The 57,671-nt window shown below is 58.4% G+C and carries 45 protein-coding genes (1 of these 45 running past the window's edge); 6 read left to right on the top strand and 39 right to left on the bottom strand.

Annotation, left to right across the window (positions count from 1 at the left end):
* Nucleotides 1–170, bottom strand: partial view of an HAD family hydrolase gene (locus tag ACFFT4_RS19325; RefSeq protein ID WP_378050455.1) — the 5' end (the start) only. 472 nt of this gene lie to the left of the window's left edge; 170 of the gene's 642 nt are visible here — the first part of the coding sequence; its start codon is at nucleotides 168–170; its stop codon lies off the left edge, out of view.
* A gap of 100 nt (nucleotides 171–270) precedes the next feature.
* On the opposite strand from ACFFT4_RS19325, the gene cdaS reads away from it, so the two are divergent.
* Nucleotides 271–888 (top strand): sporulation-specific diadenylate cyclase CdaS, encoded by a 618-nt coding sequence (gene cdaS / locus ACFFT4_RS19320; RefSeq protein WP_378050454.1) that lies wholly within the window; start codon nucleotides 271–273, stop codon nucleotides 886–888.
* Nucleotides 889–1,007: 119 nt separating this feature from the next.
* Complete coding sequence (locus tag ACFFT4_RS19315) at nucleotides 1,008–2,216, top strand: MFS transporter (protein ID WP_378050453.1); 1,209 nt, start codon at nucleotides 1,008–1,010, stop codon at nucleotides 2,214–2,216.
* A gap of 14 nt (nucleotides 2,217–2,230) precedes the next feature.
* On the opposite strand, the gene ACFFT4_RS19310 is transcribed toward ACFFT4_RS19315, so the two are convergent.
* Nucleotides 2,231–2,935 carry an alpha/beta fold hydrolase gene (locus tag ACFFT4_RS19310; RefSeq protein ID WP_378050452.1) on the bottom strand — a complete coding sequence of 235 codons (705 nt, stop codon included), beginning with the start codon at nucleotides 2,933–2,935 and terminating at the stop codon, nucleotides 2,231–2,233.
* Between the two features lie 25 nt (nucleotides 2,936–2,960).
* Nucleotides 2,961–3,722, bottom strand: coding sequence for an SDR family NAD(P)-dependent oxidoreductase (locus ACFFT4_RS19305; RefSeq protein ID WP_378050451.1), 762 nt, complete (start codon nucleotides 3,720–3,722; stop codon nucleotides 2,961–2,963).
* Between the two features lie 238 nt (nucleotides 3,723–3,960).
* Here ACFFT4_RS19305 and ACFFT4_RS19300 point away from each other — a divergent pair, with 238 nt between their 5' ends.
* The gene (locus ACFFT4_RS19300) at nucleotides 3,961–4,056 is read left to right on the top strand and encodes a putative holin-like toxin (RefSeq protein ID WP_378050450.1); all 96 of its coding nucleotides are present in this window, start codon (nucleotides 3,961–3,963) and stop codon (nucleotides 4,054–4,056) included.
* A 244-nt stretch (nucleotides 4,057–4,300) separates the two neighbouring features.
* Here ACFFT4_RS19300 and ACFFT4_RS19295 read toward each other — a convergent pair whose 3' ends face one another.
* Nucleotides 4,301–5,974 carry an SWIM zinc finger family protein gene (locus tag ACFFT4_RS19295; protein ID WP_378050449.1) on the bottom strand — a complete coding sequence of 558 codons (1,674 nt, stop codon included), beginning with the start codon at nucleotides 5,972–5,974 and terminating at the stop codon, nucleotides 4,301–4,303.
* Between the two features lie 157 nt (nucleotides 5,975–6,131).
* On the opposite strand from ACFFT4_RS19295, the gene ACFFT4_RS19290 reads away from it, so the two are divergent.
* The gene (locus tag ACFFT4_RS19290; RefSeq protein ID WP_378050448.1) at nucleotides 6,132–6,680 is read left to right on the top strand and encodes a hypothetical protein; all 549 of its coding nucleotides are present in this window, start codon (nucleotides 6,132–6,134) and stop codon (nucleotides 6,678–6,680) included.
* 297 nt (nucleotides 6,681–6,977) lie between these two features.
* Here the strand turns inward: ACFFT4_RS19290 and trxA are convergent, their stop codons facing one another.
* The 15 genes from trxA to ACFFT4_RS19215 all read right to left on the bottom strand — a co-directional run bounded on the left by trxA (nucleotide 6,978) and on the right by ACFFT4_RS19215 (nucleotide 30,586).
* Nucleotides 6,978–7,289, bottom strand: coding sequence for a thioredoxin (gene trxA, locus ACFFT4_RS19285; protein WP_378050447.1), 312 nt, complete (start codon nucleotides 7,287–7,289; stop codon nucleotides 6,978–6,980).
* On the bottom strand, nucleotides 7,286–7,666 hold the full coding sequence (locus tag ACFFT4_RS19280) for a MerR family transcriptional regulator (RefSeq protein WP_378050446.1): 381 nt from the start codon (nucleotides 7,664–7,666) through the stop codon (nucleotides 7,286–7,288). Before ACFFT4_RS19280 ends, trxA begins: the two co-directional genes overlap by 4 nt.
* 74 nt (nucleotides 7,667–7,740) lie before the next feature.
* Nucleotides 7,741–9,057, bottom strand: coding sequence for a deoxyguanosinetriphosphate triphosphohydrolase family protein (locus tag ACFFT4_RS19275; RefSeq protein ID WP_378050445.1), 1,317 nt, complete (start codon nucleotides 9,055–9,057; stop codon nucleotides 7,741–7,743).
* Nucleotides 9,058–9,085: 28 nt separating this feature from the next.
* Nucleotides 9,086–11,317 (bottom strand): preprotein translocase subunit SecA, encoded by a 2,232-nt coding sequence (locus ACFFT4_RS19270; protein WP_378050444.1) that lies wholly within the window; start codon nucleotides 11,315–11,317, stop codon nucleotides 9,086–9,088.
* A 105-nt stretch (nucleotides 11,318–11,422) separates the two neighbouring features.
* Entirely contained in the window at nucleotides 11,423–13,033 is a 1,611-nt protein-coding gene (locus tag ACFFT4_RS19265; RefSeq protein WP_378050443.1) for an S-layer homology domain-containing protein, read from the bottom strand.
* A 25-nt stretch (nucleotides 13,034–13,058) separates the two neighbouring features.
* Nucleotides 13,059–13,748: an AIM24 family protein gene (locus ACFFT4_RS19260; RefSeq protein ID WP_378050442.1), complete on the bottom strand. Its 690-nt coding sequence runs from the start codon at nucleotides 13,746–13,748 to the stop codon at nucleotides 13,059–13,061.
* Entirely contained in the window at nucleotides 13,738–14,274 is a 537-nt protein-coding gene (locus tag ACFFT4_RS19255) for a hypothetical protein (RefSeq protein ID WP_378050441.1), read from the bottom strand. Before ACFFT4_RS19255 ends, ACFFT4_RS19260 begins: the two co-directional genes overlap by 11 nt.
* A 221-nt stretch (nucleotides 14,275–14,495) precedes the next feature.
* Entirely contained in the window at nucleotides 14,496–19,049 is a 4,554-nt protein-coding gene (locus ACFFT4_RS19250; RefSeq protein WP_378050440.1) for a polysaccharide lyase family 8 super-sandwich domain-containing protein, read from the bottom strand.
* A gap of 45 nt (nucleotides 19,050–19,094) precedes the next feature.
* Nucleotides 19,095–21,347, bottom strand: a complete 2,253-nt coding sequence (locus ACFFT4_RS19245) for an FAD-dependent oxidoreductase (RefSeq protein WP_378050439.1) — start codon at nucleotides 21,345–21,347, stop codon at nucleotides 19,095–19,097.
* A 5-nt stretch (nucleotides 21,348–21,352) separates the two neighbouring features.
* Nucleotides 21,353–22,198, bottom strand: a complete 846-nt coding sequence (locus tag ACFFT4_RS19240; protein WP_378050438.1) for a carbohydrate ABC transporter permease — start codon at nucleotides 22,196–22,198, stop codon at nucleotides 21,353–21,355.
* Nucleotides 22,199–22,221: 23 nt separating this feature from the next.
* Nucleotides 22,222–23,103: a carbohydrate ABC transporter permease gene (locus tag ACFFT4_RS19235; RefSeq protein WP_378050437.1), complete on the bottom strand. Its 882-nt coding sequence runs from the start codon at nucleotides 23,101–23,103 to the stop codon at nucleotides 22,222–22,224.
* Nucleotides 23,104–23,245: 142 nt separating this feature from the next.
* Complete coding sequence (locus tag ACFFT4_RS19230; protein ID WP_378050436.1) at nucleotides 23,246–24,619, bottom strand: ABC transporter substrate-binding protein; 1,374 nt, start codon at nucleotides 24,617–24,619, stop codon at nucleotides 23,246–23,248.
* Nucleotides 24,620–24,769: 150 nt separating this feature from the next.
* Nucleotides 24,770–25,531, bottom strand: a complete 762-nt coding sequence (locus ACFFT4_RS19225) for a response regulator (protein ID WP_378050435.1) — start codon at nucleotides 25,529–25,531, stop codon at nucleotides 24,770–24,772.
* A gap of 19 nt (nucleotides 25,532–25,550) precedes the next feature.
* Nucleotides 25,551–27,344 carry a sensor histidine kinase gene (locus ACFFT4_RS19220; RefSeq protein ID WP_378050434.1) on the bottom strand — a complete coding sequence of 598 codons (1,794 nt, stop codon included), beginning with the start codon at nucleotides 27,342–27,344 and terminating at the stop codon, nucleotides 25,551–25,553.
* Nucleotides 27,345–27,463: 119 nt separating this feature from the next.
* Nucleotides 27,464–30,586 carry an S-layer homology domain-containing protein gene (locus tag ACFFT4_RS19215; protein ID WP_378050433.1) on the bottom strand — a complete coding sequence of 1,041 codons (3,123 nt, stop codon included), beginning with the start codon at nucleotides 30,584–30,586 and terminating at the stop codon, nucleotides 27,464–27,466.
* A 153-nt stretch (nucleotides 30,587–30,739) separates the two neighbouring features.
* On the opposite strand from ACFFT4_RS19215, the gene ACFFT4_RS19210 reads away from it, so the two are divergent.
* Entirely contained in the window at nucleotides 30,740–32,839 is a 2,100-nt protein-coding gene (locus tag ACFFT4_RS19210; protein ID WP_378050432.1) for a bacterio-opsin activator, read from the top strand.
* Nucleotides 32,840–32,894: 55 nt separating this feature from the next.
* Here the strand turns inward: ACFFT4_RS19210 and ACFFT4_RS19205 are convergent, their stop codons facing one another.
* Both ACFFT4_RS19205 and ACFFT4_RS19200 read right to left on the bottom strand, forming a co-directional pair.
* Complete coding sequence (locus ACFFT4_RS19205) at nucleotides 32,895–33,329, bottom strand: flavodoxin domain-containing protein (protein WP_378050431.1); 435 nt, start codon at nucleotides 33,327–33,329, stop codon at nucleotides 32,895–32,897.
* A 1-nt stretch (nucleotide 33,330) separates the two neighbouring features.
* Entirely contained in the window at nucleotides 33,331–33,822 is a 492-nt protein-coding gene (locus ACFFT4_RS19200) for a MarR family winged helix-turn-helix transcriptional regulator (protein ID WP_378050430.1), read from the bottom strand.
* A 209-nt stretch (nucleotides 33,823–34,031) separates the two neighbouring features.
* On the opposite strand from ACFFT4_RS19200, the gene ACFFT4_RS19195 reads away from it, so the two are divergent.
* Complete coding sequence (locus ACFFT4_RS19195) at nucleotides 34,032–34,937, top strand: VOC family protein (protein WP_378050429.1); 906 nt, start codon at nucleotides 34,032–34,034, stop codon at nucleotides 34,935–34,937.
* A gap of 86 nt (nucleotides 34,938–35,023) precedes the next feature.
* Here ACFFT4_RS19195 and ACFFT4_RS19190 read toward each other — a convergent pair whose 3' ends face one another.
* The 18 genes from ACFFT4_RS19190 to ACFFT4_RS19105 form a co-directional block, all read right to left on the bottom strand.
* Nucleotides 35,024–36,787: a helix-turn-helix domain-containing protein gene (locus tag ACFFT4_RS19190; protein WP_378050428.1), complete on the bottom strand. Its 1,764-nt coding sequence runs from the start codon at nucleotides 36,785–36,787 to the stop codon at nucleotides 35,024–35,026.
* A 153-nt stretch (nucleotides 36,788–36,940) separates the two neighbouring features.
* Nucleotides 36,941–37,696 (bottom strand): IucA/IucC family C-terminal-domain containing protein, encoded by a 756-nt coding sequence (locus ACFFT4_RS19185; RefSeq protein WP_378050427.1) that lies wholly within the window; start codon nucleotides 37,694–37,696, stop codon nucleotides 36,941–36,943.
* Between the two features lie 3 nt (nucleotides 37,697–37,699).
* Nucleotides 37,700–38,731: an ABC transporter substrate-binding protein gene (locus ACFFT4_RS19180; RefSeq protein WP_378050426.1), complete on the bottom strand. Its 1,032-nt coding sequence runs from the start codon at nucleotides 38,729–38,731 to the stop codon at nucleotides 37,700–37,702.
* 294 nt (nucleotides 38,732–39,025) lie between these two features.
* Nucleotides 39,026–40,168 (bottom strand): enolase C-terminal domain-like protein, encoded by a 1,143-nt coding sequence (locus ACFFT4_RS19175; RefSeq protein ID WP_378050425.1) that lies wholly within the window; start codon nucleotides 40,166–40,168, stop codon nucleotides 39,026–39,028.
* A gap of 186 nt (nucleotides 40,169–40,354) precedes the next feature.
* The gene (locus ACFFT4_RS19170) at nucleotides 40,355–41,278 is read right to left on the bottom strand and encodes a family 43 glycosylhydrolase (RefSeq protein WP_378050424.1); all 924 of its coding nucleotides are present in this window, start codon (nucleotides 41,276–41,278) and stop codon (nucleotides 40,355–40,357) included.
* Nucleotides 41,279–41,302: 24 nt separating this feature from the next.
* The gene (locus ACFFT4_RS19165) at nucleotides 41,303–42,946 is read right to left on the bottom strand and encodes an extracellular solute-binding protein (RefSeq protein ID WP_378050422.1); all 1,644 of its coding nucleotides are present in this window, start codon (nucleotides 42,944–42,946) and stop codon (nucleotides 41,303–41,305) included.
* 28 nt (nucleotides 42,947–42,974) lie between these two features.
* Nucleotides 42,975–43,850, bottom strand: a complete 876-nt coding sequence (locus tag ACFFT4_RS19160) for a carbohydrate ABC transporter permease (RefSeq protein ID WP_378050420.1) — start codon at nucleotides 43,848–43,850, stop codon at nucleotides 42,975–42,977.
* An 18-nt stretch (nucleotides 43,851–43,868) separates the two neighbouring features.
* Complete coding sequence (locus tag ACFFT4_RS19155) at nucleotides 43,869–44,723, bottom strand: ABC transporter permease (protein WP_378050458.1); 855 nt, start codon at nucleotides 44,721–44,723, stop codon at nucleotides 43,869–43,871.
* 301 nt (nucleotides 44,724–45,024) lie between these two features.
* Entirely contained in the window at nucleotides 45,025–47,250 is a 2,226-nt protein-coding gene (locus ACFFT4_RS19150) for a helix-turn-helix domain-containing protein (protein WP_378050418.1), read from the bottom strand.
* A 147-nt stretch (nucleotides 47,251–47,397) separates the two neighbouring features.
* The gene (locus ACFFT4_RS19145) at nucleotides 47,398–48,105 is read right to left on the bottom strand and encodes a FadR/GntR family transcriptional regulator (protein WP_378050416.1); all 708 of its coding nucleotides are present in this window, start codon (nucleotides 48,103–48,105) and stop codon (nucleotides 47,398–47,400) included.
* Between the two features lie 19 nt (nucleotides 48,106–48,124).
* Nucleotides 48,125–48,856 (bottom strand): LutC/YkgG family protein, encoded by a 732-nt coding sequence (locus ACFFT4_RS19140; RefSeq protein ID WP_378050414.1) that lies wholly within the window; start codon nucleotides 48,854–48,856, stop codon nucleotides 48,125–48,127.
* Nucleotides 48,843–50,366, bottom strand: coding sequence for a LutB/LldF family L-lactate oxidation iron-sulfur protein (locus ACFFT4_RS19135; protein WP_378050412.1), 1,524 nt, complete (start codon nucleotides 50,364–50,366; stop codon nucleotides 48,843–48,845). Before ACFFT4_RS19135 ends, ACFFT4_RS19140 begins: the two co-directional genes overlap by 14 nt.
* Nucleotide 50,367: 1 nt before the next feature.
* Nucleotides 50,368–51,090 carry a (Fe-S)-binding protein gene (locus ACFFT4_RS19130; protein WP_378050410.1) on the bottom strand — a complete coding sequence of 241 codons (723 nt, stop codon included), beginning with the start codon at nucleotides 51,088–51,090 and terminating at the stop codon, nucleotides 50,368–50,370.
* Nucleotides 51,091–51,267: 177 nt separating this feature from the next.
* Nucleotides 51,268–52,035, bottom strand: a complete 768-nt coding sequence (locus tag ACFFT4_RS19125) for a DeoR/GlpR family DNA-binding transcription regulator (RefSeq protein WP_378050408.1) — start codon at nucleotides 52,033–52,035, stop codon at nucleotides 51,268–51,270.
* A gap of 26 nt (nucleotides 52,036–52,061) precedes the next feature.
* A complete protein-coding gene (locus tag ACFFT4_RS19120) occupies nucleotides 52,062–53,537 on the bottom strand; it encodes a rhamnulokinase (RefSeq protein WP_378050406.1) in 1,476 nt (491 codons plus the stop codon).
* 22 nt (nucleotides 53,538–53,559) lie between these two features.
* Nucleotides 53,560–54,822, bottom strand: coding sequence for an L-rhamnose isomerase (gene rhaA, locus ACFFT4_RS19115; protein ID WP_378050404.1), 1,263 nt, complete (start codon nucleotides 54,820–54,822; stop codon nucleotides 53,560–53,562).
* Nucleotides 54,823–54,858: 36 nt separating this feature from the next.
* Nucleotides 54,859–55,230, bottom strand: a complete 372-nt coding sequence (locus ACFFT4_RS19110) for a sensory rhodopsin transducer (RefSeq protein WP_378050402.1) — start codon at nucleotides 55,228–55,230, stop codon at nucleotides 54,859–54,861.
* 25 nt (nucleotides 55,231–55,255) lie between these two features.
* Entirely contained in the window at nucleotides 55,256–57,325 is a 2,070-nt protein-coding gene (locus ACFFT4_RS19105; protein WP_378050400.1) for a bifunctional aldolase/short-chain dehydrogenase, read from the bottom strand.
* Nucleotides 57,326–57,671: the final 346 nt, after the last annotated feature.

Below are 57,671 nucleotides of genomic sequence, written 5' to 3'. Positions count from 1 at the left end.
GCGCGAATAATCGCCCACATCTCCGGATTGGTCGTGCCGACGAACCGTTCCAGCTCCTCCTGCGTAATTTCTTCGCCCAAATGCTTCATCGTATCAATATCGCCGGCAAAATGCAGCGGCTCGCTGTCGATAAGGACTCCGTCCATGTCGAAAATAAAGGCCTGTATCATTCGAATTGTTCCTCCGTTGAGTTTGTAATGGCAGCTTGCATACATAGGCGCGCGAATCTGCATGCTAATCGGGAGTATGTTCAAGGAGCCGTGAATCCGCATGACGACCGCTTCCCAAAACTGCGATTTTTCGCCCATGAAAAGGATGATCACGGCCGACATCCGGCTAATGATATCCAAGCTCGAAGTTCTGGCCGCGACGCTCGATCATGAAGGGAACTGCTTGCTCGGCGAGTTGGAGCAGATCAAGAAAAACTTCCTTCAGATCGAGTCCAACGCGGCGACGTTTTATTTGAATTGTTATCTCTCCCCGTTCATCGAACGGTATACGGACTTATCGCTTACGATTCGGAGCTTGTCCAACCGCCGCCACGGCGCGTTGATCGTCGTCGAGCGCAAGGACCCGCTCGATCCGTTCCTGCAGCCCGGCATTCCGGTCGGAGCGCCGATCAGCCATACGCTGCTCGAATCGATCTTTTATCCCGGCAGCCCGCTGCACGACGGAGCGGTGCTCATCCGCGCGGATCGGATCGTCTCCGCCAAGCACGTGCTTCCGCTCGCCGCTTCCCAGGACGACGAGCGGATTACCGGCACGCGCCACCGCGCGGCGGTCGGGTTGTCCGAGCGATGCGACGCCATCGTCCTCGTCGTGTCCGAAGAAACCGGCAAAGCTTCCTTCGCCAGCGAAGGACAGCTATACCCCGTCATTACGCCGTAGACGACGAGTAACGCGACAGACGGAAGATCATACTAGGTGCGTTACCCACTTAATCGACCAGATTAACCAGAATTTAACTTTCAAAATGTCTAATGGCCGATTTAATCAGGAGGTCTGGCATGGAAACGCGCAAAAAAAGGGATATTCTCTCAATCGCCACGGTCCCGCTCACGATGACTCTGGCCAATTCGATGCTGATTCCCGTCCTCCCCGCCATGCAGCAAGCGCTGAAGATCTCCTCCTTGCAAGCGAGCTGGATCATTACCGCCTACGCGACGGTGGCGATTTTGTTTATTCCTCTTGCCGGTTACTTGTCCGACCGTTACGGCCGCAAAGCGGTCATTCTTCCGTCTTTGCTTCTCGTATGCGTCGCCGGAGCGGCCGCCGGCATTGTCGCGGCGATCGGCTCCCGCAACGCCTACGGTCTTATCCTTGGAGCAAGGCTGCTTCAAGGACTCGGCTCGGCCGGCTGCTTCCCGGTCGTGCTGCCGCTCGTAGGCGATCTGTTCAAGCGAGACCAAGACGTCAGCCAAGGCCTCGGACTGATCGAAACGGCGAACACCTTCGGCAAGGTCGTCAGTCCAATTCTCGGCTCGGCGCTGGCAATCTGGTCGTGGTACGCCCCTTTCTTCGCGATTCCCGCGTTCGGGCTCATTTCCTTCCTGCTCGTACTCGTCTTCGTCAAGACGCCGCACGGCTCCGACGACAACTCGTCCAAGCGCGTCGGGCTGGGCGCTTTCGTTCGTTCGGTGCTGGCCCTGATCAAAGCCGAAGGCAAGTGGCTTTACTGCATTTTCGCCATCGGCGGCATCGCCATGTTCGTGATCTTCGGCAGCTTGTTCTATTTGTCCGAGACGCTGGAGGAACGGGGCATGAAGTCCATCTACAAAGGGCTGGTGCTGGCCATCCCGCTCGGGGGCCTCTGCCTGGTTGCCTATTTGAGCGGAAAATGGATCGGAAAAAACAAAGCGCGCATGAAGTGGACCAGCTTGATCGGATTCGCGATCGCGACGGCCGCGCTGCTCGCGTTGGGGCTTATGAAGCGCGACGGCACCTGGTGGATCGCCGCGCTGCTCGCCCTGTCCTCTTCCGGCATCGGCGCCGCGCTGCCCAGCATGGACGCGCTCCTTACCGGAGGCATCGACAAAGATCAGCGCGGCACCGTGACCTCGCTGTACAGCAGCATGCGTTTTATCGGGGTTGCCGCAGGGCCTCCCGCCAGCGCCTTGCTCATGGACGTATCGGGAGGCGCCTTGTTCCTGGTCGCGGCAGGCACTGCGCTGCTCGCGACGCTGCTTAACTTGTTCGCGATCCGGCCGGAACGATAACTCCGGACGTTCGTCTACAGGATGAAGTCGCCGATCGTGCGGTAGAGAAGCTCCTTTTCCGTTTGCCGCAAGTCGTGGCCGGAACGCCCGAACACGGCGAACGCCGCGTCGGGGCATAGCCGTTCGTACCGCCTGCAGTCCTCTTCGTCCAGCAGACTGTCGGCCAGCATGCCCCGCAGCACGAGCAATTTCTTGTTAATGCCCTTGGAGAGCCGGCGCTGCGTCGACTCCCGCTCGATCCCCCTGACCGCTTCGGGACGAATGTTCCGCTGCCGGGAGAACTGGACCAGGTACGTAAGCAGGTAATCCTCGGCCCAGCCTTCCGGCAGCGCTCTATGCTCCGCGGGATACTCCTGCAATAGGACCGACAGCACCGCCGCGGGATGCTTCTCGAGATAACCGAGCGCGTAAGCCACTCCGCGGGAATTGGCGTACAGATGGAACCGGTTAAGCTGCGCGTCCGCTACGACGGCCGCGATATCCGAGACATGGTGCTCCAGGTCATACCCGCTCTCCGGTGTATCGCTCTGGCCGCGGCCGCGGAACGACAGCGCCACGCATTTGCGCGGAGACAAGTATGTCATCAGCTCGACGTATTCCTCGGCCGTCTCCGACAAACCCGGGCAGATGAGCAGAGGAACGGACGAATCCTGTTCGTTCGAGACGAGATAGTGGATTTCGATCTTGCCGTTGCTTGCGCGATGCGACCCGATGTCCATATCGTTCCTCCGCCCGTTCGTCAGATTAGATGGCCGGCATGACGTTGCCGCCGTTGACCGGAATGTAGGCCCCCGTAATAAATGACGCCAGATCGGACGCAAGGAACGCGACCGCGTTGGCGATTTCCTGATCCGTGCCTCTCCGTTTTAACGGTACGGACTGCTCGTACGCTTCGTTGCGCTCGGTGTGGCTCTCGCGATCTCTGTCGCTGATCGTCCAGCCCGGGGCGACCTGGTTCACCGTGATACCATGCTCGCCGATCTCCTTGGCCAGTACGCGATAGATGCCGTCCATTCCCCGTTTGCCCGCTACGTACGCCGATTGCGAAGGGAAATTTTGCATCGCGCATTCCGTATTGATGCCGACAAATCTGCCCCACTTTCGCTCGATCATGCCGGGCACGAACGCCTTGGCCAAGTATACGCTCTGCATGACGCAGGAGTCGAACTGGCTGGCATAATCCTCCGGCGCCTGTTCCAAAATGCTTGTCCATTGATACTGGACAACCGCGTTGGCCACCACGATATCGACCGGCGCGAGCCTGGCTTCAATCTCCCGCTTCATGTCGGCAACCGACTGCTGGTCGGTAATATCCGCATGGACGATGACTGCCTTCACACCATACGCTGTCAATTCCTCCTGCAGGGCGAGCGCCTGCTCCTCGCTGCTGCGATAATGAATCGCGACGTTCGCGCCGCACTGCGCCAGCGTCCTCGCCATCACCCGGCCCAATTGTCCGGTTGCTCCGGTTACGAGCGCGGTTCGTTTGCCAAGATCTATCTTCATCGTTGTTCCCCTTTCGCCATTCCCCTCCATCATAGGCAACATCCCCTGCGTTGACAACTAAAAAATCGTTTTCTTTCCGTCCAAGTGTTCAACAATAGAGGGTTCCGAGCAGCGGAACCGGAATACCTGTAAGCGCACGAGAATAAGAACGCTTGATCGCATGGAAAGTTAACGTTAAGATAAGATTGTACAATTGAACCTGGGTGGGCTTGGTTTCCCTTCGAAAGGAGGTGAAGCCATGGAAATAAAAGATGCAATCCTCATCATGATCGCTTTTTCTACCTTTGTCATTGCTCTTTTAACTTACATCGCGATTAACTACAAGAGAAAGTAAAAACCCACCCAATGGTTGACCGCCGAAGGTGGGTTTTGTCGCTCATTAACTTGAAGGGACATCCCATCCAAGCCAATTGTATAGGCCGAGTGTTCACAGCACTCGGTCTTTCTACTGCGATTTTAACATATACGATAACGCATAAACAAGTGATTGTTTGCAGCCACAACATGTAGAATTGGCTTCGTAAGCAATTGGGCAGATATAGGACAATTCCCCCTGATCATTCGTCTTCCGGCATTGCTCATATTTGGTCCAACTCGTCCATAAAAGCCGGCCTTTTCCGATATAGCTCGCGAAGCTCGTTAATCAGGGCGGTCTGATTGTCGCGGCCCGCTATCTTAGCGTATCTTCTAAGCATATAGCCAACCTTCTTATAATTGCTTCTATTCGTCGCCCATTGCGCCGTTTTTTTGATCTGATCGCGATAAATGGCGTTAATCTCATTCTCGAACTTCCCCGCCAACCTGTCGGCGTACTCTTCGATCTCTGCCGGGTTTTCCTTCACATACTCCATCAGCTCGTCCAGGTCTTCCGCCTCGGCAATGAGCTTGAGATACATGCTATTGGCTTGCCAGCTCTCTTCCTGCTTCAACCTCATCTTCAACCGATCGTACAACGATTCTCTCTCTTCTTCTCCCGCCAGCTGCCGAAGCTCGTGATAATATTCGAACTCGCCGGCGAGCAGCAGCTGTTCGGCCAACATCTTCTGTTCTTCCTTGCGCTGCAGCTCGTGGTACGCGGCATATCTGATTTTTTGCCATTTTAACACCAGCCCGGCATAATCCTTATCCTGTTCCTCGCCTTCCAAAGCCAGCTTTACGACACGATCATAATGATTATCTTGCTTAAATTGGTTTATGAGAGTTTCCCTAAAGGAACTGTAGTGAAGATTAGCGTCGATAAACTGTTCCGTTTCCTCCGCGGTACCGTATTCCCGAAGAACATCAAGCCATATTCCGAGTAACGTTTCCGTCGTATACTTCTGATATTCCTGGCTTGCGTATTTGTGTACGAGGCTTTCTATTTTCGCTTTTAGCGTATTTCTTAAGGCTTCAACATCGGCAAACTGAGCGCACGCGCTTAGAAGGGCAACCCTGAAATCTTCCCATCCTTCAAAAATCGTTTTTTCGCTCTCCTGCAGCAATTTCAGAAACAACCGCTCTCTCTTTTCCGGCTCCCATTGCGCGTTGTCTTCTATCGCCTCATGGACCCGCTCCAGCGCCTCATTCGCCAGCTCGCCGATGTCACCGTTGGAATCGTCCGCATACTGAAAAGCTTTAACGGCCTCCTCCAGAACAAGACACGCAATATCCACCGTCAAAAGCACGTCTTCCGTTTCCTCGGCTTTCTCCAGCACCCTGCCCAGCTCTTGCGCAAATCTGCCGACTCCCCGGTAATCTATAAAATCGCCTCTGCCCGTATGTTTCTTGACGATAGCAGCGATCAATTTCTTGCATTTATCAGGCTCCTCGACGTCGCTGCCTTGAGAGTATTTGAAAATGAGGCTGTTTTTCAGGACGGCATCCTGCTGTGCAATCTCTACGATCATCTCAATCAGCTGCTGCTTGGAAAGGTCGTTTAAGACCTCAGCCAAATCCGAATGCTTGACCGCTTGTTCTTGTGCGACTTCTCCGTCGCTTTCGCCGTCGATCATCTCGCGCAGTTCATAATAAGCTGCAACCTCATGTTTGCAAATCGGGCCCAAGTCATACGGACAGTCACAAACCGAACGCTTAATCCTTCCGTTCTCGTCGAGCTTTACCTCTACCTCGTATACTTCGCTTCCTTCAACCTGCACCAGGTATTCATTCTTTCCCTGATCGAAAACCTCCAGAACGTTACCTTCCGTGTAGTAATCATAACCTCTTGCCAATATCGTACGATTTATCTCGCTCTCGAAATGACGAATATTCATCGGTTATCCCCGCTATTCTTTATCAACTTAAATCTCGACACCATGATACCACAAAGCCCAGGGATTCTGCATCGCTGCGGTTATCCATACAAATTTCCCGTGTTCAAATGTTGAAAATAAGGTAAAATATATATCATTATAATGAAGGGTGATTTTAATGAAGAAAAGCTTCCTGTCACTCCTATGCTTCCTTGTGATATGCTGCCTTGGATTGCCTTCAGCCTTTACGGATTCGTCCGGCGACAAACTGAAAGCGGATAGCGGCGGCGAGTCAATCGCCAAAGCCTATGAATATCCCGTACAACCGATTACTGCAGGATGGAGCATTTCCAATTCCACTGCAGCGAAAGTTAAAGCTTCTCAAATTCCGGCAGCTATTTTGAATAAACTGACGACTTCGGCATTGGTAGAAACCGTGCTTCATTCTCCTTTAATGGTGAACATGTATGCATTTAATACCAGACAACAAGGCTATAATACGGTGTATGGCGCCTTTAACGGCTTGCAGGAGTTAGCCAAGAGAGAAGACGCCATATTTGAGTTGGAACAATATAAAACCAAGCTGCAATTATTAAATAGTACAGATAGCAAAGCGATTGTCCAGAATCTCTATATCGATACCCTAATTGAAGCTTTTAGCTCTGAAGGCGTTGTTGTGACTCCGTTCTATACCCATGATTCAGCGACTATCGGAACTTTTCAATAATTATATTGCAATTCAAGACGGTTGCACGTATATACGTGCGCAAGTATATTAAAACTATAGAAGGAGCCGTGCGTCAACACGACTCCTTCCAAGCACAGTAGCCGCTCCAAAGGCGGTCGGCTTCGGAATACGAAATCTAAGTCACAGAAATAGACCGCATTCCTTGCTACGGGGACGGTCTATTTCCGTGTTGTAGACAGCAACGCCACGATCAGCAAACCAAAAGTAAGCATGTGTCGCAGCCCCGAAACCCTCGTTTGGGACGGCGACGTAATGCCGAAGCCGCAGCAGACTTTCTTAAACGTATTTCGCCAGCAAATTTTCGTAAGCCGCTTTCGGTCTGAAGCCGACCAGCTTCTCGACCGCTTCTCCGTCGCGGAACAGCATCACCGTCGGCATCGACATGACGCCGTACTTGGCGGCCGTCTCCGGCGATTCGTCGCAATCGACTTCCAGCACAGCCACTCGTCCCTTGTATTCATCCCCGATCTCGTTCATGATCGGCTTAAGCGTTTTGCAGGGCGGGCACCAGACCGCGCCGAAATCAACCAAAGCTAATCCGTGGCTCGAAAGGCTCTCCGCCAAGCTCGCATCGTTAACTCGAATCATCTCTCCGCTTCCCCTCCTTCCGCCTGCTCGTTCTGTTTCCGAATCGACCGAATGCGATCCTCGAGGTTCGCGCGAATTTGGCTCAGCTCGACCATTTGCGCGTCGATTTCCCGCAGCTTGCTTTCGTACGTCGGAAGCACCTCCCGGCAGAAAGCCTCCTCGTTGATCAGCACGCAATGAAGAAAGCCGGCAATCTGCTCCGTCGTCAGTCCCAAAGCCAAATAGAGCCGGATCGTGCGCACCTGCTCCACGGCAAGGGACGAGTATTCCCGGTAACCGTTGCTCCCGCGGACCGAGGTCAACAGCTTTCGCTGCTCGTAATACCGAAGCGAGCGCACGCTGACTCCGGTTTTGGCCGACAGTTCGCCGATTTGCACGGCTGCTCCCTCCTTGACGGTCGATTCCCTGCAAGTATAAACCCTGACATCAATGTCAGGGTCAAGGACAAATGTTAATCGCGTTCGTAGATCGAGCCGGAGCGGCTGGCGTAAAACTCGGTATATACCTTCTCCGCGTAAGCATCCGTCATGCCGGAAATGTAGTCGGCGGCGAGCCGCTCCCAGGGCCAACTGGCTTTCTGCAGCTCGTAGTTCTCCAGCCAGTCCGGCGGAACGATCAGCCTTCCGGTCTCGTAGGATTTGAAGCTGTCCCACAGCCGTTCGATCATAACCTCGCTTCGCTTATGCAGCCGCTGTACGCGAAAATCCTTGATCAAGGTCACCCAGGCCAGCTTCTTCAAAATTTCCATCGTCCGCTGCAGCTCCCAATCCCGCTGCCCGTCGCGAACGAACGTTACCTTTTTCCAACCGCTCGCCGCATCGTCGATAATCCCAACCTCGCTGGCGAACTTGCGCACCCAGCGCGCCTTCATTTCCCGGCGGGTCCGCGAAGGCTCGCGCTCGCATTCCACGTAGATTTGCGCCCACTGCTCGTAAAATTCAAGCAGCACGCGCTTCACCATCGCCACCTGATCAACGCCCTGCCAGTTGTCCGCGGAATAGTTCGGATCGTCCGTAATCTCCTGCAGCACATGGGCGACGACGCGATCATCCTCGAAGAAGGCGCGGTCCATCAAAATTTTCCCCGCTCGAATGCCGTCCTCCAGATCGTGGGTCGAATACGCGATATCGTCGCACAAATCCATCAGCTGGGCTTCCAGCGTTGCGCAGCCTTCCGGCATCCCCCACGTCCGGCGAAGGAATTCGATGCCTTCCCATTCCTTGCGGTAGACGCCTTTATGCCTGCCGGCATCGTCGATGCAGCGCGGATATTTGTTGATCGCCAGCAGCACCGCCGCCGTCAAATCCAGTCCGCTGTCGCTGCCGGCGCGTTTCTCCAGGAACATCAGGATGCGGAAGTTTTGCGCGTTGCCCTCGTACTTCAGCCCGTGTTCGGCGCGCAGCAGGCGGTCCAGCACCTCTTCGCCCTTGTGCCCGAACGGCGGATGGCCGAGGTCGTGGGCGAGCGAAGCGCATTCGACCACCTCCGGATCGATCGTCAGACCCGGATGCTCCTTAAGCGCAAGGAACGGATACAGCCCGCCGAGCCGCCTGGCCACCTCCCGTGCGATCTGGGATACCTCCAGCGAATGGGTCAGCCGCGTCCGGTAGTAATCTCCCGAGCCGGCTCCGAACACTTGGGATTTCCCTTGCAGCCTGCGAAAAGCCGGAGACTGGATCAGCCTCGCGTAATCCTTCTCGAACTCGTCGCGGTCCTCGCCGGAATGGATGTTCTCCGTATCGTACAATCTCATCTTTCTGACATTCATGCGAAAAACTCCTTACCCGCGGTTTTGCTCAGAAGTTGAAAATGCTCGTCTTTTTCTCCATAAACTGATCCTGGATCAAATAGGTCCACGTTCTCGAAGGCGGCTTAAAGCCCATCCGCTCCCATTCGGCCCGATCGGAGGAGTCGGACGCGCCGAGCCTTCCGAGCGCTCTGGTCGTCTCCTTCTCCAGTTTGTCCGGAAGCTGCTCGAAGGCGTGAATGATCCGGTGATGAAATTCGTCGGCCGGATTGCGGTTCGCCAAGCTTTCCAGATGGATGCCTTCGCGAATGTAGGAGACGTAGGCCAGATGATCCGCCCAAGCTTTGTCCATTAAAAACAACCGGATATGCTTCTCCCGCTCGCTCATGCCGCTCCGGTCGCGCAGCACCGCTTCGCGCCGGTCATGATGAATGCGCCGCTGCTCCTCCACCATGTCCGAATATTTGTTCAGCGTCTTGCGCAGCTCGAAATTTTGGCCCATCACGACGCGCTGGATGTGGTCCATCTTCTTGCTGAACACCGATGCGGACAGCTCCTCGTCCTGCTTGCCCGTCCGGTAAGCCGCCGGAATCGCCTTCTCGATGCCGAAGCGGTTGATCAGCTCGTCCTCCAGACAAACGTAAAACCGCGAAGATCCAGGGTCTCCCTGCCTGCCGGCACGGCCTCTCAGTTGGTTGTCGATGCGCGCGCTCTCGTTCATGTGCGTGCCGATGACGTACAAGCCGCCGAGCTTGGCCACCTCTTCCGCTTGCGCGGGGTCGCCCGCGCCCAGACGGATATCGACGCCGCGGCCGGCCATGTTGGTGGACACCGTCACCGCGCCCAGCTCTCCCGCCCGCGCGATGATTTCCGCTTCCTTCTCGTCGTTCTTGGCGTTCAGCACATGGCAGGAGACGTTCGCCTTGCGCAGCTCCTCCGCCAGCTGGTCGGATTCCTCGACGCTGCTCGTTCCGATCAGAATCGGACGCCCCGTCGCGTGCGCCTCCGCGATCTCCCGCACAAGCGCCTTGAGCTTCGCTTCCTTGTGCGTATAGATGCGGCTCTCGTGATCGACGCGGATGCGCGGCCGGTTAGGCGGAATCTGGACGACGCTCAGCGCGTACGTCTCCTCGAATTCGTCCGCGGAGTCCTGCGCGGTCGCCGTCATGCCGCTGATTTTCGGATACAGGCTGAGCAGGTGCTGCAGCGTGATCGTGCCGAGAATTTTGCCCGACGACTTCGTCTCGATGCCTTCCTTCGCCTCGACGGCGGCCTGCAGGCCGTCCGGCCAGTGCCGGTTCTGCGCCACGCGGCCGGTGTACGGATCGATAATTTCCAGCTTGCCGTCGCGAATGACGTAATCGACGTCCCGTTTGAGCAGCGTTTCCGCGTGAAGAGCACAATTTAATGACGTTAATAAATGGCTGTTGTGGGCTTCGTACAGGTTGCCCGTGCCGAACCGCCGCTCCGCCTTCTCCGAGCCGGACTCCGTCAGGAACACATTGCGCTTGTTCTCGTCGAAGTCGTAATCCTCGCCCAGCGTCAGCTCCTTCGCCAGCTGCGCCATCCGGCCGCCGTCGTTGCCGCCCGAGGCGACTTCGCCGGCGATCACCAGAGGCACGCGCGCTTCGTCGATCAGCAGCGAATCCGCCTCGTCTACGATCGCGTAGTGGAACGGACGGTGCACGATGTCGGCCTCCGTCATCGCGATCGTGTCCCGCAAATAATCGAATCCGGCCTGCTTGGCCGTCACATAGGTAATGTCGGCTCCGTATGCCCGCTGCCGCTCCTCCGTCGTCATATCCTCCTTGACCGAAGCGACCGTCAGCCCGAGAAATCGATACACAGGCCCCATCCACTGCGCGTCGCGCCCGGCCAAATAGTCGTTAAAGGTCAGCACGTGCACGCCTTTGCCCTGCAGCGCGTTCAGATAAGCGGTCATCACCGCCGCGAGCGTCTTGCCTTCCCCGGTCTGCATCTCGACCATGTTGCCGTCGTGCAAAGCGGCTCCCGCCATCATCTGCACGTCGTACGGACGCATGCCGAGCATCCGGCTCGCCGCTTCCCCGGCAAGGGCGAACGCTTCGACCATAACGTCGTCCAGTGAAGCGCCGGTCCGGACCCTTTCCTTCAGCTTCGCCGACTCGGCTTGCAGCCGTTCGTCTTCCCACCCCGTCAAATCCCGTTCGGAGATCGCCTTCAGCTTGTCCGCGTATACTTTAAGTTTATGTTGAACGAACCGATTTTTTACTTTCTGCACAAGCCTGCTGGCAAAATTCATTCCAACAATCCCTTCCGACAATAATCTTATCTGCTTCTATTATAAGGTCATCGCGGGTGAAAACCTAGCCGCCCCAAAAAAGCGAATACCGGTCTCCCTGTACTGTCACTTGCTTTCGCCGCTCCATTCCCGCCGCTGATCGTTCGTATAATGCGTATACGCAACGATCCGGTCCTGGTCGTCGACCAGCATCATGATCGCTACCCCCGCGCCTTTGTCCGGCAAAGCAGCCAAACTCGTGAACCCCAGAACCGGGTTGTAAGTCGACAAAAAGCCGTCTGTGTCCATTCCCTTCAGGCCATTAAACAGCATCTCCAGCCGATTCCATAGCAGCACCTTGCGCAAATCTCCGTACGCTTCAACCGAAGCCATCTTCTTCGTATAAATCCAGGTCAGTTTCACGAAATTTCGCGCCGTCTCCGGCAGCCGCCCCGTATCCAGCCTCATTGTCGGCACAGTCGTCCGTTCCGTCGGCGGAGTTGTTTGGGATACCTCCCCTTCCGGCCCCTCATAACGCTGACCGGTATACGTGTACTTAACGCCCTGCTCATCATAATAGTAATTGTTATCATAGGCATACTCGGAACGATACAGCCATTCGCTCGGGAAAGCTCGCGCCCCCGCACTCTGCTCCGCCGCTTGAGCATACAACTCCTTCAGCAGCTTCGGAAGCTCCGTATGCAGCACCCATTGCTTGCCATTCTGGCGTCTATCCTCCCATGACGCATAAGCAAGAAAACGACCTTTCGCATCGAAAATAACATTGACCGGGAACGTATTTGGTTCCGGAGGATAAAAAACAAACGGAACGTCCTCAAACTTGCTGCCCGAAAAAAAACCATCGATTGCACCGAGGCTGTACAACGCATATCCGAGACTCATCGTCTCCATGTACTCCTTGGACAGCGTTTGGGGGGACGAGTTCAGATAGCTGAGAAAATGATCGGCCTGCGGCAAAAACTTCCGAATCGTCTCGGGGGAAATGACGCGGCTGCCGGGTCGTTCCGCGTGCTCGTAAGCTGCTGTCGGAACGACGATTTCCGCACTCTTGGCCGAAGCGCCCGACTGGGCCCCGTCTTCCTGCCGCTTGGGAGAAATTGCGGTCTCGGCTTCCAGCTTCTTCAGCAGCGTCTGCTCGCTCCCCTTTAGCCGAGCTTGCAGCGTCTGATAGGAGATTTGCGCCAACTGCCCGCGCACCAGCCCGACATCGCCGAAGCCGGACTCGGAGGCGGCCGCAATGCCGATTTCCTCCGCTTTGCGCGGCGCCTGATCCCACTTGAAATCTCCCGCGGCGTCGCTGTAATTCAAGGCGCGCAAAATAAAAGTGAAATATTGCGAAACCGTAACGGGATTCGTCGAGCCGAAGCGATCCTCGGCCACGCCCTGCGCCAGCCCATACTCGTACGCGTAATCGACATACCGGTTCGCCCAGGCCGGCACGTCGCGGAAAGGGTGGTCTCCGGCGCTGCCCGCCAGAGCTTCCTCCTCCTTGCCCAGCAGGCGAATCAGCATAACGAGCGCCTCGATTCTCGACGCCCCCCGCTCCAATTCGAAGCCTTTCTCCGTGCCTTGAAAAAGGCCCAACTCATACAGCGCTTGCGCTTCCTGCTCGTATCGCGAAGTTGCGGCCGCTGCGGCTTGTCCCCGTCCGACAGCGCCGGAAACTGCGGATACAACCAGGCTGACGCAGAGCAGCAGATGTGTTGGCTTTTTCACACGTATCCCTCCATTTTGACCTCGTCTACCGAATATACACGCCGCCGAAGGGCAGAAGCTCCCGCAGCGTGCGCCGAACGATGCTGTCCTTGTGAAGCTGGTCCTCCAGAGAGCTGTCGCGAAAGCCCGTCTGCATCAGAATCGGACCGCTGCCCGTCATCTCCCACTGCACGTTCATATGCTGGGTGGCCAAAGGGTTGCCGTAGACGGACAGCTTAATGTTCGCATTTTCCGGATAAGCGACAAGGGAGCCGGCTTCCACGAACAACGGAACGTCGGGATCGAGCTGCAGCGTGGCGATCGAGCCGGAGGACAGCAGCCCGATACGGCCCGGCCCGGAAAATCTCATCCGCACCAGCTCCCGGGTAATCCAGGCGTTCTTGAACGTCTGCACCCGGCTTTTCATCGCCATGCCGTCCGTGTAGAAGAGCACATGGCGAAAGTCGAACAGCAAATTGCTGTCCTCCGGAATGTCGACGACCTCCATCAAGCAGCCCGGCATCATTCCGAGAACGAGACGGGCCGGACCGCGCAGCTCCGACTTGATCAGCTTGCGCTTGCGATACATGCCCGACAGCGCCATAAACCGGTCCTCGCGATGGCGGGGATCTCCATGAAAGGCGAGCAGCGCCTTCGGATGCAGCAGCTGCAGCGTCTCCTCTTCGTCCAGATCGATGCGAACGTGTCCCAGATTCGGCGGCGCGTCAACCCGCATTTCTCATCCCTCCGCGCAGCCGTTTTCTTCTCCGCCATTCGGAATAGCGCCACAGTCGAATCGACAGCACATAACCGACAATCAGCGCAACGGCCGTTCCGATCATCGTTATCCACTTGCGATACATCGCCTGCTTGTCCGCTTTGTCCTTCTCCAATTGCTCGAGCCGTTCCGTCAGCAGCCCGTTTTGCGTCCGCAGCTCCTCGTTCTGCTGCCGATACAATTCGTTCTCTTGCCGCATGCGCTCCTGCTCCGCCGAATACGCCTCCAGCGACGATTCCGCTTCCGTCAGCTTTTGGCCCTGCTCCGCCAGCGACGATTCCGTCTCCATCAGCTTTTGACGCTGTTCCTCCAGCGTTCGCGCCGTTTCCTCATACTGCTCGCGCAGCTCGTCCACTTTATCCGGGGCTTTATAAATGTCTCTGATCCGATCCAACATGTTCGCTTCCGCGTGCAAGGGCGGCAGCATCGCAAACAAGAGTACCGCCAGAACCGGCCAGATGCTCAACGATTTTCGTTTCCCCATCTTTCCTTCTCCTCCGACGCCATATCTATGATTCTGCAAAATTCGACCATTCTCGATATCTTCTACTATACCATATGACGGAATAAGTTGGAGATTGGTTTCAATCCGTTTCCGGCGAATGAGTCGACAACCCATGCGAATCAAGCATACACGGCCGACCGCAAAAAAACTCCCCGTCCGCAAACGAACGGGGAGAACACGCAATGTCCAAAATCGGCCGGTTATTCGTTCGGTCCGTCCTGCATCCGCAGCAGCATAACGACCGCCTCCGCTCTCGTGGCCGCAGCGTTCGGGGCGAAGCGGTTGCCGGAGCGCCCCTGCACAATGCCTCGGTCGCGAACAGCCGCCGCCGCGCCCCTCGCCCAGCCCGGAATGTCGGCCTCGTCCGCGAAACGGGGAGCCGTTCCCTCGGCGGCGAATTCCGCCTTCAGCGCCCTGGCGATCATGACCGCAAGCTCCGCCCGGGTCAGACGGGCGTCCGGCCTGAAGCTGCCGTCTCCGTAGCCGGTTACGATCCCGGCCCGCGCCGCCGCGGCGACGGCCTCCTTCGCCCACGCTCCGATCTCCTCGCCGTCCGTAAACGCCGGCCCGGACGAATCGCTCTCGAGGCCGAGCGCCTGCGCCAGCATCACCGAGAACGCGGCGCGGGTCACCGGCGCGTCCGGTTTGAACAAGCCGTCGGGATAGCCGCCGACAAAACCTCTTTGCGCGGCAAGCCGAACGGCTTGCTCCGCCCAATGTCCGGCAACGTCCGGCAGCTCGGAGGCCTCCTCGGCCTCTTCGGCCGGCTGCTTCGGCTCCTGCGGCTCTTGGTCGTCTTCGGGAGCCACCGGTTCGGGCACATGATCGACCTCTTGATCCGGCGCCGGCGAAACGCCGCCTCCGCTTCCTCCGCCTCCGCCGCCGGAGCTTCCGCCCGAGCTGCGAAGCGTGTAGACGACAATCGCCAACCCTTCGTTTTCGTTGCCTTCCGGATCGTATGCCGTTACCTTAAAAGCGTACCTCGTGTTCGGCGTCAGGCCGATTGCGGCATATTCCGCGATTTCTCCCGGCACCTCGGCCCGTTCGACGCCGTCGATGTAAATCCGATACCCGGCCACGCCGACGTCGTCCGATGCGTACGGCCAGCTCAGCGTTACGCTTGTCGGAGCGATCCCGGCCGCGTTAGCGCCGCTTCCGACGGGCCACGAAGGTGCAGCCGCATCGACGCCTTCCTCTACGATAACGGTTCTGACGACCCGTTCGGCGGCATTGCCCGCGCTGTCCGCAACGTCGTAGTAGATGGAATAAGCGCCGGGGACGGTCGAGACGACCGAATCTCCGGTTATTTTCACGCACGCGGACAGATCGCCGTCCACCCCGTCCCAAGCCGTCGCCCCGGCATCGGTGTAGACGCTGCCGTAAGCTGCGCGAACGACGGGGTCCCCGTTCAGCGCGATAACCGGCTTGTCGCGGTCGATATTGGCGACTTCAAGCTGCCCCACCCGCTCGTTGCCGTTCCCGTCCTTCACGTATACGGTCAGCCAGCCGTTGTCGTACACCGACATCGTCACGGAAGGGTCGGCCAGCTCGATCCCCCCGGCGGCAAAATACGCGGCATCGTAACGCCCGTAATCGTATTTTAAGCTTGCCAGCCCGCTCTGCACGCTGACCGCCGCCGTTACCGCGACATTGCCGGAGGTTGGCGAGGTCGGCGAGGGAACCAGCACGATCGACGGCTCGCCTCGGGTAATATTGCGGATCTCGATCGTCGCAACGGTCTCGTTGCCGTATAGATCCTGCGCATAGACGGTGTATATCCCGTTGGCGGCCGCGGTAAAGCGATCTCCGAGCGGCGTTCCCCCGGTTCGAAAATCGTCGGCGTTCCGCGCTCCATAGGCCCACTTCTTGACGCCGACCCCGGCATCGTCGTGAATATAGGCCGCAACCGTCACATCCTGATCCGTCGGAGCCGTCGTATCGGGAACGAGCGTTATCGACGGCGGTTCCTTGTCCAACTCGCCGCTGGCGGGAATGAACTCGAACCAGTTGATCGCCGCGACGCCCAACGTGTCCGGCTTCTTGAACACCAAATACAGATCGTGAATACCGCTCGCTCCGTCAAGCGGAACGGCAACATTCGTCCACGTCGACCAGCTGCCGGTGTTCTTGACGGCAAGGGAACCGATCAGCGGTCCGGTTACGCTGTCCAATCTGAGCTCCAGCGTTCCGCCCGTATTGGCTGTCGCGATTCTCAGCTCCATCTCGTCCGTCCCCGTGCCGAAATCCAGATCGCTGTAAGCGGTCCACGTTTCGTTCGAGCCGGAAATATGGTAGCCTCCGCCGACGTCCGTCGTCACTGTTCTCGTCACCTTGTTCATCGAGCTGTAGTTTTCCGCCTCGACGCGCGTGGCCGGATTCGCCGCTTGCGCGAACCTGGCTTCGATCGCCCGTCCCCCGGAGCCGCCGACAGCGACGATCGCTTCGATATACGGGCTGAGCCGAGTCACCGTTATGCGCGGATCGGCCGCCACGACCGAGTCGGCGCTGGCGTTCAGCCTGATCGTCACTGTGCCGGAGGCCGGCTGATTCGGATCGGATACCGACAACGTCAGCCCGTCCTCCTGCTCTCTGAACATGACGGACGCCTGGCCGGAGCTCGTAATGAGGCCCGCGGTCTGCTCGGATTTCGTCCAGAAATTGGCTCCCGTCGCCTTCAGCTTGTTTTCCCGGACGGCTTGAACGTAGGCATTGTTGGCCAGAATCGTAAAATCCGGATGGCTCGCATAGTCGCTCACTTCCGCCGCCGTCTTGTTCGGAAGCAGCGCATAAGCGTAGGAAGCGTCCGTTGGCGAGACGCCGTGATTGAGATACAAATTCAAATACCGGTTCGTATGCGTCGGGTCTCCGGGCTCCAGCACGCCCGAATATTTCGAGATGTCGAACCATTTCCCGCTGCGCTGCTCCCGCAAACCGTCCAAGGTAGCCACCCCGGGAAAATAGTAGCCGATGTCGGAGCCGGGCGTATCGCCGGACAGGTGCGCCCATTTGACCCCGGTCATCGTCTCCGACCAGCCGATCGCGGAGCTTTTCGCCGTTCCGTTGACCGTAAGCGCGTTGCTGCCGGCAGCGTTCAGTCGGCGGTTGTCCACGATCGTCTCTACGCTGTTGCCCGGATAAGTGGACGTAACGCCCGCGCCCAGCGCCACGACCTCGTCGTCGAACAGAAACCACGATTTTTTCGCCTGCATGCTGCCCGACGTATCCCCGTCCATATGCTCCATCGCCATGCCGACCGTGCCGTAACCGTCCGCGAGACTCGTTCCGCCGACCCAGGATTGGGTCGACTTGGCTTCAGCCGTCATCGGCTTGCCGGCTACCGCCGTCGTCCCGGGCAGCCGATAGGAATTGACGGTCGGCCAGAAGTTGCCGCCGAACTGCTCGGTGTCTCCGTTGTACAAATACATCATTCCCGCGCCCGTGTACCAGCCCTTCAAATTTTGGCCGTTGGTCGTCTCGTAATTGGCGATCCGCTTGGAAAACATGCTGATGCCCACGGCGAAGCCCGGACGCAGATGCAGCGCGCGATCCATCGCCGGATAGAGGGTCGTGGCGACCGGTTCCGCAGCGGGAACAATCGCCGGATCGTTCGCGATGGCCTTGGCCCTGCGAATAAAATCGAGCGGCAGCCCTTCATAGAAGCTGTGCCCGGCATCGTTGGCCAGCCAATACTTGATCGTGCTCTTGTAGCGTGCGGCGTCCGCTTCCGGAGCGGACTGCGCCATTCTTAGAATCGCCGCGGCCATCCGGTGGCCCGTCGCATGATCCTGCCTGCTGTATACGGAAATATCGCGTCCTCGCACCATATCCATAAGCGCGCCTTTGTAGACAAAAGGAATAAACGAGTCGTCGACCCATTTGTACGCGTTGGCCGATTGCGGATCGGTCACATCCCAGGAGGAGCCCGACACCCAATACAGAACGGTGCTCAAATTTTCGATCAGGCTGAGTCCGTAAGAGCCGTTATAGGCGAACTTCTCATGCTGGATGAAGGAACCGTCCTGGTAAAAGCCGTCTCCCGAAGTCACATATCCGAAAACCGGGCTTAATCCGTTAACGCCGCCGCGAATCGTCGTTCCGTCCTTCGTCAGAATGCCTCTGCCTATCGCCACCGCGCACGACCATACCCGGTTGGCTCCGGTATCTCTCGGTCCCGCCACGAAGTGCTTGATCGCGTTCGCATACGCCAGCACCGCCGAAGCCGGCAGCTCGTCGTACATGAGCACGACCGTGTCGTTCAACGCCAGCGGCGCTCCGATCTGCCACTCCCACCAGTTGCCGTAAGGGGTTGCCGCGGCATGATAATAATTGTCGTGCAGAAAAGCCAGCCCGTCGATGACGGCGCTCCCGAGCGCAGCGTCCCCTTCCAGCGCCGAACCCGCGGTCCGGTAGGCCAGCGCCATCTCGTACAGCTTCTGATAGGAGAGGCGAATATGGGTCGGATTCGTCTGCGGAGCGGCCAGCTCGCTCCACAGGTACGTTCTCCCCGCGCCGGTCTGCATATCCGCCAGGTTCGTCTGCGCCTTGTCCGAAATTTCCTGAATAACGACGGCAATGTCGGCGTCTATCGGATCATAAGCGCCTCCCGTCAGCATCTCGTACCACCGCTGCCGCAAAGCGTCGTACTCGTCGTCCGTCGGACCCGCCTTGACCGCGGGCGCGAAAACAAGCGGCAGAGCGAGGGTCAAGCTCAGCATAATCGTCATCCATTGACGCATCCTTCTCCATCCGTACATTGGCAATCCGCCTCCATGGAATTGATTTTCGAAAATAATGCGCTTTCACTCCCCGTATACCCGAATCTCCGCCAGCTCGGCGCAAGGCGAGCCGTTCGTCTCCCGCACGACGATCCGCAGCGCGTCCGCCGTTACCGGCTGCGCCAGCCGGATGCGGTTCGTCCGCCGCCGGTTGTCCCGCACTTCCGCCACCGTCTCCCATCGCCCGTCCACCCGGGCCTCCAGCCGATAATGCTTGACCAGCTCGGGAATAACCTCGAACGGCGTCCGATGATGGTGCAGATTGATCAAATCCTCGTTTACGTCGTCGTTCCAGGTGGCGTGCACTTCCCCAATGTCGACGCTCCGCGGCCAGCTCAGCTCCAGCCAGGCTTCTCCGCCTTCCTCCAGCGGCTCCGAAACCCACATCTGCGGCCCGCCGTACGGCCTCTTCCAGCCGTTGACGGCTTTGGCGGGCGCGTACGCCTCGGTCGCCGAAAGCGCGCGGAAGCAGAACGGCCGGCGAATCCGCCGCTTCATGCTCCATTCCACGATCGGCTGGCTCGCGTCGTGATCCTCCAGCTCCGCCGCCGCATGCGGCGCCGCGCCGCGCTCGAACGCCAGCACGCCGGTGAACGGCCGGTCGGAAGCGCGAAGTCCCGCCTTGTCGTTGCCGCGCACGATCACGAATGCGTTCTGCGGCTGTTCCGGCTGCCATTTCAGATCGAACCGGACCCGCCGCCCCCGACCGGCGGCGACCTCGGCCGTCGAGCTGGCGACAAGAGAACGGGGAACGTAGTTCTCCGCGCGCCCCGTCTCCCACAGCTCCGCCGTCAGCACCGTATTCTCGTCCGCGTCGGCCAGCAGCTCGAGGCCGTCCAGCGCGGGGTCGACCGGAAACAGAAAGCCGACGTCTTGCGTCAGCCGGTAAACCTCCTCTCCGCCGTCCACGGCAATCGTCGAACGGAACGAAGAGGCCGTCACCGCCGCCTGCCGAGCCAGATCGTCCGGGTCGCGGTTCGTCAGCCCGACGATCGAGGCATCCTGCTTCAGCAGCGTCTGCTGCAGCGTCTCCAGCCCCGTCTCGTACAGCTCGCGCGGCGAGATTCCTTGCCCGGCGCAAAGGGCGGCCGCCGTTCCGGCAGCCTCGCCCATAACCGCGCACGTAGCCATCACCCGCGTCGTCCCGAAGGCGACGTGAGAGGCGCTGACATTGCGTCCGGCGAACAGCAGGTTGTCCGTGTTGACCGAATACAGCGAGCGGTACGGAATCGAATAGACGCCGTCCGCGTGCATGTGCTTCGACCCGCTCTCGGCCGCGTACATCCCTTGCGGCGGATGCAGGTCGATCGACCAGCCGCCGAAGGCGATCCGGTCGTCGAACGGCCGCTGGCCGATGATATCGTTCTGGTTCAGCACGTAATCGCCGACGAAACGTCGATACTCCCGCTTGCCGGGAATCGAGCCGACCCACTCCAACGTCATGTTGTCCGCGTCAAACCGGCCGGAATTTTTAATATAATCCCAGATGCCGTAGATGACCGACCACAGTTCGTCGCGAATGCGCTCGTTGTCGTGGACCGTATCCAGCTCCCCTCCCCATTCGATCCACCAGTAATGGCAGCCGGAATCGCCGCTGCGGATCACGCGCTTGAGCGGGATTGGCGTCTGCGCGATGTCCTTGGCGAAGCTCGGCGGCACGAAGCGGACCGGCCGGCCGGCATCCTGCGTGTAGAACAGCAGCGTGCTGCCGAGCGCAATGCCATCCGCCGTCTCCGGCGCCCACTCTTCGCCGTATTCATCGCGCGCTTCTCTGCCGATCCGATAGCGCGCTCCCGCCAGAAAGCCGATCAAGCCGTCGCCCGTACAATCCAGAAAAATCGGGCTCTCGTAGCGAATCCGCCGCTCCGAGCCCATCATCCACCCCGTCGCCGAGCGAATCGTCCGGCTCTCCTCCCCTCCGTCCGCCTCCACCTCGTGCACGTCGGTGTTCAAGAACAGACGGATGTTCGTCTCCGTCCGCACCGCCTCCAGGACAACCAGGTCCCAGATATACGGGTTGCCCTCCGGATTGCGATACTGGTTTTCCACGAACAGCTCGCCCATAATGCCGGTCTCGCGCGCATAGCGGTTCGTGCCGTGCGCGGTCGCGCCGCACACCCACACTCGGACCTCGCTGCTGGAATTGCCCCCCAGCACGGGGCGATTGTGCACGAGAGCCACCGTCTTGCCCAGCCGGGCGGCGGCCACCGCGGCGCACACGCCCGCCAGTCCGCCGCCGACGACCGTAATATCCGTACGTACCGTTTCCGTCCGCATGCCGATCACCCTTTCACCGCAGAATTGGTCAAGCCTTGTATGATGTAGCGCTGGCCGATCGCGAAGACGACGATCATCGGGAGAATGCCCGCCGACGTGGCCGCCATCATGCCGTTGTAGTCGACCGTGTTTTCCAGAATAAAATTTTGCAGCCCCAGCGGAACCGTGTACAGTCTCTCGTCGATCAGGAAGACGAGCGCGTTCTCGTAGTCGTTCCACTGCCACGAGAAATCGATGATCGCCAGCGTCGCCAGAGCGGGCTTGGCCAGCGGCAGAACGAGCCGGAAGAAAATCCGGAAATGCCCGGCCCCGTCGATAAACGCCGACTCGGTAATCTCGTGCGGCAGGCTCAGAAAAAACTGCCGCAGCATAAACACGCCGAAGATGGAAAAAAGTCCCGGAAGAATAAGCGCCAGATGGGTGTTGTAAATGCCCGCCCATTCGAACATGACGAACTTCGGCACGAACAGCACCTGCGGAGGAACCATCATCATCGACAGGTAGAGAATAAAGGCGGCGTTGCGCCCCTTGAAGGGAATGCGGGCGAAGCCGTATGCGGCCAGGGCCGACAAGAAGGTCGCTCCGAGCATCCCGATCAGCGAAATCTTGAGCGAGTTCCAATAATAAACGCCGAAGCTTTTCGGACCTGTCCACACCTTCAGGTGATGCTCCCAGGTCGGATTCGCCGGAATCCAGCGGATCGGGTAGTCGAACACTTGGGCCGGCGTCTTGACCGACGTGCTGATCATCCATAGAAAAGGAACGATCATGACGACCGCGAGCGCAAGCATGACTGCCGTCAGCAGCAGTCTGGCCGGCACGTCGCGGGACAGGGTTCGGTTCGTTGTCATCGTCCAGTCTTCCTCTCGTCTCGTTAGTAATGAACCCATTTTTTTTGACCGACCCACTGCGCCAGCGTAATCAGCAAAATGACGACGAACAGCGCCCAGGAGATCGTCGAAGCGTAGCCCATGTCGTAGTAGCGGAAGGCGTTCTGATAGACGTAGAGCGACAAAATCGTCGTGCTGTTGCCGGGACCGCCCTGCGTGATCGCCTGAATGATGCCGAACGTCTTGATCGTCATGATGAGTCCGGTAATGAGCAGCAGGAAGGTGGTCGGACTGACGAGCGGCCAGATGATTTTGCGCAAAATCTGCCCCCGCTTCGCCCCGTCGATCCTCGCCGCCTCCAGCAGCTCCGGCGACACCTCCTGCAAAGCCGCCAAGTAAATGATCATGTTGTAGCCGAGCATAAACCAGATCCAAATGATGTCGATCGCGTACATCGACGATGTCGTCGTGGACAGCCATCCCGGAGGATGGTCGATACCGACGCTTCGCAGCAGGCCGTTGATCGGACCCTGCTTCGGATGAAACAGCAGCATCCAGACGAACGACACGGCCACGCCGCTCGTAATGTACGGCATGAAATAAAGGCCGCGCAGCAGCTTCTTCCAATACAGCCGCTGGTTCAGCGCCACCGCGACGACAAAACCGAGCGCGATCGAGACCGGCACCGCCAGCAGGAAGAGCACGGTGTTCTTCAGCGACAAATAGAACATCGGGTCCTTCAGCAGCCTTGCGATGTTGTCCAGGCCCACGAATGCGACGTGCGGATTCAAGAACTTATAGTTCGTGAACATCAGCCCGAACGAGTACGCGGCCGGGATCAGGAAAAACAGCAGCACTCCGAGCATGTTCGGACCGATAAAGACGTACCCGAGCAGCCGTTGCCTTCTCATCCAGTTGTTGTGCATGCTTTCTGTCCTCGCTTCTTCTTGGAATAAATCAAGTGTAGCAACGGCCGCGGCGAACGATAAGGAACAGAACCATCGAATTCGTTTAACGATTTCATGCAAAAAAACCGCCCCGAGGGGCGGTTCCGCGCACAAAATCGTTCTATTGATTTTGCTTCAAGTAATCGTTGTGTCTGGACGCCATCGCGGCGATCGTGTCGTCGAGCGATTGGGTGCCGAGGAAATATTTCTCGTACTCCTGGGAACGGGCGTCCATCACTTCCTGCGCCAAGCTTCTGACGTACGTCGGCGTCTTGTTGTCGAACATGACGTACGTGAGCGAAGCCTGGTCGTACGTGTCGCTCTTGTCGCCGAGCAGATTTTCCAGCGCGCTCGCCTGGTCGGCGTCCTTGGAAGCCGGGAGCCGCCCTCCGGCCGCCATCGGCGCCATCCCGCCGTCGGCGTACCATTTCAGAAACTCCCATGCGGCGGCCTGGTTTTTGGACTTGGCGTTAATCGAGATATAATCGCCAAGGCCGCCTCTTGTGACGTAGTCGCTCGCGCTGTCCGCCAGTCTCGGCACGGGCGCGAACGCCACGGTGAAATCGCGCGGGAAATCCGTGAAGTTGTTGGAGCTGCGGAGCAGCCATGCGCCGATATTGAGCATCGGTACCTTGCCGCTGAGAAACTCCTGCTCGACCGGCATTTTGGACGTAAGCTGCTCGCCGAGCGGAGGCGTCGAGCCGTCCTCGTGCATCATCGCGTTTAACGTCTCCAGCCATTTGCGCACGAGCGGATGGTCCAGATTGGACGTGCCGTCGCTCTTCGTGTAGCCTTCCTGGGACAGCACCGAATCGATCGGATCGACGTACGGCTCCGTATGCTGGATAAAGCCGTAGCCGTCTCCCGTTTTCAGCTTTTTCGCATACTCGCGCAGGTCGTCCCACGTCCAGTCGGTCGGGATCGGCAGATGGGCGGCCTCGAGCGCTTCCTTGTTCAGCGCGACGAAAAACGGGCTTTTCGTCGTCGGAACGCCGTAATATTTGCCGTCGATCGTCCAGCTCTCCGCGTCGGACCCCATTTTTTCCCCGATATTGTAGTCCGCGAACGCGCTCAGATCGAGAGCCAGCCCCGCTTCCACGCGCTTGGCCGTCTGCGAGATCGTATAGTTGACGAACAGGTCGACGTCCTGGCCGGTCATCATCGCCGTATCGAGCTTCAGGTTGCCTTCGTCGTCGTTGACGAACCGCACGTACTCCACCTGGATGTCGGGATGCTCCTTGTTCCAGTTGTCGACGACGGCCTGCGGTCCCGATTCCGGGGGAACGCCTCCCCACATCTTCAGCTTGACCGGGTTTCCGGACGCGGCCGGCGCGCCGGAGCCGACCGACGAGGACGGCGAGGACGGCTGCGCTCCCGCATCCCCCGCACCGCTGCTGCCGTTATTGCCGCCCGAGCATCCCGCAAGCGCTCCCATCACGAGAACGAGCGACGCCATGCCGGTCCATAATCCTTTTTTGCTGACAAGCTTCCTCACAAACGACGACCTCCTTGAATGTCTTGAATGGTTTGCCTATTCAGAATAGCAAGACATTCGCGAACGATAGAAGTAACAGAATCGCGCATCGAATGGAACAGAACTTCGCAATCTCGCGACCTTCCCCGTCCGTTTCGGAAACAAATCGTTCTATCGGCTCTGCCGGAATTGGCTGGGCGTCGTTCCGGTCATTCGCTTAAAAATTTTGATGAAATAGTTGTCGTTCATGAAGCCGACGTTCTGCCCGATCTGGCTTACCGGCAGGTCGGTCGAGCGCAAATATTCGATCGCCTTCTCGATGCGGATGCGGTGCAAATAATGAATGAGCGTCTCCCCGGTTTTCTTCTTGAACAGGGCGCTGACGTAATTCTCCCCCATCATCACGTGACGGGCCAGCGAAGCCAGCGAAATCTCCTGATCGTAGTTGTGCTCGATGTACCGAATAATCTTCTTCACCTCGGGATGAGCGATTCTGTCCGCCAGGACGTCCGGCCCCCGTTCGATCTCGCGCGCAGGCGGCGTCGCCGGCTTGGCGGCGCAGAGCTCCTCACTGATTTTGCCCAGCGTCTCCCGCAAATCCTTCACGCTCATCGACAGCTTCAAAATATAGTTGGAGGCTCCGTACTCCATCGCCTGCCTGACTGATTCGAAATCCCCGATACAGGTGAGCATCACGAACTTGGAAGCGATCCCGGCCTTCCTCGTCTCCTTCAGCAGCTCCAGCCCGTCCATCTTCGGCATGACGATATCGCACAGCACCAGATCGGGAGGCTCCCGGCGGATCAGCTCAAGCGCCTCCTCTCCGTTGCTCGCCTCGCCCGCAAGCGCGAAGCCCAGCTCCTCCCAGCGGATGATTTCCTTGACCGATTCGCGAACGAACGTTTCGTCTTCGACCAATACGACCTTCCACATCGGCTATCCCCCCGCTTCTCTATTCCGTCGTCGTTTTGGGCAAACCGTCGTAAGGCTCCGACAGCAGGAACGGCAGCGTCATCCTTGCCGATACGCCCTGCTCCAGCTGCCGAATTTCCAGACCCGCCTTGTTTTTGAACAGCAGCCGCAGCCGCTCTCTCACGTTGGCCAGTCCGATTCCCGGGCGCTTGCGGCCCGCCTCGCGGCGCATCGCCGCCTGCTCCATGCCGATTCCGTTGTCCTCCACCTCCAGCACGAGCTGCTCCGGTTCCGTATCGGAGAGCCGCACCCGGATGACGATCCGCCCCCCCTCGTCCAGAGGGGAGATGCCGTGGCGAATCGCGTTGTCCACGAGCGGCTGCAGGCTCAGCTTGGGCACCAGCGCGTACTGGACGTCCTCGTCGCAAGCAAAGCGCACCTCGAAACGGCTGCCGTAGCGAATCTGCTGAATGTAGACGAACGCTTCCGTAAGCGAGATCTCTTCCTTCAGATGAATAAGATCGACGTCGGAGTTCAGGCTGGTCTCCAGCAGCTTGCCGAGGGAAACGCAGATTTCCGCGATTTCCTCGTTGCGGCTCCTCAGCCCGATCCACTTCATCGTGTTCAGCGTATTGAGCAGAAAGTGCGGATCGACCTGGGCAAGCAGCATTTGAAAATGAACGGCGTCCCGCTGCCGCTCCTCCGCCTTCAGCCGATGAATGAGCTCGTTCATCTCGACCATCATCGCGTTAAACGTTCTTGTCAACTCCAGCACCTCTCCCTTGTAATTTTTCTCGGGGAGGCGGATTCTCAAATCCTTGCGCACGGCTTCCTTCATCTTGGCCTGCATATGGGAGAGCGGCCTCGTAAACGCATGGGCGATCATAAAGGCGAGGGCGACAAAAGCGGCGGTAATGCCGAAGAACGTTACGAAATATTGCCGCTTCAAGCTCTCGATCTCCTGGAAAAGGACGCGAAGCGGAATTTGATTGACCAGGTACCAGTCCAAAGTCGGCAAATAGCTGTAATTGACAAGCGCGTCGTTTCCGTTGTCGGTCCAATATCCGCTCTCGGGAGCCTGCGTCACCTTGCGGATCGCCTCCGGCGTCAGCCCGGTCTCCGGCGCCGAGCCCGCGATCCGCTCGCCTTTTCGCGACACGATAAAATACGTCTGATCGCTTGACGGCTTCTGCAGCACCGACTGAAACCAGAAGGAGACGTCGATGCTGATTCTCGCCCAACCGAACAGGACGTTGCGATTGTCCTTAAGCCCGGAATAGAGCGACAGCAGCGTCGGGCTTTTGGAAATGTCCGGGGACACGTAGTTGGCGTCGTCGGTGACCCAGAAGTAGGAGGCCACGCTCCCCCGCATCGCCGCGAACGACGGTGCCGACGCCGCCTCGTCGTAGTTCAGCGTATACTTGGGCTGGTAAGAGGCATAGATGTGTCCCTTGTCGTCGAGCAGCGTGAAATAAACCGACGGGTTATACAAAAAGAAGCTGTTGTTCAGCCCCTTGAACTTGCTCTCCATCATCTCCAGATTTTCCAGCGCGTTGCGCTTGTCCGGATTGCGCAAAATATCCCGCACGTCCGCGTCCTGCTCGAGGAAAATAAGCGTCTTGAAGGCGATGCTGGTCTGATCCTCCAGCGCGCGGTGCAAATTGTCCAGCTGCTCGTGGCTCTGGTCGCTGATCTTGTTCTGCACGAGCGTCTCGATTCTCTGATAATTATAAATGTTGAGCAGGCCGAACGGCAGCAGAATAACCAGAACGAATACCGCGAACAACCGATATTTCAGCCTGTGGGGAACGAGAACGGCGAGCCGGTTTCGCATGCGGGCAAATCCCCCTAGCGTATGGTGCTCCCATTATAGCACGATTTTTCGCGGCCCAACCGCCTGCGGCCGATCTGCACAAAATCGTGCGATCGGCCGCGGCAAAACATCAAATCGTTCTATTCGAGTTCGGATTGCCCATCGATAAAGTTCAAATAACGAAGCGCCCGCGCCAGCAAAACCGCGCTTTGCGCGCGCGTGGCCAGCTGCTTCGGAGCGAAGGCCGCGCCGCCGATTCCTTCGACGATCCCTGCCGCCAGCAGCCGAGCTGCCGCATCCTCGGCCCATCCGGCTATCGACGGACGGTCTGAGAAGCGATCCAGCCCGATTGCATCGGCGGGCGGCAGCTCTCCGGCGAATTCGACGGCTCGGGCCAGCAGCACGGCCGCCTGCTCGCGCGTAACGAGCGCGTTCGGCCGGAACGTTCCGTCCCCGTAGCCTTCGATCAGCCCCGCTGCGGATGCCGCGCCTATCGCCCCGCTATACCAGTCGGCTGCAGGACGAACATCCGAATATACGGCTCTGCCGGATTTCTCTTCGAGTCCCAGCGCTCGCACAAGCATCGCCGCGAATTCCGCGCGCGTCACCGTGCGGTCGGGCTCGAACGTATCCGACGACGTCCCGGAGACGATGAGTTTGCTCGCGAGCGACTCGATGTCGGTGCGCGCCCAATGTCCGGCCGTATCCCGAAACGTCCGGTCGGACCCGATTACGGTGTACAAGCTGTTGTGCGGCGTATGGAAAATCGCGCGCGCCTGCTCGAAGATAGACGGTACGAAATGCGGCCGCCCCGCCGCGTCTATCCACACGACGGTTGAGCGGTCGGGATCGACCTCGGCCGTAAGCGAGAGCGTCCGCTCCGTATACGCGCCGCCGGCTCCGGCCCACTCGGTCCCGTCCACTCGGAGCGAGAAATCCATCGGTTCCGCCAGCACCGCATAGCCTTGACGAGTCAGCGCCTCGTAGAGCTTCTCCTTCTCTGTCGCCGTCGTTTTCGAGATTGAGAGGGTGACGGTGGCCGCGTCTTTGGAGAGGCCGTTCCACAGCCGAAGCGGCAGGCCGTATTCGGCTCCGTTCGCCTCAAGACGAATGACGGCGTCGGGCCGGGTCCGCGCTAGCGCCAGCAGCGCCGCTGCGGGCAAATCCGCCTTCACGACCGGGTCCTCGGTGTCGAGGGAGATGACAACCTCGTCCTCCGCGGCAAACAGCGAGCGCAGCAGCTCATCGTCCAGGGCAAGACGAATAACGGAACGTCCGTCGCTCTCCCGTTCTTTCTTCATCGAGACCCGTACGTCGCGTCCGTTGATCTTAAGGGTGATTTCGCTCGCTTCCTGGGACTGCTCAGGTGCGGAGGAACCGCTTGAGCCTGATCCGCCGGACGACCCGGGAACGCTCGCGACAATCAGCTTGATCCGGCCCGCATCGGCCGCTTCTCCGGCGGCAACATTCACCGTCGCCGAATAAACGCGATAGCCGGAAGCGGATACGGAGAGCGTATGCGTCCCCGGCACAACGTTGTGCAGCGCAAACTTCCCTTCGACGTCCGTCGATCCGGCAATTCCCCCCGCGGATACCGCCGCTCCCGATAGCGGCGCGTTCCCTGCGCCATACACCGTGCCGGTGACGCTGCCGACGGTCTCGGGCGCCCGGTCCTGCAAATGAAACTCCTCGAGCCGGATGCTGCTCCAGGCCCACACGCGGCCCTCCCCGTCCGTCTCGTAAATTTGCAGAATCTGCCCCGCGCCAACCGGGAAAATATCCGTGCCGGACGCATACGGAACCGCCTCGTCAGGCAGCGCAGCACCCGACAACGGGCGCACGCCCGCCGAGTCGCCGACAATATATGCGAGGACGCGATCGGAACCGCTCGCGGCGACCGTCGCCCGCGTCGAACCAAGCGCGCTGCCCGGTGCGACGTCTAACCCGGCAATGTCCGGCGCCGTTTCGTCGACGTACAGCGTCAGCGCGGCGTCTGCAGCAGTCGATCCGGCATCGGCTGCCGTCACGGTCACCGGGAACGTCCCCGCCTCGGAAGGGATGCCTTCGAGCTCCCCGGCGGCCGTCATTCGCACGCCTTCCGGGAGCCCGGAAGCGCTCCAGCTCAATCCCCCGCCGGCTCCGTCGAATGCTTCGAGCGACTGCGAATAAGCGGCCCCCTTAAGCGCCCTCGGCAGCACGGTCGTCAGAACGTAAGGCCGCAAATACGGATACCCCGCGTTCACGCCCGGGCGAACGGCCCATGTATTCGCGAAGTCCCAATCGCTGCCGGGTTCCCCATAATTGGCCTGAAGCATCATATCGGACGTCGAACGGCCCGTTAATTGAAGCTCGGCCGCACCGTAAGAATCACCCGCGCCATTCGCCTGCAGGGTAGCAGCCGTATCGAAATACGAGGCGACGATAGAGCCTTCGAAATTGGCCGAGCCGACAAACCCGCCCATCGTTATGTAAGTCGAGCTTGCCGCAGCCTCGACCGCTCCCGCCGCGTAGCTGTTCGTTATCGTTCCGTATACCAGTTGGCCCGCCAATCCCCCGGCCGTGAAATAGAGTCCCGCGGAATTGGCGACCGTTCCGATCGCGTAAGCGTCGCTGATCGAGCCGGTTCCTTGCGAGCCGACCAGCCCGCCCGCATATTGATTGCCGGCTTCGCCGCTCCGGACGGCGGCGGACGAATAAGAACGGCTGATCGCCGAATTGCCGTTTGCCATTCCGGCGAGTCCTCCGGCCGCGCTTACGCCCGTCATGTCAGCGTTGCCGGCGGTCACGAAGCCCTGCGCGGAGGAACGAACAATCTCGCCTCCGTCCAGATGGCCGGCCAGACCTCCCGCGTAGTTTCCGCCCGAGACTTGCGCCGAGACGCTCAAGTCCCGAACCGTGCCCGTCAACCGGCCGAAGAAGCCGACGAGCTGCAGCGCGCCGCCGTCGATCGACAAGCCTGCGATCCGATGTCCCCTGCCGTCAAAGACGCCGCTGAACGGGTCGACCTCGTTACCGCCGAGCGGAACCCACTCGTATCCGGTCATGTCAATGTCGCTCGTCACGCGAATGTTCCGATCCAAATAGGAAGCTTGATTCTCATCGATATACGCCAGCTCCGCCGCATTCGATACGAGCACCCACCCAAGCTCCTCGGACGGAACCGGACCGTCGTCGGCCCGAACGGCCGGCGCGGCGCGACTCAGAAGGCCGAACAGGAATGTCAAAACAAGCAGAACCCTCAGCGAAACTTTTAAGCGATTCATGTCGGTTAATTTCTCCTTTGCAGGTTACGTTTGTCGGAATCGTTTTAACGCGTGTATCCCTTAGTGTAAAATGAATGGAGAACAACCGGTGTTTCATTTTTGTTTCAAAGTTTCGAAGCTTCAAAGCTTTACGATTCGGAAAGCAGGTGCGAAATGGAAGCCACATCGACGTTGGAAAATGTGCGGCCTCGGCGCCCTATCATCGGCATGGAGCGGGAATTGATCCGGCTGGAGGATTGGCTGGCGGACCCGTCGGCGGAAACGAGACTGTTTTCGATTTCGGGAATCGGAGGAATCGGCAAATCGACGCTGCTGGCGGAGATGGCCCGGCGCTGCCGGGCTTCGTCCGTCCTGACGCTGTGGCTGGACGGACAAAGCGAGCTGGCTTCGTCCGGCGCTTTGCTGACAGGCTTGGAGGCGGGATTAAGCAACGAGTACGGAAGATCCAGGAAGCCGGATTCGCCGCTGCTCCCCTATATCGCGGACGAGCTGTCCAAGCAGCGAACCGTTCTGCTGCTGGACAACGGCGAACGACTCGACCGGCTGGAGAGCTGGCTGCTGTCCAGCTTCCTGACCCGGCTTCGCTCGGTCGGCGTGCTGATCGCGATCGCCTCGCGCGGCGGATTGCCGCCCAAATGGCACGCCAATCCGGATTGGGGCAGCCGCATCGAGACCTTCCCGCTTCGGCTGTTTACCCGCGAGCAATCGCTGGCCTATTTGAGCGAAAGCGGCCTGGAGACGGAGCTTCAGCAGGAGGTCGCGCGCAAGACGGACGGACATCCGCTGATGCTTGCCCTGACCGTCGATCTGCTTCGCACTCGCGAACGGGACGCTTTCGCGCCGACGCGGGATATTCCGGCCATCCTGAGCGGAGATTGGCTTCGGGAAGCGGCATCTCCCGCTCTGCACCGGGCATTGACCGCGCTGTCGCTGCTGCCGTCGGCCGATCAGTCGACGTTAAGCCAGCTGCTGGACGAGCCGCTCGACGCTGCCGCCTATTACGAGCTCGGCAGACTGTCCTTCATCCGCGGCGCGTCTCAAGGCTTGTCCCTGCACCATGTGGTGTCCCGCCTGCTGCGGGAAGATTTCTCGCGCCGCGATTCCGAGCGTTTTCGCACGCTGCGCCACAAGGCGTTCGGACTCATGGCGGACCGATTTCACGATGCGGACAGACGGACGCAGACGCAGATTGCCGCTCACGTCCTTGACCTGTACCGCGAAAACCTGCCTTTCGCCCATGCCTATGCCGATTTCTCCGCGCCGCTTAGGCCGGACGAGCCCTCCCGGTACCGGGAGGAGGATTTGCCCTTCCTGCATCGGTTTCTGGCCGACTCCCTTACGCGGTCGGATTGGCATTCCGAGCTGGTCCGGGCGGAGGACTGCCATGCCGTGCTGGACGAAATCGCCCGTCGCAGTCCCGAAGGAATCTGCGTCGTACGCCGCGACGACGGGACGCCGATCGGGTTCTGCGCCGGCTTCCGGCTGCACGCTGCTAACGCGCCGTATCTGGAGCGCTACGCCCCCGCTTTCCTTCCAATGCTCGGGGACGAGGGCGTACGGCTGTCCCAAGCCGCTCCCGAAGCGGCGGACAGCCTGTGCATACTGCTCGCCGCCGTCGATACCGATCAATCCCTCTATCGCCCGGAAGAGCTCGGCGCGTTACTTATGCAGCAGTGGCTGATCCACATGACCGGCGGCTGGAGAGGAATCATGATGTCGGCCGATCCGCAGTTGAACAGTCTATTGCATCTATTGGGCTTTCAGAAAAAAGAGCGCATCCGCACGGACGCCGCGGCCGAAGCCGACCTCGTGCTCTGGGAGCTGGACTTCCGCCATACGACGTTCGAGCAGTGGGTGCAGCTTGTCCTCCGGCAGACAGATCCGAATCGGGCAGCACGGAGCAAGGCCAATCCTCGCGACGTCGCGAAGCTGGATGCCGACGACGTGAAGAGTCTCCTGCGCCACTGGCTCGATCCCGACGAGCTGCGGCAGCTGCCCGTACTGCGGCGCCTTGGACTGTCGGAGGTCGAAGTTCAAGCCGGCATCCGTTCCATCCTGAACGCGGAGACTCCTCCATTTCCGCTGACGCCGCTGGAACAGCGAATTTTGCGGGAGAGCTTGCGGGGCGCCCTGAACAAAAATCAGCTTGCCGAGGTTTTCCATATGAGCCGAACGACGTTTTACCGCCATTCGCGTCAGGCGATGAATCATCTGGCGCAGGCGTTGAACGGAAGAATATTGGATCAGCTCTGACCGTTGTCGACCGCTTGATTGCCCGGTCGGATTTCCGCCGATGACCGCGCGGCTGCTAATCGTTCATTTTCTCGGCAAACGCCTTTATTCGATCCACGAAAATTCCTTTCAGTTGGTCCGTCCCCTCCTTGGGCGCAGCATAGGCTTTATATCCGCCAAACGATGCTATGCAGACGGCTGCGCCCCTTAAATCCTCGGGAATGTTCCGCGTAACGATCTCTTCCGTCTCCTTCGGCTTCTCGTTACAGATAAAGTACCCCGCTCTCTTCTTCAGCAGCGCGTCATGATTTTTTTTGATAAAATCGCGTACCGGCCTATAGATTTTCCCGTCTCTGACCCCGGCGCCCAGAATAACGCAGTCAACCCCTTCCAGATCGGGCTTTTCCTCCTCGATATTGCAAACCGTGCAATTCGCCAGCTCGTCCGCCAACACTTTGACGCATTGCGCGGTTGCTCCCGTTTTCGTCGCATACAGCACGAGTACCGTCATCTTAATGCCCCCTTGATCTATCGGAATGGAGAAACTGAATCTGTTCCTCCAGAACCGTACATGCCTTGTCCAAAAACCGTGTAATAAGCGCAAGCTCTTCATCCGAATACCCGGAGGCCAGCTTGATCATCGCCGCGTGAAGAGGAAGATAGATGCTGCCGACCTCCTCCCTGTTCTCATATAACGGAACGATAATCACTTTCCGGCGATCGCCGGGATCCGGCTGTCTGCGAACATAGCCGCTTTTCTCGAGACGATCGATTAACGCGGTAACGCTGCCTGTCGTCAGCCCGGTCAGCCTGGACAGCTCGCCTGCGGTGATCGGCCCCTTCTCGTGCAGAATATCGACAGCCAAGAAATCATTGTTATTCAACCCCAGCCGAACCGCTGCATTTTGCTGGTAAATAACCGTACGGGCTCCCAGCCCGCGCATGCGCAGCGTGAAGTTTTCCTGCTGCTCCGCAGCAGGGGGATTCCGCTTCTCGTTGGACAATAGCTTCCGCCCCTTCCCTTTTATCTCGATAATCAAGATACTTTTAAAACAAGATAAACAATAAAACGTTTTAAAGCAAGTGTTTGGAGAAAGAACGCGTTGTTTGGAGAAAAGAACGTTGGACGTCTCCCCGAAGGTTTCCGCGGCAGACCGCAATATCCCCCCTTGTGATAGAATAAAATCGAACGCACCTTAAAGGAGGAAAAAATATGCCGCAGATCACCCCGCACCTGTGGTTCGACAGAGAAGCTAAGGAAGCCGCCCGGTTCTACTGCTCCGTTTTCCCGGATTCCCGAATCGACAGCTCGACGGTTCTGTACGATACGCCCTCCGGCGAATGCGATCTCGTCTCGTTCCGCGTCTGGGGACAGCCGTTTATGGCGATCTCCGCGGGGCCGTATTTCAAGATCAACCCTTCGATCTCGTTCACGGTGAACTTCGACCCTTCCCGAGAGCCGAACGCGCGAGAGATGCTCGACGAAGCGTGGAGCAAGCTTGCCGACGGCGGCACACCGCTTATGCCGCTGGACAAGTATCCGTTCAGCGAACGGTACGGCTGGATCCAGGACAAGTACGGCGTCTCCTGGCAGCTTATTTTGACGAACCCGGAAGGCGAGCCGCGACCTCCGATTATCCCTTCCTTCCTGTTCGTGGGCGACAACTGCGGCAAGGCGGAAGAGGCCCGCGCCTTCTACCTGTCATTCTTCCGCAATGCCCGTCCGGGCGCTCTGCATCGTTACGGTCCCGGCATGGAGCCGGATCGCGAGGGAACGGTGATGTTCAGCGATTGCCTGCTGGAGAACACCTGGGTTACCGCCATGGACAGCGCGCATTCGCACGACTTCCAGTTTAACGAGGCCGTCTCTCTGCTGATCAATTGCGAGACGCAGGAGGAGATCGACTACTATTGGGAGCGTCTGTCCGCGGTCCCCGAAGCCGAGCAGTGCGGCTGGCTAAAGGACAAGTACGGCGTCTCCTGGCAGATTTCCGCCGTTCTGATGGCCCGGATGATAACCGAAGGCACGCCGGAGCAGCGCGAGCGCGTGACGAAATCGTTCCTCAAAATGAAGAAGTTCGACTTGGCGGAGCTGGAGCGAGCGTATTCGGGAAGCTGATTCGGCGCGCAAAAAAAGACTGCCGATCCAAGCCGCTGCAGGCTTTAATCGGCAGTCTTTGCGATAGGAGCAAACCTCGCAACGCATCAGGCAAGCAAGGATTGGGCCACGTCGTCGACAATGCGGTTAATCCCGATCGGGCCGTAGGACCCGATCCAGTTCGAAGCGTCCACCGTATACACATGCCGCTTCTTCACCGCGCTTAACGAATTCCACAACGGGCTGCTCTGCATATCGGTTACCCGTTCCTGGAACAATTCGTTGTTGAGCACAAAATAATGGTTGGCGTTCACTTCCGGCAGCGACTCGAGCGAAATGTGGTACGCGGTATCGGAAACGTAATCCCCGGCAATAAAAAACGGCGCGGGCAGCCCCAGGTCCTCGTACAAGATTGCCCCCGTGCGATGGATGGACGTATGCAGGCGAATAAACGTGTCGCGCGGACGAATGAGCGCCACCCGCTGGCCCCGCAGCTTGTCGGCAAGCCGTTCCGACAATTGGGCCGTCTTGTCGCGGTACTCCCGCAGCCTGTCGTCCGCCTCGCGGCGCTTGCCCGTTATCTCTCCGAAAATGCCCAGCATCTTGCGCCAATCCTCGTTCCGGTGGAACATAAGGGTGGGAGCGAAGCGGCTTAGCTTCGCGTAAATCTCCTCATGCATCTGCGTGCATACGATCAGGTCGGGCCGCAGCGAATCCACGGCTTCGATATCGGGCTGCTCGCACGTCCCGAGCGGCTTGAATTGACCGAGCCTGGTCTGCAAATAATCGGGAAAGCAGCGAATCGTGGCCGCTCCGATCCCTACGCTGCCCACCGGCAGCTCCTTAAGCGTGATCAGCTGATCCGCAAACTGCACGTCAAGCACGGCAATGCGCTTGGGCGGCTGCCGCAGCCGGAGCTCTCCCTTGGCATGCGCAACGACTATGCCGTCGTTGGACCGGCGGCTGGAGACGGCTTCGTCGCGGACTGTCGACACCGGCAGAGCGTACGCTTGATGAGCGGCGGCGGTCCGGCGAAAATCCAGCGGAGCCGTCCCGTAATATTTCTTAAAGGCGCTGCTGAAATAATACATATCGCGATATCCGATGCTTTGGGCGATTTCCTGGACGGCTGCCGAAGTGTGCTTCAGCAGGTGGGCGGCATGCCCCATCCTGACCTGGATCACATACTCCATCGGACCCAGCTGCTTCTGCTGCTTGAACCACCGCTGCAGCTGCCTTGAGCTGCAGTGCACCAGCTCCGCCATCGCTTCCAGCTTTAACGGCTTATCGTAGTGCGCGTCGATATGCTTCGTCACAATGTCGACCGCCTCGGAAGGCGTTCGATAACCGTCCGTCTGCAGCTGCTTCAACAGCTCGTAGAGCAGGCCCTGAAGAAGCGCGTTGGCATGGAAGCTCTCCAGCCTTTGCCCTGCGCCCCATTTTTGCTCGATCTGTTCCACGATCTGATGGAGCGACAGCCGCTTGGCCGGACTGAATCCGAACGGCATCTGCAGAAAATCGCCTTCGTCCCTAGGAGAAGCGGCATCTCTTCCTTCGGAATGCATTCGCTCGGCTTTATAATAAATGGCGGTATATTCGATCGGCTCCGCAGCCGCCGCAAGCTCGATAACGGCATCCTTGCCCGCGTGGCATACGGAAAAAGGAGCGATCGGATAAGCCGCCCCGTCAACGACCAGTCTGCCGTGACCGCCTTTGGCGAAAAACAGCAAATTGGCCGGCAAGACCTCCTTATGCAGCCCGTTTCCGGGAAGCACGCTAAGCTGTCGAACGTCCAGCAGTCTGATCGCCGTATCGTTCCAGAGCGATAATGGTTTTTGCAGCGGCATCTTCCACATCTCCAAACCTGTCATCTGCTAGAGCTCCGAGCTCCTGCGATTTCGTTATCTCTTCTTTTATTTTAATTGATAACGATTCTCACAGTCAATTTCAACATTCATCCGGCATTCATCCGGAAAAAGCAGCCCGGCCGCTGCGAAGATCAGCGCCGGACTGCTTTGGACAGATTACGGTTTGGGACATTTCAGGCAATACTCGGGCGCCATTTGATAGTAGAGGCAGCACGTCAGCCGTCTGCTTCGCCCCGTGAGCCGGCGGTTTTCGTCCAGCTCCGCGAAGGAACCGAGCGGATTTCTTCTCGTGCCGAACGGCTCGCCCGGAGCCCCCCGGGTCAGATAGAAAAAATCGTCCCGCACTCTCCGGCTCAGCTCGCCGTCCCCGTCTCCGTCCCCGTCGTTTCCGTATACGGGAACGATGCGCGCCATGACGTTCTCCCACAAAATCGCCGTCGATACCGAGCCTGCGGCCGCTATCGTTTTAAGGAGAGGGGTCAGACGTTCGGCGAACAATTGCCTGACCCTCTCCGTCCGCCACGCTTCCCTCTTGCCCGGTTCGGGAGCCGTAACCTTTGCCCTCGACAATGCCATAAACGGAAAAGCGGTTCCGGCAGCCGAAGCGTCCGGATGGAAAAGCCGACAGTGCTCCAGCTCCGCCCCGATCCCTCTATCGTAGTAGGTCATGGCGCTGAGAATCGGAGCAACGAGCAGATGGGCCATCCTTTTCACCAGCATGGAGGAAGCGACGCTCAAGTTCGGGGAACCGATATGCCCCTTCAGCCACTCCAGGTACGCCCTGCAGGACTCCTCCTTAAGCAGCTCGCTTAGGGCCAGCGACTTGACGCTTGGCGGAGCTCCCTCTCCGACAGACAAGCTGTAGTCGCCGGCAAGCTCCTTCCAAGCGTCGGACGTCAGAAAATGATCCATTCCTTACGGCTGGTCCAACAATGCCGCCGCCGCTTGGTCGATAATCAGGCTGTTCGCGATCGGTCCGTAATAAGCGATCCATAAGGTGCTGTCGACCTGATACACCCGGTTGTTCTTCACGGGCTCCAGGGAGGTCCATATTTTCGTGCTCTCCAGCTCCTTGACCGCGTCCGCGAACAGCGCGTCCGACAACAAGAAGTAATAGTCGGCGCCGATCTCGGGGACGGCTTCCAGCGAAATCTCGTAGGCTGTGTCGTCTACCGCCGCGACCGACTCGGGAACCTTCAGGCCCAAATCCGTATACAGGATCGATCCCGTGCGATGCTGGGAAGTGTGAACGCGGATCCCTTCCGTTCTCGGGCGAATCAGCGCAACCGTGCCGTCTCCCAGCTTCGCGGCCAGCTGCTCTCTCAGCTTGGCGGTTTTCTCTTCATAGGCTTGCTGCACGGCTTGCGCCTCCGCCGGCTTGCCGGTTATTTTCCCCATCGTCTCGAGCGTCGCCCGCCAATCCTCGTAGAAATCCAGCACGATTGTCGGCGCGACCTTGCTGACGCTGTCGTAAACCTGCTCCTGGAAATCCGTCATGAGAATCAGGTCCGGGTTCAGCGCCACCAGCGCTTCCAGGTTGGGCTCGTCGCGCGTGCCCAATACTTTCACATCCCCTAACCGATCGCTTAAGTATTCCGGAAAATCGGTGTCGGAGCCGGCTGCCGTTACGCTTCCCGCCGGCTGTTCGTCCAGCGCAATCAGCTGGTCGACAAACTTCGTATCCAGCACCGCGATGACCTCGGGCTTTTTGTCCAGCGTATATTCGCCCTTCATATGCGTAAGGGTCACCGGAAACGGACCTTTATCTTCGGAAGCCGGCGGAGCGCTCTGCGTCTCGACGGCCGGAGACGACGAAGACGTCGCAGGCGCCGCGCCGGGAGAAGCTTCGTTCTTGCCCCCGTTGCCTCCCGAACCGCACGCTGCCAGCAAAAGCGCGAAACAAACGAACCACATTGCGAGTTGAGCCGATGGATGAAGTCTTTTCACTTTCCAATCCCCTTTTATTGGTTTGTGATAATGATTCTCATTATCGTGACTAATTGTACTTGTTTTTCGGCTCGATTCGAATGAAAGTTCGCGACAGACCTCTTGTAATTTTGCGACAATCGCTAGCGGGACAGGCTCGCCGCCCGGTCGTTGGTGCCGATCTTGGCATGGATGCCGCTGAAAAAGAGAAGGACGATTTCGACGAACGGGGAAAAGCCGCGCCTTTACGGCACGGCCCGGCTCAGTAAAATTCCCCGCCGAATGGCTCGCAGCCCTCGGTTCGGACCGCTTGCTCTAAAGGCTTGTCGTCCAGCCCGTTTCTTGAACCCATTTGCTCACGTAAGCGGAATCGAAGTTCAGACCGAAGCCCGGTTCGGCAGGGACGTGCACAAAGCCGTCTTTAACCCGGTAGCCGGAAGCATCCATCCCCTCCACCTCGATCTGGTCCCACTCGACAAATTGGAAGCCTTCAATCGCGGAAGCCAAATGACTTAAAACGTAATGGCCGTAAGGCGTTCCGTAGCTGTGCGGAGCCGATTTCACATGAGCCGCATCCAATTCGGGGCCGAGCTCCAGCCAATAGCTGAAGCCGGGGACGAGCACGTCGTACTGCACCACATCGATAATCCCTTCTTTGGCCCATTGCACCAGCGGGGGCGCAGCCAAGCCTTCCCCGTCGGCAATCAGCACGTTCATGCCGGCTTTCCGCATCCACATCTTTAAGTCTTTGTAGAGCTCTGCGTCCTCGTGAAACGCTTCCTCGATCCAATACAGCTGAACGTCCGCGGTTTCCTGCAGCACATGCTTGGTCAAGTTAAGATTATAGCCGTTATTCGCGTCTATCATGATTTTGCCATGCGGTCCGGCAACCTCGCGGATCCCGCGAATAATCGCGATATCTCGCTTGGTTCCCTCCATCAGCGGCATATGGCGCCCCCCGCGGCCGACTTTGAGCTTGAAGTTCGCCTGCCCGCGATTTTTCCCTTCAAGCGCTTCCATTTGCATGAATTCGACGGCGGCGCGTTCATCCGATAAATGAAGGTCATCGAAATATAACGAAGTATCGTAACACGCGACTTTCTCTTGTACTGTCCCTCCCGCCGAGAGCAGCGAGTTAAGAGGTTTTCCTTGCACGCGGCCAATCCAGTCGAATAGCGGCAACTCGATTCCGCGAAACTCCTCCCGAACGGTTCCCCGCTCGTTAAACAGGTCTCTTGTTTTTTGACCGACGAGCTCTTGCGCCAATGGCTTGGAAATACGCGACCAGCCGTAGCCTTCTTGTCCGGCAATGGTGATTCGCGCCAAATGCAGCGGTACGTCGACCCCATGCTCGCCTATTCGGGCGTTGGAGCCGGCATGTCTGGCGCGTTTGCCGGGCAGAGCCGCCCACTCGATTTTTTCGATTTGCCAATTCGGTTCGAAGTCGGACATATTCATGATAGAACTTCCTCCTGTCGGCAAGGTTGGGAACAATCTCCTTCAAACATCCTTATTATGTCCGTATCGGCCACAACGCGCAAGCGATAAAGCGCTTTTTCCATCGCGATAAACAAACGGGAGCGGGCCCGGGTAAGGTTCTACCGTCAAGGCCCGCTCCCGAACATGTTACAACTTCCTCGCCTGCTAGGCGTCAATCAGATAAGGCAAATCTTCCTTCCAGCCGACCTCCCGCATGGACAAATACCAGGAGCGCCCCCTATCGTTATTGCCTTGATAAAACAAGTAGGTTCTCCCGTCCTCATCCTCGAACAAGAAAGGATGGCCGGACTCGCTCTCGTTCCAGCTGCCGGGCTCGCCGTTCGGCAGCAGCGGCTCGTCGAACAGCCTTGTCCAGCTTACGCCATCTTCGCTGACCGCGCAGCCGATCTGCTGCGGACAGTTGTTATACGCACCTCCGTAGAACATGAACAGCTTCCCTTCCCGTTCGCATACTGCCGCCGCTTCGATGCATTCCTGCTCCCAGGGAAGCTCGGGCTGCAGGATGGACTTGTCGCACGCCTGTCTCCAAGCTCCTCGGCCGAAGCCGGAGTCCAATTCGGCAGTGGCCACGCCCTGCATCTGGATTTTCCCCGCAGGGTCCCGGGTAGCGAAATACATAAACAGCCGGCCGTCCCATACGATGACATCGGCGTCGATCGCCCTTCCGTTATTCCACTCGCCTGTCGGGGAGAACACCGGGTTGGAGCCGTCCTTCACAAAGCGAACCCCGTCGTCGGACACGGCATGGCATATCGCGTCTTTGGCCCCGTTGCCGTAGGTTTGATAGAACAAATGCACCCGCCCGTCCAGCACGATGGCTCCCGGCGCGCATATGCCGTTCTTCTCGCACTCCTGTTCGGGCGTAATTTCGCCGATTTTCTCCCAATCCCGAAGATTGCCGCTGCGGGCGATTCCGATCCCTCGTCCCATCCCCCATCCCGCATTCGACGATTCCGGTCCATGGGGCGCCATGGAGTAATACATGTAGTAGGCGCCGTCCAGTTTAACAACGGCCGGATCTTTGGCAAACGGCCTTCCCCGATCTGTATCCGCAAATAACATGGTCATCGCTCTTCCTCCTTCGCTTGCAGCTTATTTCACAACGAATTCCCACATATCCCGAGCCAAAAACGCTTTCTCCGAATTGTTGCCGTACCAATCGGCATAGAAGGTCTCCAGCTTGTCGCCTCCGGACTTGTTCCACAGATCCAGAGCTTCGGCGTAAGCCTGTTCAATCGTATACGAAGTCCCGGACACGAGCGCTTTGTTGTAAATATCGCCAATCTTCGATACGCTCGTATTGATTACGCTCAGGTCTTCGGGCAATGTCGGCATATGCTCGCCGTGCGTAATCGCAGGAAATTCAACGTCGGGGCTCAGATTCGCTTCGTTATTTTCCTGGATAAGCCGAAGGAAATCCTGTTCCAGAGGCTTCGAAGGATCTAGCTGGCTTTGAATGTCGGTACAGGACCCCAATTCAATCCGGGAGAGCAGCAGCTGGAAGTCGATATTCCACGAGACTTCCTTGTTGAACTTCTCGGCATCGATCGGCTGCAGGCAGCCGTTGGAGCCTTTTACCGAATCCTCCCCTTCCTGGCCGAAGCGAAGCATTTCGCCGGCGGTACGGGATGCCATGAAATCGATATACGCCATAGCGGCCTCGGGATCCTTGACTTTGGAATTGATGACAGTCGTCATCTGCACCGGATTGTTGACGCCGATGGTGAACCGGCCGAATTCGGACTTCGGCAGCTTGATCGCCTTCACCTCGGCGCTCGGAACGTTCGTCTTCAACTGCTCGTAATATTGGTTGAAGTTGACCAGATCGATCGTCCGGCCCACGAAGATGCCAATTTTGCCGTTGTTCCAGTCCTGCTGCGCTTTCTGTCCGTTCTTGTCGGCAAGAAAATCCTTGTCGACCAGTCCCGCGTCATACAGCCGTTTCTTGAACTCATTGGCCGCATTCAACTGTTTCCAGCCTCGCACCAGCTTCCCGTCTTCCACCACCCAGGTCACATTGCGGAACATGGTGTCGATCGTGCCGCCCGTTTCGCCGCTCAGAGCAATGCCGAAGGTGTCATTCGCCCCGTTGTCGTCGGGATCCTGCTCGGTGAAGGCTTTGGCCACCGCAAACAATTCTTCTGTCGTTTCCGGCACTTGAAGTCCCAGCTTGTCCAACCAGTCCGTACGAATGAGCAATGCCTGGAAGCCCACAAGCGGAGATACTCGTCCGAATTCATACATGTTCCCGTCCGGCTTGGTGGCCGCTTTCTTGATTGCCGGATACTTTTCCAGCAGCTGCTTGTAATCGGTGCTGCTATTCTCGATCAGATCGTCCACGGGCATAATCATTTTTTGCTGGTACATCTGATCGCGGAAACGAGTGTCGAATTCGAACACAACGTCCGGCGCATCCCCGGAGGCAAACAACAAGTTCAGCTTCTGCACCGACTCGCCGCGCGGGATCGGAACGTATTTTCCGTTGACGGGACCGTTCTCGTTCAGCCACTTGGTCCAGCGATTATTGTCGATCGTCCCCATTTCCTGAGGCACATTGCCCCGATCGTACATGGAGATGGAGAGCGTCGGCTTCGCTTTGGGCGCCGTCGACTCCGATCCCGGCGCCGCGGCGCCGCTCTTCTCCTCCGTCTTGGAATCGGAGCAGGCTGCCGTCATTGCCGTACAAGCGATCAATCCCGCCAGCACCAAAACCGCCTTCACGTATCTTTTTTTCATGTTGCGCGTCCCCCTCATTTTTGAATGGTTACCCTTTAACGGCGCCAATCATGACACCCTTGACAAAATACTTTTGCAAGAACGGATAAATCGCCAGCATAGGCAAAACCATGATGATAATGGCTGCCGAATTCACCATTTCCGGCGACATGACAAGCTGCTCCGACGATTCCAGACCGTTCATCTGGGCAAGCATCATCTGGCTCTGGATCATCTGCTGGACCAGCACCGCGATGTTGTATTTGGCAGGCTCGTTGATGAACATCAGGACGTTGAAGAAGGAATTCCAATACCCGACGCCGTAAAATAAAGCCAACGTGGCCAGAACCGGCATGGACAAGGGCAGGACGATTCGCAGCAGATAACGCCATTCCCCGCACCCGTCCATTCGGGACGCCTCGTCGATTTCTCCGGGGATATTCTCGATAAACGTCCGCAGCACCAGCAGATTGAAGACGCTTACGAGCCCCGGCAGCCACAAGGCCCAGTACGTATTGATAAGCTCAAGATTGCGTATGTTCAAATACGTGGGGATTAATCCCCCGCTGAACAGCATTGTAAACACAATGCCCAGCGTAAACGCCCGGCGTCCCCAAAAATAGGAACGGGTGAGCGGATACGCGGCGAGGACGGTGAACACCATGCTGAGCGCCGCCCCGACCAGCGTAATAATAACGCTGTTGGACAAGGAGGATAAGATTGGGGTGCGCTCAAACAGCTGCGTATAGGCGGCAAACGTCATCTCTACCGGAAACAGCGTGACGCGGTCCGCGGAGACGGCCCGAAGCGAGCTGGCCGAGAGCGAGGCAATGTGCATCAGCGGCAGCAGACACAACAGGGCCACAATGATCAGACCCAGATATACGCCGGCCAAATAGACGCGTTCTCCCAGCGACGGTTTCATGGGGCGGCCACCGCCTTTTTACCATAATCCATTTCCGAACCTCCTAGCGATGGCGTTGGTGGCGAGAACCAATATGAAGCCAACCAACGATTCGAACAAGCCCAATGCCGCCGTCAGGCTGAACTGCGAACCCATCAATCCGATTTTGTAGATATAGGTGCTGATCACTTCCGATACGTCCGACACGGTGGAATTTTGCAGCATGTAGATTTGATCGAAGCCAACTTCCATGACCCGTCCCATCGACAGGATCAACATCAGCACAATGGTCATCTGCAGCCCCGGCAGCGTCACGTGGCGGATCTGCTTCCACTTGGAGGCGCCGTCGATGCTTGCCGCTTCGTACAAGGTCGGATCGATGTTGGTCAAAGCGGCCAAATAAATGATTGCGCTGAAGCCCGCTTCCTTCCAGATGCCCGAGCCGACGAATATCGCAAGCCACGAGCCTTCGCGGTACAGGAACGGATAGGAATGACCGGTCAGGCTTTCCCATAATTCGCTGACGATGCCGCTCTGCTGGGAAAATACCGTGACCACCATGCCGCTGACGATAATCCACGAGAAAAAGTGCGGAAGATACACCAACGTCTGGACCGCTTTCTTGAACCACATCTTCCGGACTTCGTTTAACATGATCGCCAGCATAATCGGAAAAGGAAATCCGACGATAATGGAGAGCAGGCTGAGCACGAGCGTGTTGCGAATAATCTGAATCGTCGTGGGCGTGCTGAACAGCAGCTTGAAGTTGTCCCATCCGACCCAGGGGCTGTGCAGAATGCCGTCCGCGAAGTTGTATTTTTTGAATGCGATAATCGCGCCGTACATCGGAACGTATTTGAACATAATGAAAAAAAGAATGACTGGCGCAAACATCAAGATCAGCGGAACGTTCCTTCGCCAAACCCGGTAAATAGCGCACCACCTCCCTGCTCGCAATCCGTGATCGGTTTCCTGCAGGAATCTCCCGAACAACTCCGACTATAGGGCAACGGCTCTCGCCTTTCAATTTTCAATTTTCCCCGAACTAACAATTGATGTCGGAAGCCCGGCAGCCGGGATGCCAAAGAGCCGCCCCCTTCCGCGAATGAGGACGGCTCGCATTCTGTCGCGGCGCTTCCCGGCGCAGCCTCGCGACGGCGGGGCGACTAACTTTTTTCCCGGACTAACATTTGCGTCATTCCGGTGAAAACTGCTTCCGGTACTCGCCGGGGGTCGTTCCGACGCATCTCTTGAACGTCCGGATGAACGAAATGACTTGCGGATAACCGACTTGTTCGCCGATCGCCTGAACGGGAAGCTCGCTTTCCGCGAGCAGCCGTCGGGCTTCCGTCATGCGAAGGCTCATGACGTAATCGACAAAGCGTTCTCCGGTATTCGCCTTGAACAGCTTGCTTATGACGCGCGGAGCCAGCCCGAACGCATCGCTCAGATGATCGAGAGAAATATCGGGATTGGCATAATTAAGACGCAAATACGCGGCAATCTGTTCCGCAAGGTTGGATTGGGGCTGCTTGTGACGCCATTCTTCCAGCGTATCCGCCAGCAAGCGGAGAAACTCGCCCAGTTCGCGTCGAATGTCGTCTATCAGCTCTTTTTTCAACAGGGAAGCCGGAGAATAGCGTCGGAACGGTTCCGTCCAGTACGCCATCAACTCCTCCGGCATCTCGTTCATTTCCTTCTCAAGCGAGTAGAAAATATAATTGACGACCTCGGCCGTCTGTTCGCGGGACAATCCGTCTTGTCTGATCTCCCGGAACAACCTGTCGAACGCTTCGGTCCATTCCGGATCGGCGGCACGGATCAGCTTCACGGTCGCCTTCGCCGTCTGCAGGTGAACATAGAGGTCACCCTGGTATTTGAGCTTCCATTCGGACGCCGGATAGACGCGGTTATAGCCGTGCAGCGTGCGGTAATGCCCCGCCTGCATCGAGTCCCGGTAGGATTGATGAATGTCCTCTATGTCGCTTGCCGTCGTACCGATCGAAATCGACACGGTAAATTGGAGATTCGTCGCCACCCAATCCTTCAGCTGCGTGGAGATGTCCAGCACATTCGTTTGGTTTCGCGCTTCCCCTATATAGACGATAGAACACAATTGATCGGCTTCCTTCCACTCCGACCAGACGGAAACGCCGTGATGACCGCATATCTCGTCCAGCACGCCTTGAACGACGAATTTGAAGAGCGTCTGGTCCCGCTTGCTGTATCCGCCGCTGAACTGCTCGCGGTTATCGAGCACGATGACGAGTACGGTCGTCGATTCGAACGTGCCCGGAAGACCCAGCTCCTTCGCTTCGGCTTCCCACTCCGAATCCGACAGCGAGAACGTGCCCGCGATCAGTTCGTTGAACCAGTATCTTCTGCGAATAATGAGATCGTCTTTATGCTTCGCCTCGAATTCGTTCGATTTCTCCATCAGATTGTCCAGCGCCGTGGAAATGAATTGAAACTCGTTATGATTCGGGTTTCTCCCCAATTGAAAAGTTCTCTGCAAGGCATACCGGTCGATGCGCATCATGATTTCCTCGATCGGCTTATAGTTGCGGTGGGTCACGTAAGTCAAGATGAAGATGCCCAGCAAGATGACGATTAACGCGGGAAGCGTCCAGCCATTGAGGAATACGGACATCAGCTTCTGTTCGGACTCGGGAATGCCGACGGACAGACTCCAGCCGGTGTAATGCGATTCGACCCGGCTGATTCCCCATGATGTCCGCGGCGGCGTATCCTTAACGAACAGCGTCGCCCCGCGAGCGTCGGTCAATTCCATATAACCCGAGGTGTCGGAATTGATCGCCTTCAACGCGCGCTGGATGGCGGAAAGCTGCACATTGACGACAACGAGCCCTTTTCCCCCTGACGACATAATCGGCAGCGGCTTGGCGAACGAAACGACGTCCGTCGGCGCATCGGATTGATATTGCCGATAGATCCGCGGATACGTCCAGCCTTTCGTCCCCCGGTTCTCGACCGCCTCCTTCAGAAAAGCGCTGTCGGCAAATTCGTCGCCGGGCTTGAACAAGCCCCGGTTGGAAAGCGCTTCGCCACCGGAAGCTTTGTACAGATAGACGTCGCCGGAGAACGGGAACAACGTTCTGATATCGGTCAGACGGTTGGAGATTTCCAGCCGGGTGTACGGCGGCGACGGCTCCCGGCCGTTGATGTAATCCAGGATCATCTCGTCGGTCAGCATCTGCTGCAGCACAAATTCCTCAATCGTTTTCATCGAGGAATCGAGCACGCTGACCACGTGCGAAGCGAACAGCGCGTTTGTATTTTGAATGCGCACCTTCGTCTCGGAAACCCATTTGAGGTAGAAAAATAAAATCAGCAGCAGCACAAGAAACAGGAGAATCGGGGAATAGGAGAGCAGCAGACGGTAAAACCATTTTTTCTTCATGACAAACCTCACTCGGACTTTTGGAGATTTAGAGAAGATTCGTCGCCCGTCCGCGTTTCCCTCCTGCCACCGAGAAATCTTTTCGCCCCCTCCGCATAAAAAGGACGGCTCCCCTCGTCTTCCGACGAGAAGGAACCGCCCCGAACGTTAAAGATATTTCGTCAAAATGTTCTCCACATGCTCCAGATGGCGCCTCATCGTCTGCGAAGCCCGCTCGGGATCGCGGAGACGCACCGCGTCGTAGATCGCGGAATGCTCCCGGTAGAGCCGCTCGGCCACCCGCTGGTTGGAATAAAGCTCTACTCGGCGAATGTCGCGGATCGCCGCCTCCAGCTGGCCGACGATCGATTCGAACAGCCGGACCATAATGGAATTGTGCGTCGCCTTGGCCAGCGTGAGATGGAACAGCACATCCGTCCGCTCCCCTTCCAGCTCCTGTCCGATCGCCTGCTCCATCGCGCGCATCAGCGCTTCGAATTCGCCCAGATCGTCGTCCGTGCGCTTGACCGCCGCGATGGCCGCGTTGGACACCTCCAGCGACTGCCGCGCTTCGAGCAGGTCGTGCAGAACGGCGCGGTTCAGCCGGAGCGAATCCAGCTCCGGCACGGCCACCTCCGCCGGCGCGTTATGGATGACCCGGCAGCCGCCGCCTTGCCGAATCTCGATGAGGCCCATCGCCTTTAGCGCGCTTAACGCCTCGCGGGTCGTCGAGCGGCCCACGCCGAAGCTCTCCGACATTTCCTTCGTCGAAGGCAGCTTGTCGCCGACCTTGAACGTGCCGTCCAGAATCATCCGCATGAGCTGATCCTTGATCTCCTCGTAGTGATTCCGTTTCGTCAGCCGGGTCATCTCCATGCGCGCGCTCGCCTCCAATCTAACCGACGAGCAGCGCGTATACGATGCCCGGACCGTGCACGCCGATCGTCAAGTCGTTCTCGATATCCGAAGACCGGCTCGGCCCGGAAATAAAGTGGATGCCCGCAGGCAGGCTTTCCCGTCCGCCCGCGTCGAACGTCGCCATCACTTCGCCCAGCCTCGTCTTCAGGCGATCGAGCGGAATAATCGCGATCAGCACGGTCGGCAGCAGGCTGACGGAGCGGCCCTTGTCCTTCGAGGACATGACGACCATCGAGCTCGTATACGCCGCCGCGTGGTCGACGATCACGACGCCGATGTCGGCCTCCGCCGAGCGCGCCTTCCAGTTTTCCTCGGCGTCCGTGTTCCAGACCGAGACTTGCGCTTCCGGCAGACGCTCCTCCAGTCCCAGCGCGGCAAGCTCCGGCTCGTTCTGGCGGATGATGTATTTCGCGTCGAGCTCCTCGGCCTTGCTTGTAATGAATCGCTGCGCGTCCTCCATCGACGACAGCCGCTCGACGTGACCGCCCACGCTCTTGAAATTTTCCGTGAACCGCTCGATGCGCTCCTGCTCGGTCCATTCGTAGACGTTCCAGAAATCCGGAGAACCGCGGAACGGATGCTCGGGCGCCTTGCCGACCATCGGCCGTCTCAGCTTGGAGGAGATATGGCCGATGAATTTAAGCTGCTTGGCGCGGGATTTCTCTTCCATCTCTTTGAGCCACTGATCCTGCGTTTTAGCCGTGTCCATGTCCGTGCGTCCCTCCGTTCTTGCGGCTTAGCACCGCTTGCTCCAACCGCCGCTTGATGTCCGGCGACATCTCCTTGAGACCTTCGCGAATTTCCGAATCCAGCGTCGGCCACTGCTGGCGGAAGCTCTTCTTCGGCAGCGTAGGCGTCACGCGGTACGTATTCCAGCCTTTCAGCGGGCCGACCTTCAGCCGGATGCCCCCGTCCCTGGCGACGAACTTCTGCCCGATCTTGCCGAGCTTCAGCACCGCGCTCATCCGCCCGGACTTCGAGAACAGCGTCGCGAAGCCTTTCATTCCCGCGTCCTCGAGCTTGTTGCTGTGGCCGGCTTCCACCTTGCGTCTGCGCAGATAGATCAGCATCTCGTGAAGCGGAATTTTCACCGGGCAGGCCTCGTAGCAGGCCCCGCACAAGCTCGAGGCGTTGGCGATGTCGTCCCATTCGGCGATATTTTTTTGGAGCGACGGCGTCAGCACGGCGCCGATCGGGCCGCTGTAGGTGCCGCCGTACGCATGGCCGCCGATATGGCGGTAGACCGGGCAGGCGTTCAGGCAGGCGCCGCAGCGGATGCAGTTCAGCAGCTCCTGGAACTCCGGGTCCCCGAGCTGCAGCGAACGTCCGTTGTCGACGATGATAATGTGCATTTCGTCCGGACCGTCGGCGTCTTCGGAGCGCCGCGGGCCGGTAATGCCCGACATGTACATCGTCAGCTTCTGGCCGGTCGCCGAACGCGGAAGCAGCGTCGCCATCACCTCGAGATCGGCCCAGGACGGAATGATCCGCTCCATGCCCATCAGCGTAATTTGCGTTTTCGGCAGCGTCGTCACCATGCGGGCGTTGCCTTCGTTCTCGAACAGCACCATCGAGCCGGTCTCGGCAATCGCGAAGTTGCAGCCCGTCATGCCGATATCGGCTTCGAGAAATTTCGAACGCAATCTTCTGCGCACATAGCCGGCCAATATTTTCGTATCCGCCTCCAGCTTCTCGCCCGCGTCTTCCGACAGCAGCTCCGCGATCTGGAAGCGGTTTTTATGAATCGCGGGAATGATAATATGCGACGGCGGCTCGTCGGCCAGCTGAATGATGTACTCGCCGAGGTCGGTCTCGATCGCCTCCACGCCGATTTTCTCCAGCGCCGCGTTCAGATGCAGCTCCTCCGACACCATCGACTTCGATTTGACGACGGTTTTGGCGCTTTTGCGCTCGGCGATCGCCATCGAGATGTCGACCGCTTCCTGCGCGGTTTCCGCGAAATGCACGTGAACGCCGTTCGCGCGCGCGTTCTCGACGAACAAATTCAGATAATAGTCGAGATGCGCGATCGTGTGCAGCCGGATCTGGCGGCCCCGCTCGCGCCATTCCTCCCAGTTGCCGTGCTCCTTCGTCGCTTGCAGCTTGCCGTTCTTCAGCCGCTCCGTCGTGAACTTGACCGCCTTGCGCAGGAAGTCGTTGTTCAGCGCCAGCTCCGCGCGTTCCTTGACCGTCGCTCCGCCCTTGGCACCGTGGCTCATCTTACTGCACCCCCTCGTAGAGCAGCTCGGCCAAGTGCATCACTTTGACCGGCTCGTTCCGATAACGCAGGTTGCCCGCGATGTTCATCAGGCAGGCCATGTCGAGTCCGACGAGCACTTCCGCTTCCGTCTCTTTGACATGGTCGCTCTTCTCGCTCACCATCGCGCCGGAAATGTCCGACATTTTAACCGCGAACGTTCCCCCGAAGCCGCAGCAATCCTCCGCGTGCGGAAGCGGAACGAACTCCAGTCCTTTGACGTGGGTCATCAGCGCCATCGGCTCGTCCTTGATGCCCATCAGACGGCTGCCGTGGCAGGAAGGGTGATACGTCACCTTATGCCGGAATGTTGCGCCCACGTCGGTTACGCCGAGCACGTTAACGAGAAATTGCGTGAACTCGTACGTCTTGCTCTGCAGCGCCAGCGCCCTGTCCAGCATCGCCGGATCGTGCTCGAACAGCTTCGGATAATGGTGCACCATGCCCGCGCAGGAGCCGGACGGCGCGATCACGAAGTCGCTGTCCTCGAACGCCTCGATGATCGTTTTCGCGGTCGTCCGCGCCTCGTTCCAGTATCCGCTGTTAAAGGCGGGCTGGCCGCAGCACGTCTGGATCGGCGGAAATTCCAGCGAAACGCCGTACCGGGCCAGCAAGCGGACCATCGCCTCCCCGACTCTCGGGAAGATCGCGTCGCTCAGACAAGTAATAAACAAAGAGACCTTCAATGTGCCGCACCCCTTTCGCTTCTCTTCTCATATTATCAGGTTATCAGACAAGTTGACAATCACAAATCCCGCCCATTTTGCAAAAAAACGTTCCCGAGAACCGCGCCCCCTCCGTTATCGCTGCCGAAACGCAAGATTGGTTCGCGTCCTCCCTGGAACCGCTTATTCCGGGCCGTGCTAGACCGTTACCACATGAATGCCGAGGCCTTCCAGCCGCTCGATCGTCTCCTCCGGCATCCGCCGGTCGGTAATGATCGTATCGACCTCGGACAGATCGGCGACGTGCGTGAACGCCTGAACGCCGAACTTGCTGGAGTCGGCGAGCAGGACAACCTCGTCCGCGATGCCGATCATCCGCTCCTTGATCCGGGCCTGCAGCTCGTTCGATTCGCTGATGCCGCGTTCCAGATGCACCCCTTTGCAGGAGAGAAACACCTTGTCGACATGATAGGCGTCAAGCGAGCGCTCCGCCAGCGGCCCGACGAAGGACAGGGAACGCTGGGCAAGAATGCCGCCGGTCGAGATGACCTGAATTTTCTCCTTGCCGCTGAGCTCCGTCGCGACCTTGATCGAATTGGTCAGCACGGTCAAGTCGAGGTCGGGCACGTCGGCCGCCATGTACCAGGCGGTCGAGCTGGCATCCAGCAAAATGCGATCCTTGGGCGAGATGCGCTTGATCGCCTCGAGGGCAATCCGCTTCTTCTCGTCCGCGTTCGTAATTTCGCGCACGGCATAAGGAATTTCCGGATGCAGCGCGGACGTTTCCTTGACGCTGACCGCGCCGCCGTGGGAACGGCGCAGCCGCCCCGCCCGCTCGAGCCGGTCCAGATCGCGGCGGATCGTCTCCTCCGTCACCCGGCACAGCTCGCTCAGCTCGGATACCCGGATGCTTCCTCTTTCGTTGACCAAGCCTACGATTTTCTCATATCGCTCCGCAACCAGCATGTGCATCCTCTTTTCGCAAACCGATTTTACTCCGCCAGCCCCGTCAGCGTCAGGAAGCGCCGATAGGCGCCGACCCACAGCTCCGAATCGCTTGGCTCGTATGTTTCCACAGGGAACGACTCGCGAATCGCTCTCCGGGCTTCCCAAATATCGGCGAACGCGCCTTGAGCGATCCATTGAACCACCAGGTTGCCGATCGCGCTTCCCTCCGACGGTCCGGCCCATACGGGCTTGCCGATCGCGTTCGCGGTCCATTGGCAGAGCAGCGTATTCTGGATGCCGCCTCCGACCATATGCAGACCCCCGAAGCGCTGTCCGGACAGCCGCTGCGTCATTTCGAACACGCAGCGATATTTTAACGCCAAGCTTTCCAGGATGCAACGTACGATTTCGCCCACGGTGCCCGGAGCCTCCTGGCCCGTACGCGCGCAATATTGTTCGATTCTGGCCGGCATGTCGCCCGGAGGCAGGAACAAGTCGTCGTCCGGATCGATAAAAGAGGCCAACGGTTTCGCGTCCGAAGCAAGCCGCACAAGCTCGGGGAACGAATACGAACGCCCCTCGCGCTCCCATTCCCTCCGGCACTCCTGCAAAATCCACAAGCCCATAATGTTTTTCAGCAGCCGGAACGTATTGCCGAAGCCGCCTTCGTTCGTAAAATTCAGCTTCTGCGCCAGATCGTGAAGGACGGGCTTGTCGACTTCCGTGCCCATCAGCGACCATGTTCCGCAGCTCAAGTAAGCGAACGACTTCTCCGTTGCCGGAACGGCGACGACCGCCGAGCCCGTGTCGTGCTCGGCCACCGCATAGACGGGAACCGGGTCGACGCCCAATTCCTCGCATACGGACGGCTTGAGCTTGCCCGCGAGCTCTCCCGGCTTCAGCACGCGGCCGAACCAGCTCTTCGGCAGCTCGAGCATGCGCAGAAGCTCGGCATCCCAATCGTCCTTGACCGGATTGTACAGCTGCGTCGTCGTGGCGTTCGTGAACTCGTTGTGCATTTCTCCCGTGAGAAAATAGCGCAGCAGATCCGGAATCATCAGCAGCCGGCTGCTCTCCCGGAGCAGCGGAGACTTCGCCTGCTTCAACGCGTAGAGCTGATAGATCGTGTTAAAAGGAAGAAACTGAATGCCGGTCCGGGCGAAAATGACCGCGGCCGGAATTTCGGCCATCACCCGTTCCATCGCCCCCTCCGTATGACGGTCGCGGTAATGGTACGGGTTGCCGTCCAGCTCTCCGTTTTTGCCGATAAAGCCGAAGTCGACCGCCCAGGAATCGATGCCCATGCTCTGCAGGTCGATGCCCCGGTGCTTGGCTTTCAGCAAGCCTTGCTTGATTTCGTGATAGAGCCGCAAAATGTCCCAGTACAGGCGGTCGCCCACCTGTACGGGATCATTGGAAAAGCGATGCAGCTCCTCGACCTCGATCCTGCCGTCCGTCAGCCGTCCGAGCAGCGCCCTGCCGCTGCTCGCGCCCAGATCGAACGCGAGTACGCTCGACATCTCTCATCATCCCCGGTTGATATTAATTGCCGCGCTTAAGCAGCACGTCTTGCTCGTAGGCTTTCACTTCGCCCAGCCATTCCTCGCGAACGGGAACGCCGTTCTTCTCGCAATAGTAGTCCCATACCGCGCCGAACGGATACGATTTGAACTCTTCCGTCAGCGCCAGACGTGTCGTATAGTCGCCTTCCAGCTCCGCTTTCTTGAGCTCCTCGATCGGGTCGAGCATGGCGCGAAGCAGCGATTTGATCGTGTTGCGCGTGCCGATGACCCAAGCCGCGACGCGGTTGATGCTGCCGTCGAAGAAGTCGAGGCCGATATGCGTCTTGCCGAGCAGATCGCCGCGCACGAGCTCGCGGCCGATGTCGATCAGTTCGTCGTCGAGCGTGACGACATGGTCGCTGTCCCAGCGCATCGGGCGGCTGACGTGGAGCAGAATGCCGTCGGCGAACAGCGACAGCGAGCTCAGCTTGTTGGAGATCACTTCCGTCGGATGGAAGTGGCCGGCGTCCAGGCAGATCAGCTTGTTGTTGCGCAGGCCGTAGCCCATGTAAAATTCGTGGGAGCCGACGACGTAAGCTTCCGAGCCGAGACCGAACAGCTTGCTCTCGACCGCGTCCAGGTTGTGCGCGGGATTCAGCTCCTCCGCGAACACTTCGTCCAGCGCGTCCTTCAAGCGTTGTCTCGGCGCCAGACGATCCGCCGGAACGTCCTTGAAGCCGTCCGGAACCCAGACGTTCGTGACGCACGTCTGGCCGAGCTGTTCTCCGAAGTACGCGCCGATCTTCCGCGAAGCTTTGCAGTGATCGATCCAGAAACGGCGAATTTCCGGGTCCGGATGGCTCAGCGTAAAGCCGTCGCTGGACTTCTCATGAGAGAAGCAGGTCGGGTTGAAGTCCACGCCCAGCCCTTGTTCCTTGGCCCAATCGACCCATTTCTGAAAATGCTTCGGCTCCAGCTCGTCGAGCTCCACCTTCTCGTCGGTGTCGGCGTAAATCGCGTGGAGGTTGACTTTATGCTTGCCCGGGATGAGGGAAAACGCCTTCTCCAGGTCCGCGCGAAGCTCCTCGGGCGTTCTGGCCGCTCCGGGATAGTTGCCCGTGACGGAGATGCCTCCGGTCAAATCCTGATCCTTGTTCAGAAACCCTTTGACGTCGTCGCCCTGCCAGCAGTGCATCGAAATTTTGATTTGCGCCAGACGCTCCAGCACCTGGTCGACGTTAATGCCGTGCTTGGCGTACAGCTGCTTGGCGGCCTCGTAGTTGTTGACGGTGGATTGTTGCATGCGCGTTCCTCCTCGGCTTCGGTTTATTTTATCGGTTTATTTTATAGGATAAGCAATGACGGACATGAGAGCGTTCTCGGATTGCGTCGAATCGAGCCGGCTGTACTGCACGATGACCGGGATATCGCTTACAACCTCGATCGCGTAAGGAACGCCGACCGGAATCGGCGCTCCTTCCTTGTGCAGCGAGCTCGTTCGGATATGCTTGGTCCTTCTGGCTCCGACGACGACCATAATGTCCTCCATCGGTTCGCGATCCTCGAAGAAAATCGTGAATTTCAGCAGAGCGTCCTCCGACGCTGTGTTGAGCACGCAGACGGATTCGTGGCTCGTCAGCTGCCCGGAGCTGAGTTCGGGAATGTAGGCGTCCGGAATAAACCAGACTTTCTCCCCTTGCGGCCTATGCATAGGAACGATCCCTCCGATGTTTGGGTTATCGAGTGAACGCCGCGGGTACGCCGCCGTCGATCGTCAGCATGCAGCCCGTCGTTTTGGCGGACTTGGACGAGGCGAAGAACGCGATGCCTTCCGCGATGTCTCTCGGATAAATGTTGACCAGCAGCGTCGTGCGCTTGCGGTAGTATTCTTCCAGTTGATCCGGCTCGATGCCGTAAGCGGCGGCGCGCTCGTTGCGCCAGCTGCCGTTCCAGATCGCCGAGCCCTGCAGGATCGCATCCGGCAAAATCGTGTTGACGCGGATGCCGAATTCTCCGCCCTCGGCCGCGATGCAGCGCGCCAGATGGGCTTCCAGCGCTTTGGCGGCGCTGTAGGCGGTGGCGTTCTTGCCGGCGTAGACCGAGTTCTTGGAGGCGATGAACACCATGTTGCCTCCGATGCCCTGCTTCTTCATCACTTTGAACGCTTCGCGGGCGACGAGGAAATATCCCGTGCCGAGCACGTTCATGTTCAGGTTCCATTCCTTCAGCGACGTCTCGTCGAACGGGCTGGAAGTCGCCAGTCCCGCGTTGTTGACGATGATGTCCACGCCGCCGTAAGCGAGCGCCGTCGCGTCGTAGGCCGCTTGCACCAGCTCCTCGCTCGTGACATCGACTTTAACGGCCAGCGCGCGGTTTTCTCCCCACTTGGCGTTGATCTCGCCCGCGACCTTCTCGGCGCCTTCGAGGTTCAGGTCGGCCAGCACGACGTGCGCGCCTTCCGAGACGAGGCGGCGAGCCGTTTCGCTGCCGATGCCGCCCGCGCCGCCCGTGATGAACGCAACCTGGCGGGAGAACTCGGCTTCCGGCGGAGCCAGCGACAGCTTGTAAAGCTCAAGCGGCCAATACTCGACGTTGTAGGACTCGTTCTCGGACAGCGAGACGAAGCTGCCGAGAGCCGTCGCGCCTCTCATAACCGCGATCGCGCGGTGATACAGCGCGCCGCTCACCTGCGACATCGCCCAGCTCTTGCCGGTGTTGATCATGCCCACGCCCGGGATCAGGATCACGCGAGGCGCGGCTTCGAACATGACGTCGCCTTCGTTTTTGTTGCGCTCGAAATAGGCGGTGTACTGCTCTTTGTAAGCGGCGACGCCTTCCTTCAGCTTGGCGATCAGGCCGTCGATGTCGTCGGCGTCAGGCGTCCAGTCGATGAACAACGGCACAACCTTTGTGTGCACGAGGTGATCCGGGCAGGCTGCGCCCACTTGGGACAGCTTCGCGGAATCTTGGCCGGAGACGAATTGCAGCACGTCGTCCGCGTCGTCGAAGCTCAGAATCATCTTCTTGGCGTCGCTGACCGCTCCGCGGATCGTCGGCATCACTTTGGCCGCGATGTGTTTGCGGACGTCGGCCGGAAGCGTAGGGTGCTTCGCTCCGCCGAACACCTTCGCTTCGTCGATGCGCGCTTCGATGAACGCTTCGGCTTCGCTGATGATCTTGATCGTCTGCGCGTAGCACGCTTCGGACGTCTCGCCCCAAGTGACCAGGCCGTGTTTTTCCATCAGCACGAGCTCGGCTTGCGGGTTGTTCAGCACGCCTTCCGCGATCATCTTCGACAGCGCGAAGCCCGGACGGATGTACGGAACCCAGACGAAACGGTCGCCGAAAATCTCTTTGGCCAGCTCTTTGCCGTTATCGGCACAGCACAGGCTGATAATCGAATCCGGATGCGTATGGTCCACATGCTTAAACGGCAGGAAAGCGTGCAGCAGCGTCTCGATCGAGGCGCGCGGGTGCTTCGCATCGATCATGCAGTTCGCCAAGTAAGCGACCATGTCCTCGTCGGACATCTCCGCTTTCTCGAACAGCGGACGAATGTCCTCCATGCGCAGACCCGTGAAATTGCCCGCTTTCATCGTCGCAAGATCGGAGCCGCTTCCTTTCACGTACATCACTTCGACGTCGCGTCCGCGAAAATCCTGCACGACCGTTTTCGAAGACGTGTTGCCGCCGCCGTAATTGCACACGCGACGATCCGTACCGATAATATTCGAGCGGTATACGAGCTGATCCAGACCCGATTGCAGCTCATTTGCTTTCGATGCTTGCCACAAGCTTTGTACCATGGATTTACCTCCGGATAATGTTTTGTTTGGTTTTGAACCCATTCTAACACACCCGTTTATTTTTGAATATCCCCCAAAACAAACACAAACAAAAAAATATCGCGAACTAGCTCGACCGTTTGACCACCTTTTGCAGTCCCTCAGACCGCTAATTCCCCCAATTGCCTGCTTTCCCCCATTTAGCGGCCTGGCACACCGCTAATGCCCCCATTTGTCGACTTTCCTCCATTTAACGGCCTGATAGACACTAGCCATGCGTAAAACCTGACATAAAAAAAGACAAGCTATATGTTACTAATTATGGTAATTGTTAATTGTTTTACCTGTCCATCCATAAAAAAATCTC

The organism is Cohnella cellulosilytica, from assembly GCF_042431195.1.
Lineage (GTDB): Bacteria > Bacillota > Bacilli > Paenibacillales > Paenibacillaceae > Cohnella > Cohnella cellulosilytica.
Note: the sequence above shows the minus strand (reverse complement) of the source record. Positions and strands in the feature narration are given on the sequence as shown.

Excerpts from the sequence above, each read along its gene's own strand:
- ACFFT4_RS19125 (WP_378050408.1), bottom strand. The coding sequence starts at position 52,035 with ATGCTGGTTGCGGAGCGATATGAGAAAATCGTAGGCTTGGTCAACGAA.
- ACFFT4_RS19220 (WP_378050434.1), bottom strand. The coding sequence starts at position 27,344 with ATGCGAAACCGGCTCGCCGTTCTCGTTCCCCACAGGCTGAAATATCGG.
- ACFFT4_RS19190 (WP_378050428.1), bottom strand. The coding sequence starts at position 36,787 with ATGACAGGTTTGGAGATGTGGAAGATGCCGCTGCAAAAACCATTATCG.
- ACFFT4_RS19225 (WP_378050435.1), bottom strand. The coding sequence starts at position 25,531 with ATGTGGAAGGTCGTATTGGTCGAAGACGAAACGTTCGTTCGCGAATCG.
- ACFFT4_RS19310 (WP_378050452.1), bottom strand. The coding sequence starts at position 2,935 with ATGGACATCGGGTCGCATCGCGCAAGCAACGGCAAGATCGAAATCCAC.
- ACFFT4_RS19195 (WP_378050429.1), top strand. The coding sequence starts at position 34,032 with ATGCCGCAGATCACCCCGCACCTGTGGTTCGACAGAGAAGCTAAGGAA.
- ACFFT4_RS19175 (WP_378050425.1), bottom strand. The coding sequence starts at position 40,168 with ATGAATATGTCCGACTTCGAACCGAATTGGCAAATCGAAAAAATCGAG.
- trxA (WP_378050447.1), bottom strand. The coding sequence starts at position 7,289 with ATGATTCGAGTTAACGATGCGAGCTTGGCGGAGAGCCTTTCGAGCCAC.
- ACFFT4_RS19235 (WP_378050437.1), bottom strand. The coding sequence starts at position 23,103 with ATGCACAACAACTGGATGAGAAGGCAACGGCTGCTCGGGTACGTCTTT.
- ACFFT4_RS19315 (WP_378050453.1), top strand. The coding sequence starts at position 1,008 with ATGGAAACGCGCAAAAAAAGGGATATTCTCTCAATCGCCACGGTCCCG.
- ACFFT4_RS19305 (WP_378050451.1), bottom strand. The coding sequence starts at position 3,722 with ATGAAGATAGATCTTGGCAAACGAACCGCGCTCGTAACCGGAGCAACC.
- ACFFT4_RS19210 (WP_378050432.1), top strand. The coding sequence starts at position 30,740 with ATGGAAGCCACATCGACGTTGGAAAATGTGCGGCCTCGGCGCCCTATC.
- ACFFT4_RS19140 (WP_378050414.1), bottom strand. The coding sequence starts at position 48,856 with ATGGACACGGCTAAAACGCAGGATCAGTGGCTCAAAGAGATGGAAGAG.
- ACFFT4_RS19245 (WP_378050439.1), bottom strand. The coding sequence starts at position 21,347 with ATGCGGACGGAAACGGTACGTACGGATATTACGGTCGTCGGCGGCGGA.
- ACFFT4_RS19160 (WP_378050420.1), bottom strand. The coding sequence starts at position 43,850 with ATGAAACCGTCGCTGGGAGAACGCGTCTATTTGGCCGGCGTATATCTG.
- ACFFT4_RS19215 (WP_378050433.1), bottom strand. The coding sequence starts at position 30,586 with ATGAATCGCTTAAAAGTTTCGCTGAGGGTTCTGCTTGTTTTGACATTC.
- ACFFT4_RS19185 (WP_378050427.1), bottom strand. The coding sequence starts at position 37,696 with ATGGATCATTTTCTGACGTCCGACGCTTGGAAGGAGCTTGCCGGCGAC.
- ACFFT4_RS19290 (WP_378050448.1), top strand. The coding sequence starts at position 6,132 with ATGAAGAAAAGCTTCCTGTCACTCCTATGCTTCCTTGTGATATGCTGC.
- ACFFT4_RS19110 (WP_378050402.1), bottom strand. The coding sequence starts at position 55,230 with ATGCATAGGCCGCAAGGGGAGAAAGTCTGGTTTATTCCGGACGCCTAC.
- cdaS (WP_378050454.1), top strand. The coding sequence starts at position 271 with ATGACGACCGCTTCCCAAAACTGCGATTTTTCGCCCATGAAAAGGATG.
- ACFFT4_RS19240 (WP_378050438.1), bottom strand. The coding sequence starts at position 22,198 with ATGACAACGAACCGAACCCTGTCCCGCGACGTGCCGGCCAGACTGCTG.
- ACFFT4_RS19275 (WP_378050445.1), bottom strand. The coding sequence starts at position 9,057 with ATGAATGTCAGAAAGATGAGATTGTACGATACGGAGAACATCCATTCC.
- ACFFT4_RS19155 (WP_378050458.1), bottom strand. The coding sequence starts at position 44,723 with ATGTTTGCGCCAGTCATTCTTTTTTTCATTATGTTCAAATACGTTCCG.
- ACFFT4_RS19260 (WP_378050442.1), bottom strand. The coding sequence starts at position 13,748 with ATGCGGGTTGACGCGCCGCCGAATCTGGGACACGTTCGCATCGATCTG.
- ACFFT4_RS19295 (WP_378050449.1), bottom strand. The coding sequence starts at position 5,974 with ATGAATATTCGTCATTTCGAGAGCGAGATAAATCGTACGATATTGGCA.
- ACFFT4_RS19170 (WP_378050424.1), bottom strand. The coding sequence starts at position 41,278 with ATGACCATGTTATTTGCGGATACAGATCGGGGAAGGCCGTTTGCCAAA.
- ACFFT4_RS19300 (WP_378050450.1), top strand. The coding sequence starts at position 3,961 with ATGGAAATAAAAGATGCAATCCTCATCATGATCGCTTTTTCTACCTTT.
- ACFFT4_RS19250 (WP_378050440.1), bottom strand. The coding sequence starts at position 19,049 with ATGTACGGATGGAGAAGGATGCGTCAATGGATGACGATTATGCTGAGC.
- ACFFT4_RS19145 (WP_378050416.1), bottom strand. The coding sequence starts at position 48,105 with ATGGAGATGACCCGGCTGACGAAACGGAATCACTACGAGGAGATCAAG.
- ACFFT4_RS19205 (WP_378050431.1), bottom strand. The coding sequence starts at position 33,329 with ATGACGGTACTCGTGCTGTATGCGACGAAAACGGGAGCAACCGCGCAA.
- ACFFT4_RS19105 (WP_378050400.1), bottom strand. The coding sequence starts at position 57,325 with ATGGTACAAAGCTTGTGGCAAGCATCGAAAGCAAATGAGCTGCAATCG.
- rhaA (WP_378050404.1), bottom strand. The coding sequence starts at position 54,822 with ATGCAACAATCCACCGTCAACAACTACGAGGCCGCCAAGCAGCTGTAC.
- ACFFT4_RS19255 (WP_378050441.1), bottom strand. The coding sequence starts at position 14,274 with ATGGGGAAACGAAAATCGTTGAGCATCTGGCCGGTTCTGGCGGTACTC.
- ACFFT4_RS19135 (WP_378050412.1), bottom strand. The coding sequence starts at position 50,366 with ATGAGCCACGGTGCCAAGGGCGGAGCGACGGTCAAGGAACGCGCGGAG.
- ACFFT4_RS19120 (WP_378050406.1), bottom strand. The coding sequence starts at position 53,537 with ATGTCGAGCGTACTCGCGTTCGATCTGGGCGCGAGCAGCGGCAGGGCG.
- ACFFT4_RS19165 (WP_378050422.1), bottom strand. The coding sequence starts at position 42,946 with ATGAAAAAAAGATACGTGAAGGCGGTTTTGGTGCTGGCGGGATTGATC.
- ACFFT4_RS19150 (WP_378050418.1), bottom strand. The coding sequence starts at position 47,250 with ATGAAGAAAAAATGGTTTTACCGTCTGCTGCTCTCCTATTCCCCGATT.
- ACFFT4_RS19270 (WP_378050444.1), bottom strand. The coding sequence starts at position 11,317 with ATGAATTTTGCCAGCAGGCTTGTGCAGAAAGTAAAAAATCGGTTCGTT.